Origin of the sequence: Phytoactinopolyspora limicola (genome assembly GCF_011320225.1) — a bacterium.
Taxonomy (GTDB): domain Bacteria; phylum Actinomycetota; class Actinomycetes; order Jiangellales; family Jiangellaceae; genus Phytoactinopolyspora; species Phytoactinopolyspora limicola.
Genome location: NZ_JAAOEN010000021.1, coordinates 37,549 through 92,848, shown reverse-complemented (window position 1 = coordinate 92,848; position 55,300 = coordinate 37,549). Strand labels below are relative to the sequence as shown.

The following is a 55,300-nucleotide window of genomic DNA, read 5'->3' as shown; positions in this document are numbered from 1 at the left end:
GCTACCAACCCAGCGCCCAACCCCGCTACGACCTACGCGGCCACCGCGAACCCCAACCCACATGACACACTCAAACCGTCAGCGATGTCCCGAGACACACCCGTCAGCGATGTCCCGAGACACCACAGCTACCGCACACGTTTGCAATGCATCTGATCGCCGCGCGTCCACATTCCACGACGCAATCGGATGCGCCACACCGCGCCGTCGTCCGCGGTTGGCGCATCTGATCGCCTCGACCCCTGCGATCAGATGACAAAACGGAGATCAGGTGCACGCGAGCGGCGGCGGTAGCACCCGCCACATGCGAGGCTCACCGTCGAACCCCACGCACCATGGCCTCGAGTTCCAGATGCAGAACCTGACCGTCGCCCACCGCGGCGTTCTCGCCGGCCAGCGCCGCGACCTCGGCCGCCGAGAGCGCTTGGTCGTACAGGTAAACCTCGTCTACCGCACCAACCAACGGATTGACGCCGTCCAAGCGCTGACCAACGTGGATCCCATGCCGCGCGTTCCATGAGGTCGACCCGGCTAGATCATCGGCCACTGCCACGGCTTCACCATCGACGTACAACGTGATCGCCGTACCCGAGCGGGTCAACGCGACGTGGTGCCACTCGCCGTCGGCCAGGTTTCCGGGGGCGACGAGGGAACGCGAAGCCGAGCCGATATCAACCAACGCCCGCAACCGGTTGGCCGCCGGCTCCACCCGAATCCACCACTGCGGCGCACCAGAGCCGACGCCGTACGCCCAGAGGATCGCCTGCGACGTGGACGATTCGGTCCGGAACCAGGCCGCGGCGGTGAACGTGTCCCCCGCTCCCAGGACGGATTCCGACGGGGGAACCACCAGGTGGTCACCTTCGGCGAGGTCGAGCGCCTGGCCGAAGCGGCCGTCGATCAATGCCGGGGCGCCGTGCACCTGGGCGTCGTTGCCAGACCCTGAGCCGTCCGGAGTGTGCAGCCGGTGCGGCGGGTCCGGCGGCTCCGGCCGGTCGAGGTCTCTGGTGGTGTACTGCTCGAAGGTAATCGTCTCGTAGGGCCCGTTGACGCCGGCCTCGTACAGGATACCGACCCGTTTCTGACTGAGGCGGACCATGTCCGAGTACGCGGCCGGCCCGTCGTGGATCAGTTTTCCGTCGTTCCAGGTCTGCCCCTCGTCGAAGCTGCTGGAGATCCGCATGCCGGCCCGTCCCGGCCCGCGCGGGGCGGAGAACAGCACCCGGTTCGCACGGTCACCGAGCGCGGTAGACGACAGCCGCACCGTCGCCCCCTGCACCACGGGGGCCGGGAGCTGCGGCTCCGACCGGTACGGCCCGTCGAAGCTGGCGCCGCCGTCGCTGCTGTAGGTGACGGCCCGGGTCGGTTGCGACGTGCCGTTCTGGTCGCGGGCGTTGAAGTACACCCGGCCGTCGTTCAACTCCAGCGCGCTGTTCTCGTTCGGGTTGATGACACCGTCCTCGGGCCGGTCGACGCCGCCGATCTGCCACGTCTGGCCACCGTCGTCGCTGAACAGCGAGTGTGCGCCGTAGTACTTGTTCTCCGCGCCGGTGTCTCCCGAGCCGTCAGGGGGCGCCGCGGAGTGGTTGGCCGGCACGACCAGCCGGCCGCGATATGGCTCGTGCTGCAACTGGATCGCGTGCATCGGACCGGTGGCATACCAGCGCCAGTCCGGCAATTTCGTGTCGGCGGTGATCTCTCGTGGCTCCGACCAGCTCACCCCGTGGTCGTCGCTGTGCTGGACGAACACCCGGCGACTCTCCTCGGCGGAAACCTCACCACGCCGGATCGCGGTCTCGGTGGCGTTCCCGGCGTTGTGGGTGCTGAGCAAGATCACCCGGCCGGTGTCCTCGTCGACGACGGGCGCCGGGTTGCCGAACACGTTCTGGCCGTTGTCGCCGACCACCTGCAACTCGCCCCACGTCTGGCCGCCGTCGGTGGACCGGCGCAGGACGAGGTCGATGTCTCCGGTGTCGCCGCCGCCGTCCACCCGCCCCTCGGCGAATGCCAGCAGTGTGCCGTCCGCGGCCTTCACGATGGCCGGGATCCGGAACGTGTGATAGCCGTCGGTACCGGACTCGAAGACGACGGTTCCGGATGGACCCGGGGCTTGCGCCATGGCGGCCGGGCCGTCGTTACCGGTGACCTGAACCGTCAAGAGCGCGGTGGTGGCAGCGAGGCCCAGGGCCAGGGTCCTCGCCAATCGACGTCGAGACGTACGGATGCGCCGGTCGGTCAACGACATGGGCGACTCCTCTCCTCGGATGGGGAATGCGGATAGGTCCCACCCGGCTGGCCGGGTGGTGTCTTCGGGTCGACTTCGATCTGTCCGCCGGTTGATTCGCGCGCCGGGCGCAGGCGGGCGGACATCAGGCAACCGGCGATCGACCGGGGGCGACGCTGGCCCGCCACACCCGCGGCGTCCGGATTCCGGGCCCGGCCTCACCGCTGACGACGACGAGGTCGTCGCCCCAGCGCACCGCCGGAGCGGTGGCCGGCGGCGAGCCCGGATAGTGTCCGATCTCCTGCCAGCGGTCTCGTCGGGTGTCGTAGAGAAGTAGTTCGGTGTTGAACCCGGTGTGGTGGTCGAAGAGCCAGGTGACGACGTCGTTGTGTTCGTGCCATTCGGCCGAGCCGGCTGGCGCTTGCCCACGTAGGGCCGTGTGATGCTCGATGAGGTTCCAGCGGTCGAGGTCTTTGTCGCCGCCGACGACGAGGATCTGATCCCGGCCGACGGGGTGTGCCAACCCGGCGGTCACACACCATGGCAGCTCCGCCACCTGAGCCCAACGCCGGCGCCGGGGGTCGTAGGCGTACCCGTCGCGGTGGAACCGCCACTCGCCGTCCGCGTCCTGGCTGCGGCCGCTGAACACGTAGAACCGGCCGTTCTGGGCCGTGCCGACGGCGACCCGTCGTGGTTCACCTGGCCAGGGTTCGACGCTCGCCCATCCCGCGTCGGGGTCACGTAGATCCAGTCGGTAAACGTCGCCACCGTCAGCCACGAAGACGGTTTCGTCGACGACGCCGGCGACCGCATACGACATCGGCCGCGGGAGATCGGGCAGATCGTCGCGGACCAGCTCACCAGCGGTGGTGTCGTAGCGCAGATAGTAGGCGTCGGCGAAGATCTCAAGCGGGGCCTGCCCGGTGCCGTTGGCGCCGCCCCGGTAGCCCTCACCGCCCAGCACGAGAACACCGCGCGGCGTACTGACGGTGGCCGCGTAAGCCACCGCGTCCGGCAGCCGCATCGCACGGTCCACCCACTCGTAGGTGTTATCTCGTCGTCGTAACACGAAAGCGTCGGCCCAGTAGACCTTGCCGAGTTCGTTCTCCCTGGTGGCGGTGCGGGCGGGTTCGGGGAAGTTGGCCCCGCCGGCCGCGATCAGGTGGTCGTCGTGGACTCCGGCGACCATCGCGGCTAGTCCGACCTGCCGCCAATGTCCTGCGCCGACGGGCAGCGACGGCGACCAGGTATCGACGTTGGCCGGGATGTCGGGCAGTCGAGTCCACGTCACTGGCCGAGCCGGCAGACCCGGCCGACCCGGCGAGCCGCCAGCCGTGGCGGCACCTGCGGACGCAGGTGATGCCAGCGCGACGGGTGCGGCAACGGCCGCGGCCACGGCTGCCGCGCTGGCCGACAGGACCCGGCGCCGGCTAGGAGCCGCGTGCGGCCCAGGTTGCGTCGGCTCTGGCTGAGTGGGCCCGGTCGGCGATGCACCTGGAGGAGTGGCGGCTGAGTTCGGGCTCGTGGTGCGGGAATCGGGCATGAATGCCTCCCACGCGAGTAGATGTCGGATATCTAATCTCCGGAGATATCGGATATCTAACAAGCATCATCAGAAAGCCGTCAAGGGGTTGACAGATATCGGATATCTGATGTGAGATTCCGTGCATGCACTACCGGACCCGTCTCCCCGGAGCTTGTCCGATCCGCTCGGCGATGACCATCAGAGAAGCCGCTGACCTGCTCTGACGATCACTCGCCTACATAGGGGTTCGCCCCGCCCCGGCCTCGTCCGGGCGTCCAGAACCGTCGATCGGAGTCACACTCGATGCGTGTACCCCTCTACCGCCAGGCCCAAAAGGCCGTCCGGCAATACGTCCTCGACCACGGCCTGCGGCCCGGAGATCCGCTCCCGTCCGAGGGGGAGCTGGCCGAACAGTTGGGTATGAGCCGGGCCTCGCTGCGGGAGGCCACCCGCAGCCTGGAATCGCTCGGCGTCATCGAGGCACGCCATGGCACCGGGCTGTTCGTCGGAAAGTTCACCTTCGATCCCATCCTCGAGCATCTGCCCTACGGGCTGCTCCTCGACGGAGCCGCGTTCGAGGAGGTGCTGGAGGTCCGGCACGCCTTGGAAGAGCACCTGATCGTCAAAGCCAGCAAGGTGCTCAGCGAGCAGGACCTCGCCGATCTCGACGAGATCGTCCAACAGATGCGTGAGCAACAGGTGGACGGTCAACCGCCACCCGAACTGGATCTCGCCTTTCACCGGCGGCTGTTCGCACCACTCGGCAACCGCCTGGTCCTCGACCTGATCGACCTGTTCTGGCAGTTGTACAACCGCATCGGAGAACAGCTGGCGGAGAAGAATCCCCACGCCGTCGAGATCCACGCCGAGATCATCGCCGCCCTGCGCACCGACGACCCCCGGCGGCTGGTGGAAGCCGTCAGCCAGCACTTCGCCGGCATCGAACACTCGGTGGAGGCCAGCCACGTCGACGACGCCACCCGGCCAGCGGCACCAACCAACCCTGAGGAGGTCCAGTGAAAGGCATCTTCCCGGCCCTGATCTCCGGGTACAAAGACGACGGCGAGATCGACGTGGCCGGCACACTCAAACTAGTCGACCGGCTGCTGGGCGCCGGCGTCCACGGACTGTTCGTGGGCGGCACCGCGGGCGAAGGTGTCGTTCAGTCCGTCGCCGAACGCAAAGCACTACTCGACGCCACCATCGGCCATGTCGCCGCCGAAGTACCGGTCATCGCACACGTCGGCACCCTCGCCACCCGCACCACGGTGGAACTGGCCAAGCACGCATACGCAGCGGGCGCACAGGCCGTCGCCGCCGTCGCCCCGTTCTACTACGACATCCCCGACGACGCCATGGCCGACCACTACCGCGCCGTGGCGGCCGCCGTCGACGTCCCGCTGTACGGCTACCACATCCCGTCCCTGACCGGTCGGGACCTCGATCCGAAGTGGCTGCTCACCCTCGCCGACGAGGGTGTCCTCGCCGGGCTGAAGTTCAGCTCCAAAGACCTCGGGGCCATGGGCCGGATCGCCGAACACACCCCCGACCACTTCCTCATCTACAACGGCATGGACGACGTGCTCCTCGGCGGCTTGCTCTACGGTGCTGTCGGCGGAGTCGGGTCGACGTACAACGTCATGCCCGAGCTGTACGTCGAGTTGTACCGAGCCATCCAAGAAGGCCGCGTCGACGACGCCCGGGCCCTCCAACGCCAGGCCACCGCCTTCATCGAACGGTTGGAGCGCTACGACTTCCTGGCCTTCCTCCGGGAGATTCTTCGCCTCCAGGGACTGGACATCGGCACCAGCCGGATGCCACTGCCGTCACTCGACGATCGCGACCGCACCGAGATCGAGCGGTGTTACCGCGACGACCCCACCTTTCACCCGGTTCGCTGACTGGCCCAAACGCCCGACGACCGCCCTGCACCCACCGCCAGCGGTCCAGCGTGTCCCGCGGCCGGACATCCCCCGGCCGGACATCCCCGGCCAGACATCCCACAGCCGCGGCCGCCCCGCCCTGGCCGAACGGCCGCGGCCACCGATCGGTGAACCACCGGACAGCAGCACAAAGGAGTGAGCAAGCCGTGACCCCACCTACCCCCATGACCGCTCGCCGCCGGTGCGGCCAGCTGGCATCGGCCGCCATCGCCGCCGCCCTCGTTCTCGCCGCCTGCGGCTCCGACGACGACGGCCCACCCGCCCGCGACGGCGACACCAACGACGTCACCAGCCTGGAAGACGCCAACGGCGAGTTGCAGTTCATCTGGCCGGGCACATCCGACCCAGAGATGCGCGTCGCCGAAGACTTCCAAGCTGACCTCGCCGACCTCAACCCGGACCTGTCGCTCGACTACAACTTCATGTCCTGGGGCGACATGGCCGATCAGCTGGCCATCCAGATCCAGGCCGGGAATCCACCCGATCTGACCATGACCCAGGACGTACTCGACCTGGTGCGCCTGCAGGGCCTGGCCCCCTTGGACGACTACCTGGACAACAGCGACCTGGACCGCTCGCAGTTCCGGCCTGGCACCCTCGAATACTCGACCGTCGACGGCCAGCTGTACGCGGTGCCGTATCTGGCGCAGGCGTTCACCCTCGTCGTCAACGAAGAACTGCTGACCGAGGCGGGCATGCAGGTCGAGGATCTCCAGACGTGGGCCGACATGGAGGCCGCCGCGGAGGCGATGACCACCGACGACACCCACGGATTCGCCTACCCGATGGGCAACCCCCGTTTCGCCTTCCGGGTGCCCATGACGGCCGCCTACAGCAACGACCTGCTCATGAACGACACCGATCCAGCGTCGGAACAGAAGTGGCGTGAGCTGCTCGACCACTTCGAGGCACTACGCCCGTACCGGCCGGCCGCCGACATCACCTGGGACTACGCCGACATGTTCCGCGCCTACGCCAACGGCGAGATCGGGATGATCGCCGCCGGCACCTTCTTCACACCCAACGTCTACGAGCTGAACCCCGACATCATCGGCGTCTCGCGGCAGATCGCCTACCCCGCCGGCCCGTCCGCGGAGCAGAGCAGTGCCCCGGTGATGAACGTCGGCTACGCGGTGTTCTCCGGTGGCGACGACCCCGGCCTGGCCTGGAGCGTGCTGGAACGGCTGGTCGGCGACGAATGGGTGGCCCGCCAGGCCAGCGTCGTCCACGTACCCGCCCGCACCACCGTCGACCACGAGGCCATCTTCGAGCACGTGGACGAGATCTACCCGAACGCCGTCGAGGGGCAGAAACAACAGATCGAAGACATGACGGCGCTCATCGACGACGGCGGAGTCGCCTACGAACCCATCCCCGGACAGCCCGAGATGGAACCGGAGGTGCAGGAGATCATGCGCAACTTCAACGACGGCGGCATCACCACCGACGAAGCGTACGAGCTTCTGATGGAGCGCATCGGCGAGGTCAAGGACCGGCAGTGAACCAGACCCCCGTGCCCACGGCACGCCCCGGCACCCGGCCTGCCCCAACCGGCAGGCCGGGCCCGGCGCAGCCACCTCACCCGGGCAGCGTGTCCCGGCCCGGACGGATCCGCCGATGGCGGCAGAAACACGGCTTTTGGCTGCTGTTGATGTCGCCGGTGCTGCTCTACCTGCTGGTCGCCCAGTTCTACCCGCTGTTCGAGACGGTGCGACTCAGCACCTTCGACCACCGTCTCACCAGCCCGGACCCACAACGGTTCGTCGGCGCGGACAACTACCAGCACCTGTTCACCGAAGACCGCAACTTCTGGCGCGTCGTCCGCAACAGCTTCCTGTGGGTGATCGGCTCCACCACCCTGCAACTCGTCGTCGGAACGACCATCGCCCTGGTGCTCAACCAACGGCTGCGGCTGCGCGGCTTGTGGCGCGGGCTCATGCTGATCCCCTGGGTGATGCCGGTCGTCGTGGTGGCGATCATCTGGCGGTGGATCTTCGACGGGCAACACGGCCTGGCCAACCACTACCTCACCCAGATCGGGATCCTCGACGAACCGATCGTCTGGCTGGGGTCCGAGATCTGGGTGTGGCCGGTGTTGCTGCTCACCTCCACCTGGATGGGCTCGCCGTTCATCGCCCTCATGGTGCTCGCGGCGCTGCAAGGTATCTCCCGCGACGTCCTCGAAGCCGCCGACGTCGACGGCACCTCCGCCCGGCAACGGCTGATGTACGTCACCCTGCCGATGATTCGGCCGACGTTGTTCGTCGCCGGCATGATCGCCGTCGTGCTGACCTGGTTCAAGTTCGAGGTGATCTGGGCACTAACCAACGGCGGTCCCGGCTTCGCCACCAGCATCCTGCCGACCTACGTGTACACGCAGGCATTCCAGCGCTTCGACTTCGGCATGGCAGGAGCGGTCGCGGCCACCGCCATGCTGATCATCCTCATCATCGCCGGCATCCTCGCCCGCCTGTTCGGCCGGCGATAACAAGGGGGCATCGTGTTCAGAGATTCCGCCGCCAAGACCGCCGGGCGATACGGCGCGCTCGCCGTCGTCATGGGCTTCATCTTGCTACCCGGCCTGTGGCTGCTGGTCTCGTCGTTGAAGACCAACCAGACCATCTTCTCGTCGACACCCAGTTGGTGGATCGAGGAGCCCACCCTGGACCACTACTCCTGGGCGCTCGGCGGCCGCGGGCTCGACATGACCAAGCTGATGGGCAACACACTCATCGTGTGTGGGCTGACGGCGCTTCTCACCGCGTTCTTCGCCTGCCTCGCCGGCTACGGGCTGGCCCGCTACCAGGGTCGAGGCGCCCGAGTGGCGATCGTCGGGCTGCTGATCGCGCAGATGGTGCAGGGGCCGATGATCATGCTGCCGTGGTACCAGATCGCGATGAACCTCCAGCTGTTGGACACTCGCACGATCCTGGTGCTGATCTACCAGACCATGACGCTGCCGGCCGCGGTGTGGTTGATGAGTGGCTTCTTCAAGAACGTGCCCACCGAACTGGAAGACGCCGCACAGGTGGACGGTGCCGGCCGGTTCCGCACGCTGGTCAGCGTGATCCTCCCGTTGACCAAGCCGGGTCTGGTGGCGGTAGGACTGTACGCGTTCATCCTGGCGTGGAACGACTACCAGTACGCCTTGATCATGACCAGTTCGTCGAACACCCGGACCGTACAGATCGGCATCGCCCAGGTCATGGAGAGTATGGGCGCGCAGAACTGGGGCGGCATCCTGGCTGCCGGGGTGTTGGCCGTCATCCCCGTGGTCGTCTTGTTCGCGTTGGCCCAGCGCTACCTGATCCAGGGCCTGACCGCCGGCGCCGTCAAGAGCTGACCGTCCCTGTTGTCACCTGATCGTTTCTGTGGCGACGATCAGGTGCATGGTGGTGGCGACCGCCAGTGTCGGTGTGCGGGGTACGCATCTGATCGTTTCGCAGTGTGCCCCCTGCTGGCTCAGAGTTGCGAATAGGCCACCTCACACGCCGTCTATCCGCAACTCTGAGCCAGCAGGCGGTCATGCCCGCAGACGTGGCAACGAAGCAATGGCACATCGAGCGGCCCCACAAACGGGATGTATCGGGCGCGTGAGCACGCCGCTGGCATGTCACACCCGCACGCCCTGCCCGAACGCCGCACGCCGGGGGCACGGGGGCACGGGGGCACGGGCAATAGGAGCGGCGTCCACCTGCTGCCACCGTGTCGACACGCGCGGCGAATACCCCGATGATCAGATGCGCTTGCCGAGCCGTGAGATGCGCAGTTGTTCGGCACGGTCGTCTGATCATCGCCACGATGTGGACGTTGGGTGGATCAGATGCACAACCACGCCTACATCGGCGACTACTGCATCTGATCGTTGACCATCGGCAGCGCGCAACGAACGTCGTACGGACGCCGGCCGTCCGCACCGCCTACGTCGTCATCAGGCACTCCGCTCCGACAACGATCAGAGGTGGAAACGGAGATCAGGTGCACAAATGGAGATCAGGTGCACAACGGGGCTAGACGCCGGGTGCGCCCCAGACCGGGAACCAGCGGCTGACGTCGGATTCGATGGTGAGGTCGCCGCTGACGAGCGCCCGCACCTGCAGCTCCAAGGCGTTGTCGCGCCGCTGGGCCCGGCTGTCGACCGGCGCGAACGGGTAGAACGTCCCCCGCTTGTACAGATACACCAGGGCCAGCCCGCGGGCGTCGTCGGAACGTAGCCCGATGGTGGTGCACAGCAGCGAAGGACCGAACCCGGCTGCTTCCAGGGACGAGTTCACCGCGTGCAGATCGGTACACAGCGCCGCCATGTCGTCCGGGGCACGCTTGACCACGAGCCACGTATAGCCGAACTCATCACGGCTTTCTTCCGGCTCAGCGCCGTCGAGCAGCTCGGTGATCTCCGCCTTGAGCCGGGCGAAAGGGCCTCCTTCTGCCTGCCGGAAGCACACCGCGCCCACCCCGGTGGGATGCATCTGGGCCGACGCCTCAAGCGTCAAGGCCGCCGTAGGCAGAGCGAAGAGAGCGTCGAGATTCGGCTCGACACGCTTGGATCGGCCGAAGATCGTGTCCCAAAAACCCATCAGCTCGCCTGCCCTGCGTTCTCCGCCAACCAGTTACCCATACTCCCCCGCCGAACTGCCACCCACGCTGTTCACCAGTTCATCACTCATGATGCGAGGTGCGACCCACCGACCTTACAACGAGCGGGTCGGGTCATTCTCGGCCCAGCTCCACTGAGATCTTGTCGAGTTGCGCCAAGCGCCGCTCTAGCGGTGGGTGGCTGGCGAAGAGCGCCGCGATGTCCATCTTGCCGGTTAACGCTGGGACGAAGAAGAACGCGTTGTAAGGTTCGGCGGCGCGCAGATCCTGCGACGGAATCCGCGCCATGTCGCCGGAGATCTTGGTCAGAGCGCTGGCCAAGGCCGACGGTTGGCCGGTGAGGATCGCACCTGCCCGGTCCGCGGCCAGCTCCCGATACCGGGAGAGCAGCCGGGTCAGCAGGAAGCTCACGAAGTACACCACCGCGGCCACCAACATCACGACAAGAATGATCGGAGCGCCGTTGTTGTTGCTGCTGCGGCTGCGCCCCATGCCGCTGAAGAAGACGATACGAGTGATGAAGCCGGCCAGCACCCCTACAACAGATGCGACCGTCATCACCAGGACGTCTCGGTGTGCGACGTGCGAGAGTTCGTGTGACAGCACGGCTTCGAGCTCACGCTCGTCCAGCCGCCGCCGCAGACCGGTGGTCACGCACACGACCGCCCGATCCGGGCTGCGACCGGCAGCGAACGCGTTCGGCAGATCGGTGTCGGCGACCGCCACCTTCGGCTTGGGCATGTCGGCCAGTGCACACAGCCGGTCGATCATCGCGTGCAGGGCGGGATCCTCCTGGGGAGATACCTCACGGGCACGCATCGCCGATAAAGCGAGTTTGTCCGAGAAGTACCACTGCGCCCAGAGGACACCGAGGCCCACGAGCACTCCCAGCAACCACGCATTCGAAGCCACCGATATGGCCCCGACCAGCACCACATAAAGCAGCGCCAGCAAGACCATGGTCGCCACCATGCGGACTGTCAGCCCACGATCTGGGGCGAACTTCGTGCGTGCCACCGTAGGTGTCCTCCTGCTCCAACCGATGTCGGCGCCGGCCGGATCGCCAGCCAGCACCCGTTCAGTACAACGCCGCAGCGTGCTGCAGCGTTCCCAGACGACGCGGCACCCGCCCGGAAGAACCGGACGAGATACCGCCGTCGTGGACCCAGCCCGTGCCTGTCAGCGGGTGGGCGGCTCGAGTGGGATCAGGCCTTCCTCGGTGAGCAGCTCGCGGACCTGGTCGATGTGTGCTTCGGCGTAGGGCAGGACGAGATCGCTGTCGACGAGCTCGTCGTCGCCCACCGGTGTGCCCACCTGGCGGACCTGGTCCAGCAGGCGCACTAAGGCGGCGCGGAAGCGCTCGTCGTCGCCGGATTCCACGGCTTCACCGAGCTCATCGTCCAGTCGGTTCAGTTCCGGGAAGTGCTCATCCGCGATGCGGAGCTGGCCTTCCCCCATGATCCGGACAATCACCGCTGCTCCTCCTCACGGTCTGCCTGGACCGCCTCAGCCGCCGAAGCCTCGCCTTCGAGCGCCTTGGGCGCCTCGCTCGGCCCGCCGGTGATCTCGTTCTTCATCCGGGCGAGCTCAAGCTCGACGTCGCTGGTCGAGGAGAGCCGGTCGAGTTCGGCGGAGATGTCGTCGCCCGGCGCGCCTGTGACGTCGTCGAGCGCGCCAGAGGCGAGCAACTCGTCGATGGCACCCGAACGCGCCTGCAGCTCAGCCGTACGATCTTCGGCGCGCTGGACGGCGAGACCGACGTCGCTCATCTCCTCGGAGATGCCGCTGAACGCCTCACCGATCCTGGTCTGCGCCTCGGCAGCGGTGTAGGTGGCCTTGATGGTTTCCTTCCGGGTGCGGAAGGACTCGACCTTGGCCTGCAGCCGCTGTGCGGCCAACGTCAGCTTCTCTTCCTCCGCCTGCAGCGTCTCGTGCTGCGTCCGGAGGTCGGACAGCTGACCCTCCACGCCCGAGCGACGGCCCAGTGCTTCCCGGGCGAGGTCTTCCCGGCCGAGCGATAGCGCCTTCTTGGCTTGTTGCTGGAGTTTGTCGCCCTGCTGCTGCAACTGCGTCATCTGCACCTCGATGCGCTTGCGGCTGGTGGCGACATCAGCCACGCCACGGCGCACCTTCTGCAGCATCTCGAGCTGCTTCTTGTAGGAGTAATCGAGGGTCTCCCGGGGGTCCTCGGCGCGATCTAATGCTTTCTCGGCCTTGGCCCGGAAGATCATGGACATTCGCTGGAGGATCCCCATGTGGCCAGGTAGCCCTTCTCTCGAGCGTGAATCATTGATGGTAGTGCGGAGCGTTTCGCCTCCTACCCTACGGCGTCAAGTCCCGCGATGGCAGGGGAGGTTGCACTCCTGACCTACCCTATAGGTGTGTTCCGTCGCCGATCCGACTCCAAGACGCCCGATTCCGGCACCGACGCCACCGCCGCCGCCCAGGACGGCGCCGGCTCGGCTAGCGGTGCCGAGAAGAATCAGCCGACGGCCAAAGGCCGCCCGACTCCGAAGCGAACCGAAGCCGAGAAGGCCCGAAAAGAACGGGTACGCCCGCCACTGAACCGCCGCGAAGCCATGCGCAAGGAACGTGAGCGGATCAAAGCCCAGCGCGCCCGATCACGACAGGCCATGGCGTCGGGCGACGAGCGCTATTTCCTCCAGCGTGACCAAGGTCCGGAGCGGAAGTTCCTCCGCGATTTCATCGACGCCCGAAGAGGTGTCGGCGAGTTCTTCCTCCCGATCATTCTCGCCGTCCTGTTCTTGAACTTCGTTCCCATCCCGCAGATCCAGCTGCTGAGCATGACCGTATGGCTGGTCGTCATGCTGATGCTGTTCGTCGATATGACGGTGTTGGGAATCCGGGTCAAACGAGAGTTCCGCAAGAGATTCCCGGACGATCAACGGCGTGGCCACACCTTCTACGCACTGATGAGAGCCATGCAGATCCGCCGGCTCAGGCTTCCCAAACCGACTGTCAAACCTGGAGATCTGGTGTGAGGGACACTTCCCGCGGCAAGACCGGCGCAGTAGAAATCACCATCCGGTCGCTGCGCTACTCCGACCCTGTTGTGCGCGCCCTCGAGGACGAGCTTCAGCAGGAGTACATCGAGCGGTATGGGGACGGCGGCGACACCCCGGTGGCGCCCGACGAGTTCGCCCCACCACAAGGCCAGTTCCTGGTCGGATTCGTCGGCAACGAGCCGGTCGCTACTGGCGGGTTCCGGCGTCACGACGAATTGGTCGCCGAGATCAAGCGTATGTACGTCTCACACGACCATCGTGGCGACGGCCATGCCCGGCGGCTACTGTCCGAACTCGAGAGTCAAGCGGCGGCAGCCGGCTACAAACGCATCGTGCTGACCGCCGGGGTCAAACAGCCGGAGGCTATCGCCCTGTACACCTCCAGCGGTTATGTGCCCACCGACGCCTACTCCAGTGAGCCGGTCCGCGACATCAACCGGTACTACACCAAGGACCTCGCACCACCCGAATGACCCACGCCCGGCTCTTCAGCTCCCTTCTCCACAGAGCCGGCTTCGGCGCCGCGGACCCCCGTCATCGCCGCGACGACCCACCCCGGCGGCTGCCGCCACTCGACCTCCGCGACGAACCGCCCCGCGACGAACCGCCCCGCGACGAACCGCCCCGCGACGATCCGCCCCGCGACGATGAACGCCGCCGGCTTCCGGTCGAGCTGCCGAAGCTTCGGCTGTACTGACGATGCCGACGGTCCGCCTCGCGGTGGCGCCGCTGCTCCTCCTGATGACGGATCTTCTCTGCTTCAGCGGTAGCCTTCTCCGCGTCGGCGGCAATCGCCTGCAGCTCTTGGTCCAGCGCGATCCAGTCCGGCCGTTCGACCTGGAGGTTCACGGCCTCCACACGCACCGCGAGCTCACTGGCCTGCTGCTGAAGCTGGGTGGTGGCGGCCCTACCGAGTTTGGTGACGACGTCACGAAGGATGGCGACCGCGTTCGCCGCCGCGCGGTGCCGTTCCGGCACACTCTGCCGTAGCTCCCGGGCCAGCTCCAGCTGGTCGACGACCGACGTCAAGGCCGAGCGGGCGGAGCCTTGTGCTGTCGTGGCGTCGCCGCGGCAGCGCTCCGCCGCGCCGAGGTCGCGGATTCCCAGGGCGTCGCGGGCGGCCGCGATCGATGCCGCGGCCCGCTCGATGCCGTCCTGGCCGGCTTCGACCCGGCCGGCCACGGGTTCGACCACACTTTGGGCGAATTCCGCGCGCAAGGTCTCCTCCGCGTTGGCCGCGGTGGCGTCGAGTCCGGCGACGTCGGCCTGCGCCTGATCGAGTTCGTCGAGCTGCCGCCGCAAGCTCGCCTCGCGCTCCGCCAGCCGGGTGAGCGACTCACGCGCGGTCTCCAAACCGGCGATCGTCTTGGTGGTTTCCGCGTCGACCGCGAGCAACCGCCGTTCCGCCAGCAGCCGACCGACGACGGCAACCTTCTCGTCGACGATGTCCAGCACGGCCGCGTCGGTAGTGGTCACGTATCCGTCTGCTTGGGCTTGTTCACGTGCCCGCTCGACCTGGGACTTCAGCTCGGCGATGTGGTTGAGGCGGCCTGGGGCCTCCTGACCGACGGCGAGGATCGCCGCGAGACGGGTCTGCTCACCTTCGAGCCGCGGGATCAGGTCGCGCACCGATGCCTCCAGCGCCTCCCACTCCTGCACACCATGGGTGACCTGGGCCAGGCTGCGCCGTTTGGTCAGCAGGTCGCGATCGGCGCTGAGTTCGGAGCGTTGATAGACCAACTGATCCGCCGTATCGAGCATCTGGCCGGACTCTCCGACCGCCGCGGCCACCTCGTCGTCGGCTATCGCGGTACGGACGAGTTCGATGTCCCGGCGCAGCGTTTCCGTCAGCGGGTCGAGACGCAGAGTCAAGGTGTCGAGTTCGGCCGCGCTGCGATGCAGCCGGTCCGCTAGCTGCTTGCGCCGGCGTCGCCGCACGTAGACCACGCCACCTCCGATGCCGGCGGCACCAGTAGCCGCGATGACCACACCCGCGACCGAGACGTCCTCCTGGGGGTCGATGACGTCGCGGATATCCGATAACCCCTCGACGATTCCTCGAGCCCATGCCCCGTCGTTGAGCGCGGGGTTGATGGTGTCGGCCTGAATACGAGGCCAAATGTCGTCCATGGCGTCGGGCATCCGGTCGCCGTAGGCGATCAGCGTCTCGCCGGTCTCGTCGGCGGTGTCGGTGGTCAGGCTCAGCACGACGAGGTTGCCGCGGAAGCCCCCGTCTGGTCCCTGCCAGGACCGGCAGGCTTGCTCCTCGGCGTCGACCCAGGTTTCGAGGAACGGTGCCTGCTCCTGGGTGAGGACACGGATGCGGACCTCGTAGGAGAGGTCGCTGCGGAAACTCCGCGCGGCCCGCTCGACCTCGGCGGCTTCACCGGCGCTCAACTGGCCGGCATGGTCCACGAGGATGGCATCACAGGCCTCGCCCACCGGTGTCTGCGCGGCCGCGGGGACCACGAACACCCCGACGACGACCAAGCTGATCGGCGCGGCGAGAACCGAGGCGACGAACGATCGGACCAAACTTCGCACAACATTCCTCCACTAGCGGCAGACCCGGTCCGGCGAAACGGACGGCCACCCCGGGCGGGCACACCCGGCCAAACGCACCACACATACCCGCCGCGGGACCGCACCGCGGGCCCGAATGCGCGGACGCCGAAGGTCCGCGCTGTTGTCGATACAAGCGGACAAATGGTCTCACGCGGGCGGTATACGCTCCCTTGACGCGGACGTCCGCGGGCTGGCCGCACCAGGTGGACGGGTCACTCCGGTGGCTGCAGGCTCATGGGCCCGTACACTTCCCGCCCATCCTCCAACAGGGTGACACCATCAACACCGGAGTCGGCGAGATTGCGCCAGTGCTCACCAATCCAGCTCTCGGCGTCGGCTTGGGTGGGAAACTCCACACCTTGCCCGGCTGGCGTGCCCTCGTCGTTCATCATCGTCTCACCGTCGGCGTTCACGAATCGCCAGGACCACGCCATCGCTCGTTGCCTCCTCCATCGTCGTCACGTCGAGCCTGCCACATGCCGCCGACACCCGCTGCCGCAGCACCCCTCGCCCGTGATCGTTGTCGGCTTTCAGCCTTCCGGGCCGGTGATCGTTGTCGTGATCCGGTCGCGATAGCGACGCGGATCAGACAACGATCACCGGGGATGAAGGCTGAAAGCCGACAACGATCACGGGCGAGGGGTAAGATGCCGACTCCGATCTTGAGCGAGTTTGACCAGCTCACAGGGGTGTGGTTGGCTTGAACCACCTCACGCACCCGGTCCGGGGAAGTCGGTCGGACACCGACGCTGACCCGCAGCCGTAGGCCACGCGCGGTGCTATGCGCCGCGTCCCATCTCCGTGGTGAGCCGGAATGCCGGATCGGATGCGAGCGGCCCACGTTCCGTCGAGGCCTGCGGGACGAGGCATTGGACACTCGCACGGTCCGGCGTATCCGCGCCGGCGGTGATGCGGTCCACCTCGTCACCGGACCGCTCAACGAAAGGTTTGACCGATGCGCCTGCGAGTGCTGGCCACCCTGGCTATTGCCGCTCTGCTCTCGATCACTCTGGTTTCAAACGCCCACGCCGACGCGTTCCGGTACTGGGGCTACTTCCAATGGTCCGACGGCGAATGGACGTTCGCGCCCACTGGGCCGGCGGACACTGTCCCCGCGGACGGGGCGCTCGAAGGCTGGCGGTTGGCCGTCGGTGACACCTCCAGTACCCGGCTCCCTCGCACCGGCGACGTATTCGACGAGATCTGCGCAGCGGCGACCGCCGACGACGACGAGAAGCGGGTCGCCGTCGTCATCGACTACGGCACCACGGACGACGCCCCCGACGGCGAGACGCCACCCGACGCACGTGGTGCGTGCGCGGTGGTGCCGCAGGACGCCAGCGGCGCGGACGTCCTCACCGCCGTCGCCGAGGTCCGGTTCGATCAAGGCATGGCCTGCGGCCTCGACGGCTACCCGGCAACCGAATGCAGCTCGCAGGTCGACGGTGCGGCACCAACGGACGACGGGGAGGACGTGACACTGGTCCTGCCCGCAGACGCGGCCGACGCCGACGTTGACGATCCGGACAGCGAAACCACCAGCGATGACAACCGCGCGGTGGCGTTGACCATCGGCCTCGCCATCATCGTGCTGATCGCCACCGGAGCTATCCTCCAAGCGCGGCGTTCGCGGAGACGATGAGCCGGGACGGCCTCCATCGGGCGCTGGCGGACATCCGGCTCCCCCGCGCCCTGCACGCCGGTGCATGGTGGTTGTGGGCCCTCGGACTCGCCGCGGCTGCGAGCCGGACCACCAACCCGCTCCTGCTGGCCCTGTTGATCGCGGTGGCGGCCTACGTCGTCGCGGCCCGCCGGGGCGACGAACCGTGGAGCCGCTCGTTCGCCGTGTTCTTGAAGCTCGGGCTGCTGATCATCGCCGTCCGGATGACCATCCAGGTTCTCTTCACCTCGGCATACGGCGGTGGAACGGTGGTGGTCCGACTTCCCGAGCTGACCCTGCCCGAGTGGGCGGCCGGGGTGAAGCTGGGTGGTCCCATCACCGCCGAAACGCTGACCCTCGCGTTCTACGACGGTCTCCGCCTGGCGGCGATCCTCGCGTGTATTGGCGCCGCCAACGCGCTGGCCGACGCCCGCCGCCTACTGCGCTCGGTGCCCGGGGCGCTCTACGAGGCTGGGGTGGCGCTGGTGGTGGCGATGACGTTCGCTCCGCGCTTGATCGAGGACGCCGGGCGGGTCCGCCGCGCGCACCGGCTACGCGGCCGGCACGCGCGGGGGATCCGGGCCATCGGCCGGGTGGCGATGCCGGTGTTGCAGGGGTCACTCGAGCGCTCGCTGGATCTCGCCGCGGCCATGGACTCCCGGGGTTTCGGCCGCGCCGCGGCGGTGCACCCGCGGTGTCGCCGATCGTCCGGGCCACTGGTGCTGGCCGGGCTGGTGGGTGTGTGCGTCGGGCTGTATGGCTTGCTCGACGGCAGTACGGCCACCGCGGTGGCCCCAGCCGGACTCGGCATCGGGCTGGCTTCTGCCGTCACCGGCCTGGTGCTCGGTGGCCGCGGAGCGCAGCGGACCCGGTATCGGCCTGATCCGTGGCGGACTCCGGAATGGCTGGTGGCGGGGTCGGGTGTGGTGGTCGCCGCGGCGTTCGTCGTCGCCGGCGCCCTCGGGCAGGCCGGCATGAACCTGATGGTGGTGCCGTTGATCATGCCGGACCTCCCGCTGCTCGCGACCGTCGGAGCACTCGCCGCGTTGGCTCCGGCCTGGCTGGCGCCTCCACACCGGGTCCGTCAGGAGGTGCCGTCGTGATCATCTTCGATGCGGTATCGGTCCGCTTCGACGACGCGGCGGCACCCGTGTTGCGCGACGTCGACCTCACCGTCGGCGAAGGCGAGTTGTGCCTCGTCGTCGGGCGGACCGGCACGGGAAAGTCCACGCTGCTGCGCTGCGTGAACGGCCTCGTCCCGCATTTCACCGGCGGATCTCTCGGTGGCCGGGTCCTCGTGGAGGGCCGCGACACCCGCCGCCATCGACCCCGCGACCTCGCCGACGTCGTCGGTTTCGTCGGACAGGACCCACGCGCCGGATTCGTCGCCGAGCGGGTCGAGGACGAACTCGCCTTCAGCATGGAGTGGTTGGGGTTGCCACCGGGCGTGATGCGCCGCCGAGTGGAGGAGACGCTGGACCTGCTCGGCCTGGCCGACGTACGTCGCCGGGCGATGTCGACGTTGTCGGGTGGGCAACGGCAGCGGGTCGCCATCGGCGCGGCGATGATCGCCCACCCACGGATCCTGGTATTGGACGAGCCGACGTCGGCCCTTGACCCCCAGGCCGCCGAAGACGTCCTCGCCGCCCTGCACCGCCTGGTCCACGACCTGGGAACGACGGTGCTGCTGGCCGAACACCGGCTGGAGCGTGTTGTGCAGTACTCCGACCGGGTGGTTCATTTGCCCGGCGACGGGACGGTCACCAGCGGGACGCCGGCCGAGGTGATGCGGACCGCGCTCGTGGCCCCACCGGTCGTCGAGTTAGGCCGGTTGGCCGGTTGGTCTCCCCTGCCGTTGTCCATCCGGGACGCCCGCCGCGCCGCGACACCGCTCAGGGAGCATCTGGTGAGGGAAGCACCGCAGGGCCCCGCACCGGCCGCCGACCGGGCGACCCCGTCGGTGCCGCCTCCGGTGCCGCCTCCCCACGTTCCGAGCAACGGTGACGATCATCCGGCCGGCTCAGCCCCACCCCGGCGCGTCGGCCCCCGGTGGCTGCGCCGGCTGCGGAGCCGGCCTGGGCGCGCTCCAGCCGGTGGGAGGCACGGCGAGCGCCCGGACCCGGCCCTGCCACGTTGCCATGTGTCGGGCCTGGCGGTGCGGTACGGCTCGACCGTGGCCCTCCATGGCGTCTCGCTCGATGTCGGCGCCGGGGAAATCGTCGCGGTGATGGGCCGCAACGGCGCGGGCAAGTCGTCGTTGCTGACCGCTCTGGCGGGGCTCGTGGAACCCGTGTCCGGCACGGTCCGGGTCAGTGGCGTCGATCCGCATGCGGCCGCCCCCGCCAGCACCGTGCGCGCGGTGGGCCTCGTGCCTCAAGACCCGACCGATCTGCTCTACGCGGACACCGTCGCGGCGGAATGCGCCGATGCCGACGCCGACACGGGTGCGTCGCCGGGCGCCTGCCGAGAGCTGCTGCACCGGCTCGCGCCGGGGGTGGACGACGAGACTCACCCGCGGGACCTGTCGGAGGGACAGCGACTCGCACTGGCGCTCGCCGTCGTCCTGGTAGCCCGGCCGCCGCTGTTACTTCTGGACGAGCCGACGCGGGGGCTTGACTACCCGGCCAAGGAGCGGCTGGCTGAGATCCTCCGGGAGTTGGCTGCCGACGGCCACGCCGTCATTCTCGCCACCCATGACGTCGAGCTCGTGGCCGAGTTGGCGACCCGGGTGGTGGTTGTGGCCGACGGCGAGGTGGTCGCCGACGGAGCCACCGCCGACGTGGTGGTCGGCTCGCCCACGTTCGCACCGCAGGTAGCCAAGATCCTCGCTCCGCAGCCGTGGCTGACCGTCGCCGCCGTCCGCCCCATGATCATGAACAGTTTCCCGGGCTATAACCCGGAAAGGTGTTCATGATCATGGGGCGGGACGTGGTCGCGTTACGGATCCCGGCCCCGAGCACACTCGCGCTCATCCTGGTGTCGGCGATCGGTGTGGTGTCGTTCGGTTGGCCGCTGCTGGCCCAGCCCGACTCCGCCCTGGCGCATTCCGCCGACGCCCCGTGGTTGTTCGCCGGACTGCTGCCGCTGCTGCTCCTCATCGTTCTGGCTCAGCTGACCGAAGGGCGGATGGACGCCAAGACGATCGCCTTGCTGGGCGTGCTCGCTGCCCTCGGCACCGGGCTGCGCATGCTCGGCGGGGGCGGTGGCGGGTTCGAGCCCGCCTTCTTCTTGTTCGTCGTCGCTGGGCGGGCACTCGGGCCAGGCTTCGGTTTCGTCCTCGGTCAGCTCACCCTGTTGGCCAGCGCACTCGTCACCGGCGGTGTCGGGCCCTGGTTGCCGTTCCAGATGATGGCCGCCGGGTGGATCGCGTTGCTGGCCGGACTCCTGCCTCCGCTACGTGGGCGGGCCGAGGTGCTTATGCTCGCTGGATACGGCGCGGTGGCCGGACTGCTCTACGGGATCCTGATCAACCTGTGGTTCTGGCCGTTCGTTTCCTTCGCCGACACCGGCATCAGCTTCGTGCCCGGCGACCCAATCACCAGCAACACCGTCCGCTACGGCGCGTTCCTGCTGGCCACGTCGCTTGGGTGGGATCTGATCCGCGCGGCGGTGACGGCGATGCTGTGCCTCGTGGCCGGGCCACCCGTGCTGTCGGCGCTGCGTCGCGCGGCGCGTCGGGCCAAGTTCGACGCCTCCGTTCCCGCTTCGCGTCAGGCGGCCGTCGCCAACCCTCCGGCACATCCGGTTGAGGAATGATTCACATCACGCGTCATGGTGGGCGCCGCACTCCGTCTTGATGGGTGTCGCGGGCGGTTCGCCGCCGACGCACAGGGGACGACGGACGTCGGGCCGCCCGCGAGATCAGCACTCTCATCCACCCCCGATCAGCGTCTCCCGAGCACTTGCCACCATGCTCGGCCGCCATCCGGGCGTCGCCTTGACATCCACTCCGTCATGCTGTTGTCTCCCTGGTAAAGTGTGGCTTCGGGGGCAAGCGGGGTAGGCGTGCAGCATCACTCTCATGGGGCAGATGGCCCGCTTCTGCGCGATCCCGACCTCCGCCGTTACATCGGCGCGCGGTTCGTCTCCCTCGCCGGCTCCGCGGTCACGTTCGTCGTTATGCCGGTTCTCGTGTACAGCCTCACCGGCTCAGCCACCTGGACCGCCTTGGTGGCCGTCGCCGAAGGCATCCCCTACCTGCTCACCGGCCTGTGGGCAGGCGTCGTGGCAGATCGGCTCCCGCGTAAGGCCATCATGGTGGGCGCCGATATCGCTGCCGCGTTGGTTCTGATGAGCATCCCCGTAGCCGCCTGGCTGGATCATCTCACCGCGGCACACGTCTTGATCGTCGCCTTCGTCGCGCAGACCGTGTTCGTCTTCTTCGACGCCGCCAACCTCGGCTCCCTACCGGTGTTGGTGCCGCGGCACCGGTTACCTTCGGCCAATTCGGTGATCGCCGGTGGCGGCACCGTCGTCGAAGCCACCGTCCCGGCGATCACCGGCCTGCTGCTCGTCCTCGTCTCACCAGCCACCCTGCTCGTGGTCGACGCCGTGACATTCATGGCATCGGCTCTGCTGGTCCGGTCGATCGTCCGGCCGCTCAACCGCGCCCGCCGCGGGGTCACGCCACGCACTCGCACCGCCATCTCCGAGGGTGTGCGGTTCATCGTCGACCACCCGATCCTCCGCTACATGACCATCATCGGTTTCCTGGTGGCATACAGCGGCGGCTCACTCGTCGGCATCCTCGTGGTGTGGGCCGATCACAACCTCGGCGTGCAGGAAGGTGATTGGCGGCTCGGCTTCGTCTTCGCCGCATGGGGAATCGGCGCCGTCGTCGGCAGCGTCGTCATGCCGCGCTTGGTGTATCGCGTGGGCGGCGTCCGCACCGCGCTGATCTGCCTGCCGTTGTCCGGCGCGGCCGGAGCGATGACGGCGGCGTCAGGGCACTGGGTGCTGGGCATGCTCGCCATCGCCGCCTGGGGCGCGGCCTACCTGGTGATCGCGGCCAACTCCGTGACGCTGCGCCAACAGGTCACCCCGGAGCCACTGATGAGCCGGGTGATGACGGTGGGCCGGATGACGTCGTTCGGTGCTGGTTTTCCGGCCGGAGCGCTGACCGTCGGGCTACTCGCCGACCGCATCGACGTAGGAGTAGCACTGCTCGTCTGCCAGATCAGTATCGCGGTGGCCACTGCCGTGGCGTGGCTGTCTCCGTTGCGCCACGCTCCTCGTCACCTCGCCCTGCCCGACGACGCCCCCGCGGAATCCACCACCGGCGTAACCAGCGACGGAACGAAGCCGGGTACGTAGCACCCCGCCCCGGGCCCAGTGGCGCGCGGGCCATCACGACGGCGACGTCTTGACGAACGGCGGCTGGACCACCTCGAACGTCTCCGACCGGCCCCGGATATCGACCTTCACCTCGGCACCTTCGGTCACCTTCGGAGGCAGCAAGGCCAGGCCGATACCTACCCGGAGAGTAGGCGAGAACGTACCGGAGGTGACGACACCGTCGTCAGCGCCGTCGACCTTGACGGCCATACCGGGCCGCGGGATCGTCCGCCCGGTGGACCGGATGCCGCGCAGCCGCCGTGCTGGCCCGGCGGCCTTCTCCGCGAGCAGCACCTCCCGCCCCCAGAAGGCCGGTTTCGTCCAGCCGACCGCCCACCCGGAACGGCCTTGCAGCGGGCTGATGTCCATCGAGAGGTCTTGTCCGTGCAACGGGTAGCCCATCTCGGTGCGGAGGGTGTCACGGGCGCCCAGGCCACAGGGCTCCACCCCGTTCGGCTCGCCGCAGGCGAGGATGGCATCCCACACCACGCCGGCGTCGTCCCAGGGCACGAGCAGTTCGTAGCCTCGCTCACCGGTGTAGCCCGTGCGGCACACGGTGATCGCGATGTCGTTGTACTCGGCGTCCACGAACGACATGTACTCGTGCCCGACAGGGATCCACAACGACGACAGCGTGGTGTCGGCGGCCGGCCCCTGCAACGCGAGAATGGCGTAGCGGCGATGTTCGTCGCGTACCTGCACCCCCTCGGGGGCGGCCTGGTCTAGCCGGCGGGCCACCTCCGCACTGTTGGCGGCGTTGGGCACCAGCAGGAGGTCGTCGTCGGACCGTAGGTACACGATCAGATCGTCGACGACGCCCCCGGACTCGTCACAGCACAGCGTGTACTGCGCATGCCCAGGCTCGATCTTGTCGAGGGAGTTGGTCAGGCACGAATCGACGAACGCCCGCGCGCCAGGTCCGCTGACGGACACCTTCCCCAAGTGGCTGACGTCGAATAACCCGGCCCGCTCCCGCACGGCGGTGTGTTCATTGACCACACCGGAATACTGCAATGGCATCTCCCACCCGCTGAACTCGGCGAACTTCGCCCTGAGTTCGGCATGGCGGTTGTACAGGGAGGTCCTGGCAGGTGTCACGGTCACACGTCTCCGTTACGTCGCGGTTCCTCAGGCAGCGGCATACACCGCACAGGTAGCACCCTAGAGGCCCTGCCCCGACGGTGCACACCGCCACCACAAACCGCTCGTCGATCATCGACGATGACGGCGTGTCTCCCATCTCAGAGCCTCATCCCGTAGAGATGAGCTCGCCGTGGAGTACACGACAGTTGTTCAGCTGGTGTTCGAGGCCACCCACTCGTCGACACGCCGCTTGGCTTCATCCTCGGGTACGTCCTCGACTCGGGTCATGATCGCCCAACGCCGCCCGTGAGGGTCGATGACACTACCGAAACGATCACCAGTGACGAAGGTCTGCACCGCCACCCGGACCGTCGCCCCTGCCTCGACCGCTCGAGCGAACACCACGTCAACGTCGTCGCAGTACAACATCAACGACGACGACGCCACTCCCGGCTCGGGCGGCACCAGACCGTACTCCGGATTGGGGTCACTGAGCTGCAGCATGGAATTCCCGATGCGCAGTTCGGCATGGAGCACGGAGCCGTCCGGACCATCGTTACGGCTCAGCACCTCGGCGCCGAACACCGTCTGGTAGAAGTCGATCGCGCCGGCCGCGTCGACACACACGATGAACGGGGTCAGACTGTGGTAGCCGTCGGGAATAGGGTTTACCTTCGTTGTCATGTGTCCACACTCCGGATCACGGACAGCTGAATCTTGTAAGAACGCGACACACATATGACCACCGCGACCCAGCCACCCCGGCCGCCACAACAGCCGGCGCCGACGGCCAGCACCAAGGGCCTGTTGAACCCGCTGGCCACCAGTCGCCACGTCGATCTACGCCGCTACCCCGCGTCCTCGCAGACCGGGCAGTTCGTCGAACGGTACTGGTCGGTCCGATGGGACGTACCAGCCGGCGAAACCTACGAGGTCCAGCTCATCCCGCACCCCTGCGTCAACATCACTTTCCTACCAGGCGCCGGTGGCCAGGTTCACGGCGTCGGCACCCGCAGCTGGTCTCGGCCGCTGACCGGCTCCGGCTACGTCATCGGGGTCAAGCTCCGACCCGGCGGCTTCACCGCCATCACCGGCATCGCCGCCGCCACCGTCACCGACCGCTGGGTCCCGTTGCGCGACGTGTTCGGTCCGGCCGTCGACGATGTCGCGGAGGAGATTCTCACCGCCCCGGACGACCACTCCCGGGTCGAGTTCTGCGACGAGTTCCTACGCAACCGGCTACCCCCAGCCGATCAGGGGTACCAGCTGGTCCTCGACATGGTGGCGACGATGCTCGGCAGCCGGACCATCACCAAGGTGAGTCAGGTAGCCGAACTCCACGGATGTTCCATCCGCAGCGTGCAGCGACTGTTCCAGCGCTACGTCGGCGTCGGCCCGAAATGGGTGATCCGGCGCTACCGGTTGCACGACGCAGCGGAAATGCTCGCCGCTGATGACACCATCGACGCCACCACCATGGCGGTCGAGCTGGGGTGGTTCGACCAGGCCCACTTCATCCGCGACTTCAACCACGTCGTCGGCATGACTCCCGGCGAGTACGCCGCGGCCTGCGCGGCCGGCAGGGACCACGTCACCCGTGTGCCGAGGGCGTCGGAACCCGACGAGTAGCATCGACATTCGATTCCTCGAACGACGACGTCAGGGAGAACCGTGAGCACCGTTACCTTGTCCTCTGCCAGCCCGACCGGACTCAAGGTCGACGCCGTGGTCGTCGCCCTCGCCAGCGGTGCGGACGGTCCGGTGCTCCTACCCGGCGCCGAAGCGATCGACAAAGCCCTCAAGGGCACACTCGCCACTACCCTCGCCCAGTTGGGCGCCGCCGGCACGGTCGACGAAATCACCAAACTGACCACGCAGGGCAAGACGAAGGCGCCGGTGCTCGTCGCCGTGGGCACGGGCCCCCAGGCCGAACCAGGCTCGCCGGAATACCGTGAACGGTTGCGCCGAGCGGCCGGCGCCGCCAGCCGGTCGCTGGCCGGAACCGGCAGCGTCGCGTTCGCCTTGCCGATCGACGGAGAAGCCGACGCAGCGGCCGTGACCGAAGGTGTGTTGCTGGGCGCCTACTCGTTCGATTCCTACAAAACCGGCGAGGTCAAAACCCCGGTTGAAACCGTCACCATCCTCGGCCCGGGCGTCAAGACAAAAGCGGTCAAAGAGGCCGTCACCCGCGCCGAGGTCATCGCGACCGCCGTCAACCGCGCCCGCGATTGGATCAACACCCCGCCGCGTGACCTCGTACCGGCAACATTCGCCGAGCTGAGCACCAAGCTGGCGAAAGGCACCAAATTGACCGTTGAGGTCCTCGACGAGAAGGCGCTGGCCAAGGGGGGCTACGGCGGCCTGATCGGGGTCGGACAAGGCTCGGTACACCCGCCTCGACTGATCCGGCTGTCCTACCGGGCGGCGCGGGCCAAGAAACACCTCGCGCTGGTGGGTAAGGGCATCACCTTCGACACCGGTGGATTGTCGTTGAAGCCCAACGACAGCATGAAGACGATGAAGAGCGACATGAGCGGCGCCGCGGCGGTGGTGGCGGCCATGCTCGCCGTCGCCGAACTGGCACCACGGGTCTCGGTCACCGCCTACGCCGCGATGGCCGAGAACATGCCGTCGGGAGAGGCCCAACGCCCATCGGACGTCATCACCATGTACGGCGGGAAGACGGTCGAGGTACTCAACACCGACGCCGAAGGCCGCCTGGTGATGGCCGACGCGCTGGTCCGCGCCGCCGAGGACGAACCCGACCTGATCATCGACGTGGCCACACTCACCGGTGCGGCCATCGTCGCGTTGGGCCCGCGGGTGTCGGGCATCATGGCCAACGACGACACGTTGGCAGCTCGCGTACACGTCGCGGCCAAGAACTCCGGCGAGCAGATGTGGCCGCTGCCGCTCCCGTCCGACCTGCGGGCGAAGCTCGACTCGTCGATCGCCGACATCGCCAACATCGGTGACCGCAGCGGCGGCGCCTTGCAGGCCGGTCTGTTCCTGAAGGAGTTCGTCGACGACGCCACACCGTGGGCGCACCTGGACATCGCCGGTCCGTCCTTCAATGAGGCACAGCCGTTCGGCTACACCCCGAAGGGCGGCACCGGTGCGGCCGTCCGCACCCTCGTCAAGATCGTCGAGGAGTTGGAGGCCGGCGCACTGTGAGAGCCTGCTCCTTCCGCCACACGGTGTGAAGGAGCAGGTCAGACGCCGCGCCCGCCCGTCTTGCGGTTCCACTCCCGCATCCGCTGCGGGTAGCCGACCACCTGGGCGTCGTACGCGGGTATCCCGAGCTTGCGGGCGAGGTCGTGCGCGGCGCCGGCATCGTGTACCCGGCGTCGGGTCCACTCGCCGTCGTGTGCGACGAGAACGACGGTGGTGGCCGTCATGGTGGTTGGTGGTTCGACGAACGCCTCCACACCGTGACGGGAGCTGGCGAACTCCTTCAGGTGCTTGGTGTCGGCGTCGTCAGCGGCCCGATCCAGGCTGCCCTCAGCGCTCTTACGCCGCCGGCCGAACCATCGCATACCTTCAACCTCCGTCATGTCGTCAAACACCGACAGTATCTCGTCCAGGCCGCCCCGGTCGCACCCATCGAGCCGTCGTCGTGCGGGCCGGAGCTACCGATCCCGGCACCAACCACCCACGGCCCGGATGGCAGGATCGAATCACGCGTGCCCACTGCCACAAGCGACGGGACGCGCCGGGACACGACCGGATCATAAGTGATCACGGAACCGACAGGAGTGAATGATGGCCGAGCCCAGCAGTTTCGACGTTGTGGTCCTAGGTGGAGGCAGCGGCGGGTACGCCGCGGCCTTCCGCGCCGCCGAGCTGGGGCGCAACGTCGCGCTGGTCGAGAAGGACAAGGTGGGCGGCACCTGTCTGCATTACGGGTGCATCCCCACCAAGGCTCTCCTCCACGCCGCCGAAGTCGCCGACCTTGCCCGGCACAGCGAGCAGTTCGGCGTCAAGAGCACCTTCGAGGGTGTCGACGTCACCGCGGTCAACGCGTACAAGGACGGCATCGTCTCCCGCCTGCACAAGGGCCTGCAAGGACTGGTGAAGGCGAACAAGGTCACGCTGATCGAGGGCGCCGGCCGGCTGGCCGGTCCGAACGCCGTCGACGTCGACGGGACCCGATATGCCGCTGAGCACGTCATTCTGGCGACCGGATCACGCGCTCGCAGCCTGCCCGGCGTCGAGATCGACGGACACAAGGTCATCAGCAGCTACGAGGCGTTGACGCTCGACCGGATCCCGGCATCGGTGGTGGTGCTCGGTGGGGGCGTGATCGGCGTCGAGTTCGCTAGCGTGTGGCGCTCCTTCGGCTCCGAGGTGACCATCGTCGAGGCTCTGCCGCGGCTGCTGCCCGTCGAGGAGGAGGCCAGCTCCAAAGCCGTACAACGGGCCTTCCGCAAACGTGGTATCGACGTCAAGACGGGCGCCCGGTTCTCCGGGGTGGAGCACACCGACGCCGGCGTCTCGGTGACACTGGAAAGCGGCGAGAAGATCGACGCCGAACTGTTGCTCGTCGCCGTCGGACGCGGGCCGGTCACCGAAGATCTCGGCTATGCGGAGTCCGGCGTCGAGCTCGACTCGGGCGGATTCGTGGTCACCGACGAACGGCTACGCACGAGCGTGTCGGGTACCTATGCGGTCGGAGACATCGTCGCTGGACTACAGCTGGCCCACCGCGGTTTCGCGCATGGGATCTTCGTCGCCGAAGACATCGCTGGGCTCGCGCCGGTACCGGTCCAGGACGCAGGTATCCCCCGTGTCACCTACAGCGACCCGGAGGTGGCCTCGGTCGGGCTGACCGAGGCGCAGGCCACCGAACGGCTCGGCGCCGAGAAGGTCCAGACGTTGGAGTACAACCTCGCGGGCAACGGCAAGAGCCAGATCCTCGGCACACAAGGCTTCGTGAAGCTCGTGCGGGAGAAAGGCGGCGCTGTGCTCGGCGTACACATGGTGGGTGCCCGCGTCGGCGAGCTCATCAGCGAGGCTCAGCTGATCTGCGCCTGGGAGGCCCTGCCTGACGAGGTCGCGCAGTTGATCCATGCCCATCCGACGCAGAGCGAGGCGCTCGGCGAGGCGCATCTGGCACTCGCCGGCAAACCACTACATGTCCATGGCTGAGGTCGGGGTGGTGTCGGCAGCCCGACACCACCCCGAACCACCACGCCCGCCGACGCGAGCCCGGCGACTCCCCGCTGGTGTGCCCTCTTATACGCTCTTCCTTGGCTGATACGTTCGCGTAGGCTCATGGCCGTAGGACTCTCGAGAGGAATGATGATGGCAACCTCTGTCACCCTGCCCGCACTTGGCGAGAGCGTCACCGAGGGCACTGTGACGCGCTGGCTCAAGCAGCCCGGTGACCAGGTCGCCGTCGACGAGCCACTCCTCGAGATCTCCACCGACAAGGTCGACACCGAGATCCCCTCCCCCGTCGCCGGCACCCTCCAGGAGATCAAGGTCGCCGAAGACGAAACCGTCGAGGTCGGCGCCGAACTCGCCATCATCGGCGAGAACGGCGAGAGCGGCGGCGACGCCGATACGGGTGCGCAGCCGGCCGATCAGGGTGCGGATCAACCGGCTGAGCAGCCTGCGGAGGAAGGTAGCGAGCCGCAGGCCGAGTCGGCACCAGCCCCGGAGCAGCCGGCCGACGACGAATCCACCGCTGGCCAGCCTGTTCAGCAGGACGCCGCCGAACCATCGGGCGAAGGCACGCCGGTCACCTTGCCCGCGCTCGGCGAGAGCGTCACCGAGGGCACTGTGACGCGCTGGCTCAAGCAGCCCGGTGACCAGGTCGCCGTCGACGAGCCACTCCTCGAGATCTCCACCGACAAGGTCGACACCGAGATCCCCTCCCCCGTCGCCGGCACCCTCCTCGAGGTCAAGGTCGCCGAAGACGAAACCGTCGAGGTCGGCGCCGAACTCGCCATCATCGGCACCGGAGCAGCGGCTCCAGCGCAGCAGGCTGCTCCCGCGCAGCAAGAGCAGCCCGCACAACCCGAAGCCGCTCCGGCACAGCAAGAGCAGCCCGCACAACCCGAAGCCGCTCCCACACCGGCCGCCCAGCCGGCCGCCGCGGCACCGGCCCAGCAGTCGAGCCCAGCGCCCAAACAGGCCGGGGACGAGACGACGCCCTACGTCACGCCACTCGTGCGCAAGCTCGCCGCTGAACACGGCGTCGACCTCTCCACGGTCACCGGTTCCGGCGTCGGCGGGCGGATCCGCAAACAGGACGTACTGGCTGCTGCCGAAGCGGCCGCCCAGGCCACGTCGGCGCCGGCGGCTCCAGCTGCCCCAGCGGCACAGCCCAGTGCCGAGGCGCCTGCCCCGGTCGAGCCGTCGCCGCTGCGCGGCACTCGGCAGAAAATGAGCCGCATCCGTAAAGCGATCGCGTCGCACATGGTTGACTCCCTGGCGACATCAGCGCAGCTCACCACCGTCGTCGAGGTCGACGTCACCCGGGTGGCCCGGCTACGCGACCGCGCCAAGGCGGACTTCCAGCAGCGGGAGGGCACCAAGCTGTCCTTCCTGCCGTTCTTCGCCAAGGCGGCGGTCGAGGCGCTCAAGATCTATCCGGTCGTCAACGCCAGCGTGGATGGCGAGGAGATCGTGTACCACGGCGCGGAGAACCTCGGCATCGCCGTCGACACCGAGCGCGGGCTCATGGTCCCGGTCATCAAGAACGCCGGCGACCTCAACATCGGCGGTCTCGCCCGCCAGATCGCCGATCTCGCCGAGCGCACGAGGTCCAACAAACTCAAGCCCGACGACATCTCCGGCGGAACCTTCACGCTGACCAACACCGGCAGCCGGGGTGCCCTGTTCGACACGCCGATCCTCAACCAGCCACAGGTCGGCATGCTCGGCACCGGAGCGGTGGTCAAGCGGCCGGTGGTCGTCACCGACGACACCGGCTCCGACAACATCTCGGTCCGCTCCATGGTGTACCTGGCGCTGACGTACGATCACCGCATCGTCGACGGTGCCGACGCCGCCCGGTACCTGACGGCGGTCAAGCAGCGTCTGGAGGCCGGCCAGTTCGAGGGTGAGCTGGGTCTGTAGAACTCGATGCGGGTTGCCATCAGCGGTTCCAGTGGTTTCGTGGGCACGGCGCTGCGGGAATCGCTGACGGCAGACGGCCATGACGTCCTCCGGTTGGTCCGACGCCAGCCGGCCAGCCCGGACGAGGTGTGGTGGGATCCACGGGTCGGCGACATAGACCCGAACCCGCTCGAGGGGCTCGACGCGGTCGTCAACCTCTCCGGGGCGGGTGTCGGCGACCGCCGGTGGACCAAGGCCTACAAAGACACATTGCGCAGCAGCCGGATCCACTCCACTACCATCCTGGCGACCACCCTTTCCCGCCTGGATACTCCGCCCCGGGTGTTCCTCTCCGCATCCGGGATGAACGTCTACGGCGCCGACCGTGGTGATCACTTATTGGACGAGGATTCCGGGCCGGGACAAGACTTCCTGGCCCGGCTCTGCCACGACTGGGAACACGCCGCGCACCCGGCGTCGGCCGCCGGGATCGATGTCTGCCACGCCCGATTCACCATGGTGATGGACCGTCGAGGCGGGTCCCTGGCCAAGACGTTGCCCCTTTTCCGGCTGGGCCTCGGTGGCACACTCGCCGGCGGCCGGCAGTACTGGAGCTTCATCTCCCTGGCCGACACGGTGCGCGCGCTGCGCTTCCTCATCGAGACACCGGGATGCTCCGGCCCCTACAACATCGCGGCTCCGGAGCCGGTGACCAACGCGGAGTTCACCCGGGTGCTCGCCCACGCCTTACATCGGCCGGCCGTCTTGCCGGTGCCGCGGTTCGCTTTGCGCACCGCCATAGGCGAGCTCTCCGCTTACATCGCCGGGAGCATGCGGGTGGTGCCTACGCGGCTGACCGGAGCAGGTTTCAAGCACGAGCATCCAACCGCGCGGACGGTGGTCGCCGCGGCGCTCGACCCGAACGTGCCCTGACCGCCTGGACGGCACACCGACCAACCTTTCGGCCGGACGGCGGGCTCCGTGGTTCGCGGCGATCAGCTGAACCGCCAGGTGGGAGTCCCGGAGGCATCGTCGGCAACCGGCACCAGCACGGCGGTCCAGGTGTCGCCATCCATCCCCGGCTTATCCTCAACCACCTCGTCACTGCCATCTACCAGCTGGTATGGCGGCAACCGGTCGGAGATCTCCAACACCACGGTCCCGCCGTTCTGCTCCACCAGCTCGGCGTCGACCACCTCGAACGAGAGATTCTGCGTGCGGACGTCGTTGTCGGCGTATTCCTGCATCAACTCGACGTCGCGCACCAATCCTTGGCTGGTCGGGGCGTACACCTGGCATAGCAGCTCCGCGTTGACCTCCTCGAAGGCCCGGGCGCGCAAGGTATAGAGACGCTGGACCTCCTGTGTCCAGTCGGCCACTTCGGGGGGTTCTTCGTCCGGTGCCGGACGCGGACCACCGCAGTAGTCGCTGGGCCCGGTATCACTCGCCTCAGGATTACCCAGGCCCGCCTCGGGCAGTTCGTCATCGCCGCCGAACGCCTCCGTGAACAGCACGATCGCCCCCGCGATGAGCAGCATCACCACCAGCACGCTCGCCAGCTTGGTGACGTCGCCCTTGCTCGGCCGCCGTCCGCCGCGCCGACCCCGCGAGGACGCGGGCGTGGTGGTATCGCCGCTGGCGGAACGGTGGGCCGACCGGCGTGGTGGCGGGCTCTCGGCCGCCGCCGCGGGCTCAGCTCGGGCTGACCGGCGTGGTGGCGGGCTCTCGGCGGCCGCCGCGGGCTCGGCTCGGGCCGAACGGCGCGGTGGCGGGCTCTCGGCGGCGGCCGCCGCGGGCTCAGCTCGAGCTGACCGGCGAGTGCGCGCCCGGCGACCTCCGGGGCTCGCCGCCGCCTCCGGATCGGGTGCGGCCTGCGCTACGGCCTCGGCTGTGGTGGACGTGGTGTCGTCGCCACCTCCGCGACGGGCGCGGCGCCCTGACGATGGTGCTGCCACCTGGCGCATGTACGCGGTGACATCGTCGAGCTCATCGTCCCCCGTCGGATCGTCGGCGAAGGCCGGCGCTGGGCCAGGGTCTTGGGTGGTCTCGAACGGATCGGCGAACGGCGGCGCGCCGCTGGTGGGCAGCCCGACCGGCCCTGGCGCACCCGGCTGTGGTGGTGCCTCCGATTCGAGTTCCATCAGCTCGACCGGCTCCGGATCCGCGATCGCGTACAACGCGTTGACCAGCGTCTCCGCCGGCGGCCGACGTCCGACGTTGCGGCCGATGGCCCGGGTGATCACGGCCTGCGCAGCCGGCGCCACCCCCGTCGCCAGCAGTTGTTCGGCCGAGGCGGCGAACAGCCGATCCGGTGACACCGGGCCGGTGAGCGCGACGACCCCCATGGCGGCGATGCTGTACACGTCCGCCGGGGGCGCGAACTCAGCGTTGGAGACGATCTCCGGCGCGATGGTGGGAGCTCGCAGATCGACCTGGCCACCGATGGAAGCAAGCCCGACACCGGCCAGCATGGGACGGCCGTCCCGGGCGAACACGATGTCGTCCGGCGTGATCGCGCCGTGGACGATGCCGTGCGGGTGGATCTCGGCCAACGCCTCCGCGATGGGCGCGCAGGCGGTGACCATCTCTCCCGGCGGGAGAGTTCGGCGGTTGACCAGGATGTCGGCCAGGCTGCCGCCTTCGGCCGCCCCGAGGACGAGTACTGGCCCAGCTGGGGTCTCCACCATGTCGTGGACGGCGATGATGTGGGGATGCTGCAGGGCGCGCATCACGAGGATGGCGCTGTTCAGGCCGGCCCGGACCGCGTCGAGATCACCCTGAACCAGTCTGAGGGTCACCGGCTGCCCGGTGGCGTCGTCAAACCCCAGCCACATTGACGAATGCACTGATCCCAGCCGCCGCCCGGCGGTGTAACCAGGTACGTGCAACCGGCCCTCCATAGGCTCTATGTTTCCAAAGTCTGGCGGGTTTCGCCGCTAGAGATCAACTTTTCTACCGCGTCGCCGCCAGTCAAGGGAAGGCTCCCTTGACCTCCGCAGACGCTCCTCATCCAGGCACAGCTATCAACTTTGACGCATTTCGGGCCGAGTTACCACTCGGGACGGGGCGAGATAACCGTTCGGCTGAGTGATTCGAGCCATACAGATTCCCGCCGGTCCGACATAGGCTCGTCAACCATGAGCGACGTGCAGGTGGTCCAGTACGACACCCCCGTGCCTTACGACGACGCTTGGCGTGAGCAACGTCGCCTCCACGCCGCCCGGGTAGCCGGCGATGTTGGCGACACCGTCATGCTGCTCGAACATCCTCCGGTGTACACCGCCGGCAAGCTGACCAAACCCCATGAGCGGCCCCTCATCGACGCCGGTGCCCCAGTCATCGACGTCGATCGCGGCGGCAAGATCACCTGGCACGGGCCTGGCCAGATCGTCGGATATCCGATCGTGGCTCTGCCCGGGCCATATGACGTCGTCGCATACGTCCGGCGGGTGGAACAGCTGATGATCGACGTGTGTGCCGACTTCGGCCTGGTCACCGAACGCATCAAAGGCCGTAGCGGCGTCTGGGTGCCGGCCGACGAACACGGCCCGGCCCGCAAAGTCGGCGCCGTCGGCATCCGGGTGGCCCAAGGTGTCACCATGCACGGGTTCGCGTTGAACTGTGACTGCGATCTCAGCTGGTATGACCGGATCGTCCCGTGCGGCATCTCCGACGCCACCGTCACGTCCATCTCGCGCGAGCTGGGGCGGGTGACCGGCGTGGCCGAGGTCCTCCCCAAGGTGCGCGAACACCTCGTCGTCGTCCGTGCTGAACCGGCCCCCGCGTGACCTCCGGCACCACACCGGCCAGCGCCGGTGGTTACCATCCGACCCGACCTCGTAAGGTGGCAACGTGACAGTCGCACCGGAGGGACGCCGCCTGCTGCGCCTTGAGGCACGCAACAGCGAGACGCCCATCGAGAAGAAGCCGTCGTGGATCAAGACCAAGGCCACGATGGGCCCGGAATACCGTGACCTGCAAGCGCTCGTGAAACGGGAAGGGCTGCACACGGTCTGCCAGCAAGCTGGCTGTCCGAACATCTTCGAGTGTTGGGAAGACCGCGAAGCGACGTTCCTCATCGGCGGCGACCACTGCACCCGCCGCTGCGATTTCTGCCTGATCGACACCGGCAAACCGGACGAACTCGATCGTGACGAGCCGCGCCGGGTCGCGGAGTCGGTGCAGGCCATGGGGCTGCGCTACGCCACCGTCACCGGCGTCACCCGCGACGACCTCGACGACGAGGGTGCGTGGCTCTACGCCGAGACCATCCGCCAGATCCATCAGCTCAACCCGAACACCGGGGTGGAGATCCTCACCCCCGACTTCTCCGGCAAACAGCACCTGCTGCAGGAGGTCTTCGACGCTGCGCCCGAGGTGTTCGCCCACAACGTCGAGACCGTGCCGCGGATCTTCAAACGCATCCGGCCGGCGTTCAGCTACCAGCGCTCACTCGACGTCTTGTCCATGTCGCGGGCGGCCGGAATGATCACCAAGTCGAACCTCATCCTCGGTATGGGCGAGACCCGCGAGGAGATCTCGCAGGCCCTGGTCGACCTGCACGACGCCGGGTGTGATCTGATCACCATCACGCAGTATCTGCGCCCCTCGCCACGGCACCATCCCGTGGATCGCTGGGTCACCCCGGAGGAGTTCGACGAGTTGGGCGCCGAGGCCACCGAAATCGGCTACGCGGGAGTTATGTCCGGGCCCCTGGTGCGCTCGTCGTACCGCGCTGGCCGGCTATACCGGCAGGCCATGGCCGCTCGCACCGATCAGCACTCGTCGTAGCCGGATCACCACACTGTCAGCTCCCGCCCCCGCACCACCTCACCGTCCCACGCGGCCCTTCCCACCTCGTCCCACACCCCTCCCTTTCCTGCCCACACCCCCTCCCCTCCTCTCCCCACTCCGCCTCCGGTGATCGTTGCCGGATTTCCGCCCCACCTCGCTCATCCCTGGCTGCGCTTGGTGCGTTGAGCGCCTGCCATGGTTGACGTTTTGGCTGGTTTGTGGAGGCGTTCAACGCACCAAGCCCCGCACCGGGAACTGGTCGGCGGGTAAGGTCCAACCCGACTGTGTGAGTCCGACCCGAACGATGAGTAGGATCCTTCCTATGGCGCGCAAGGAAGAGCAGGACTCCACCGAGAAGAAGCCGGGCCGGATCGCCCAGATCAAACAGACGTACCGGATGGCCAGACGGTCCGACCGGTGGGTCGGCTGGATCACGCTCGCCTACATCGTCGGCGTGCTCGGCATTGCCGTCCTCATCGGCCTGCTGCTCGGACCGCTGTGGATGTGGCTGATCATGGGCCTACCCTCCGCCATGCTCGCTGGTGCCATCGTGTTCGGCCGCCGCGCCGAACGCGCCGCCTATGCGCAGATCGAGGGCCGGCCAGGTGCCGCGGCGGCGGCGTTGGGCACGCTGCGCCGCGGATGGGACACCGAGCCCGGGGTGGGCGCCAACCGGCACCAGGACGTAGTACACCGGGCCGTCGGCCGGCCAGGCATCGTGCTCATCGGCGAGGGTGAAGTTCCCGGTCGGGTGGCCAACCTGCTGGCGCAGGAGAAGAAGCGGCACGCCCGCGTCGCTCCGGAGACCCCCGTGTACGACATCATGGTCGGCCGCGGAGACGGACTCGTGCCATTGCCGAAACTCGCCAAACACCTACGTAAACTGCCCAAGAACCTGCGGGGTGCCGAGGTCACCGAGTTGCGGCATCGGCTGCGCGCACTGGGCACCCAGCCGGTCGGCATGCCGAAAGGACCGCTGCCGAAGGGGCTCAAGCTTCCCACGGCCGGCCCACCGCCTACCGGCCGCCGCTGATCGGGTCGGCGGCCACCTACCGGCCGCCGCTTTTCGGGCCGGCGCCTGCCGTCACCGTCCACCGCGGCCTCGCCGGCGGCTCCTCGGCCGTATGTCCGGTGCCGATTCGGCGCTAATCCGGACCGTTGACGGCGGCGGTGTTGGAGGCTACGTCATGCAGCCCACGGCGATCTTTGTCGAAGACGAGTGGCGGAATGACCAGCAGAATCAACACTGTCCGAACGGCGGCCCACACCACACCTACCTGGCCCCCGGTGAGCCGGATGATCCGGATCCGCAGCATCCACTGCCCCAGGCTGGCACCGGTGAACGCCGTCGCAAGCCACACCATGCCGAACCAACACACCAATGGCACCCACGTCAGCCCCGCCTCGAACTCCCAGACCTGACCACCCACCATGATCACCGCGGCGAGGTTCGCCAGCGCCCAATCGATCACCAACGCGGCGATCCGCCGGTTCCACGGAGCCGGCGATCCCGGCCCGCTTCGGGGAAGGCCGGATGGGGACGTGGAAGGCTCCTCGGTGTTCACGTCTGTGAGCCTATCGACCGCCGGGTCCGGCCCTGGACGACGGGCGGTGGCGACGCACCAAACGGTCGAGTTGTCAACGGTTCACTCCGTTCCCACCCTGCTGCACACCGGGGCGAGGGCAGAGAAGTCGGGCCGCGCGCTCAAGTGCAATGTCAGAGCCGCATACAGCGACGTAACAGTCGTGAAACACTAGAGACATGAGCGGGAAATCCCGCCCTCATACCGTCCCGAGCTGTAAGGACCTACTGATAGGCCCAAGCGTCGGGACCAACGGTGGGTGCCATACCAGGCCGCGGTGGGTGTGCGTCGTTACGGCTCGCCGGGGCTACCGAACGAGCGTCTCGGTCAACGCCGACCGTCGACATTCCGGCCATCCTCGCGCGGCGCGAAGGAGAGACACATGTTCACCAACGCCGACGAGCTTCTGAAGTTCGTCAAAGACGATGGCGTCGAGTTCATCGACGTCCGCTTCTGTGACCTTCCCGGGGTCATGCAGCATCTGACGATCCCGGCAGAGACCTTCGATGCCGACGCTATCAACGACGGAGTCATGTTCGACGGCTCGTCGATCCGCGGCTTCCAGGCGATCCACGAGTCCGACATGAAGCTGATCGCCGACCCTGCTACGGCGTTCATCGACCCGTTCCGCAAGGCCAAAACTCTCGCGCTGAACTTCTCGATCGTCGACCCGTTCACCGACGAGCCCTACAGCCGCGATCCTCGCAACATCGCCACGAAGGCTGAGGCTTATCTGGCCAGCTCCGGAATCGCCGACACCGCCTTCTTCGGCCCCGAAGCCGAGTTCTACGTCTTCGACGACGTCCGCTTCGAGACCAACGAGAGGTCCGGCTACTACTTCATCGACTCCATCGAAGCCGCCTGGAACACCGGCCGACAGGAAGAGGGCGGCAACCGCGGCTACAAGACCCGGTACAAGGGTGGCTACTTCCCGGTTCCGCCCACCGACCACTTCGCCGATCTGCGCGATGACATGGTCAAGACGCTCCTGGGCGCCAACATCCCGGTAGAGCGCGCACACCACGAGGTCGGTGCCGCCGGCCAGGCCGAGATCAACTATCGGTTCGATACCCTCTTGCACGCCGGCGACCGGCTGATGCTGTACAAGTACATCATCAAGAACGTCGCCTGGGCCGCCGGCAAGACCGCGACCTTCATGCCCAAGCCGGTGTTCAACGACAACGGTTCCGGTATGCACGTCCACCAGTCGCTGTGGAAAGAAGGCTCGTCGCTCTTCTATGACGAGCTGGGATACGCCGGATTGTCGGACCTCGCCCGCTGGTACACCGGTGGCCTGATCAAGCACGCTGCGTCGCTGCTGGCCCTGACCAACCCCACGGTGAACTCCTTCCACCGCCTGGTGCCGGGCTTCGAGGCTCCGGTCAACCTGGTGTACTCGCAGCGCAACCGGTCGGCTGCGGTGCGTATCCCCATCACGGGTACGTCGCCTAAGGCCAAGCGCATCGAGTATCGGGTGCCCGACCCGTCGTGCAACCCGTACCTGGCCTTCTCCGCTCTGCTGATGGCCGGCATCGACGGTATCCGCAACAAGATCGAGCCGCCGGCGCCGGTCGACAAGGATCTCTACGAGCTGCCGCCTGAGGAGTTCGGCGACATCGCCACGGTCCCGGCGTCGCTGCCGGAAGCGCTGAAGGCGCTCGAAGAGGACCACGACTACCTCACCGAGGGTGATGTCTTCACCGAAGACCTCCTCGAGACGTGGGTTGAGTGGAAGCGCACCAACGAGGTCGACCCGATCCGGCTGCGGCCGCACCCGCACGAGTTCGAGCTCTACTACGACATCTGAGATCAGCGGGCCGTTGACCTGCTGATAGTCGACCAGAAGCGGCGGCCGACCCGGTACTCGTCCCTACGACGGGTGCCGGGTCGGTCGCCTGCTCAGAGTGGCCCGCGACGTCTTATCGAAATCAACGCAGCCACTCTTTCGTCAGCGGAATCCGCGCGGTTTGGCCGACCGCGACGTCGTACACAAAACCAGCATCGGTATCGTCGACATTGTCATAGCCACGGACAGTGGTGGCGTCGCCGATATCGAGCACGACGATCGAGTCGGCTATCTGCTCCGCGCTCAGAATCTGGTACACGGCTTTCTTCCCCTCAGCCCATGCTCGCCATGACGTGCTTGATCCGGGTGTAGTCCTCGAGTCCGTACATCGACAGGTCCTTTCCGTGCCCGGATGACTTGAACCCGCCGTGCGGCATCTCGGCGACGAGGGGAATGTGGGTGTTGATCCACACGCAGCCGAAGTCCAGGGCCGCCGACATGGTCAGCGCGCGGCTGACGTCCTTGGTCCACACCGACGACGCGAGCCCGTACTGCACGCCGTTCGCGCAGGCCAGCGCCTCGTCGTCGGAGTCGAAAGGCTGCACAGTGATCACCGGGCCGAAAATCTCGTGCTGACTCAACCAGTCGTCCTGCCGTAGCCCGCCGATGACGGTTGGCTCGACGTAGTAGCCGGAACTTCCCTGCCGCTGACCTCCGGCCACGACGGTGCCGTGGTCGGGAACCCGGGCGATCGCATCGAGAACCCGCTTCAATTGGTCCGCGTTGTTCAGCGGCGGAACCCACGCCTCCTCATCCTCGGCCGGCCGGCCATACGTGGTGACGGCAGCCCGAGCCTGAGCGGCCAGCAACTCGGTGAACTCGTCTGCGATCGAGGTGTGGACGAGCACCCGGGTGGCCGCGGTGCAGTCCTGTCCGGCGTTGAAGTACCCCGCCATAGCGATACCGTCAGCCGCGGCCGCCAGATCCGCATCGCTGAAGACGATGACCGGCGCTTTGCCGCCCAGTTCCAGATGGGTGCGTTTGATCCGCTCCCCCGCGGCCGACGCAACCTGGCGGCCAGCGGTGACCGAACCGGTGATCGACACCATCTTCGGGGTGGGATGGGCGACAACCGCCGCACCGGTCGCGCGATCACCCACGACGGCGTTCACTACACCCGCCGGGAGGTGCCGGGTGGCGAGTTCGGCGAGCATGGTGGTGGTGGTCGGGGTGGTCTCGCTCGGCTTGATCACGACGGTGTTCCCGGCCGCCACAGCGGGGACGAACTTCCAGATCGCCATCATCATCGGGTAATTCCACGGCGTCACCTGGCCGACGACGCCAATCGGTTCGCGTCGGATCCAGGATGTGTGGCCCTCCAAGTACTCCCCCGCCGACTTCCCGTCGAGCAGGCGGGCGGCGCCGGCAAAGAATCGGATCTGATCGACCATCGGGGTGATCTGTTCCGCCCTCGTGATGTGATCGGGCGCCCCGGTGTCACGGCCTTCGGCGGCGACGAGGTCACGGGCGTGGTGTTCGACGTCGTCGGCGAAGGCCAGCAGCAGTTTCTGCCGCTGCGCTGGAGTAGTCCGTCGCCAGTCATCGAACGCCCGGCTGGCCGCCGCGTACGCGCGGTCGACGTCGATGTCGGTGGCGTTTTGTGCGCCGCCGTTGACCTCACCGGTCTTGGGGTCGATCAGCGGCATCGTCGTGGCGTCGTTGGTCGGTTCGACGAACTGGCCGTCGATGAAGCTCCGTACTGTTGTCATGTTCTGACTTCTCTCGCTCTCCGGGGTCCAGGGGCGCTAACGTCGGGGGCGCTAACGTCGGGGGCGCTAACGTCAGTTGGCGCTGACGTCGCGCGATAGCCGCTGCGAGAGGTAGACCGGCACCATCGATACGATGATGATGACGGTCGCGACCACGTTGAGCAGCGACTGTTGGTTCGGACGGGCCATGTTGTTGAGCATCCACAGAGGCAGCGTCTCCACCCCTGGTGGCGCGGTGAAGATACTGACGACGATCTCGTCGAAGCTGAGCGCGAAGGCCAGCAGCCCGCCGGCGGCGAATGCGGTCCGGAACCCGGGGAACGTCACACGGCGGAACGTCGTCCACAGACCCGCCCCCATGTCGTTCGACGCCTCCTCCAGGCGCGGGTTCATCCGGCCCAGCCGGGCCTGCACGTTGTTGAAGACCATGACGACGCAGAACGTCGCATGCCCCACGATCAGGCCGAAGAAGCCGACGTGGATGCCAATGGGTTCCAGGATGTTCTTGTACGTGTTGTTGAGCGCGACTCCCGTGACGATTCCGGGGAGTGCGATCGGCAGGATGATCAGCAGGTTGACCGCGTTCTTGCCGAAGAAGCTGTAGCGCTGCAACGCCAGGGCCGCCAGCGACCCCAGCACCAGGGCGATCGCGGTGGCGCCGAGCGCGGTCAGAACCGAGACCCACAGCGCGTCGAGAATGGCCTGGCTCTCGATGGCCCGCTCCCACCATCGCAACGAGAACGACTCGATCGGCCAGCTGGATATCTGTGCGTCGTTGAACGAGTTCGCCATCACCAGCAACAGCGGCGCGTACATGAGGGTCAGGATGGCTGCGGCAACCAAGCCGAGGGCCCATTTCGTGGTTCGCGAAAGGTGGAACATCGCCTCACAGCTCCTTCAACGCACCGGTGCGGCGCACGGCGAACAGATATAGACCGACGGCGACGATCGGAATGACGGACAACGCTGCGGCCAGCGGAGGGTTGAGGTTCACGTTCTGGTTGATCACCGTGCCGAGCATCTGGACCTTGGCGCCGACGAACTGGGTGCCGATGAAGTCGCCCATACTCAGCGAGAACGTGAACACCGAACCGGCGATCATGGCCGGCATCAGCAGCGGCAGGACAACGGTCCGGATCACCCGCCAGGTCCCGGCCCCTAGATCGGATGCGGCGTCGAACAAGTTGGGCGGGATCTGCCGGATCGCGGTGTACACCGGCAGGGCCATAAATGGGAACCACAGATACGTCAGGGTGAGCACCACCGCCGGCAGGCCGTATCCGGGGCCGCTGAGCCCGAACGGATCGAGCAGCCAGTTGACCGGCCCGTTCTCGCCGAAACTGATCCGCATCGCGAAGACCTTGACCAGGTACCCGGCCCACAGCGGCAACGTGATGGCCATGGCGAGGAAGTTGCGCCAGCGGGCGGACGCCACCTTAGCCATGAAGATCCCCAGCGGCAGCGCGAACACCGCACACAGCAGCGTGACGAGGAACGCGATACCAACCGTGCGCCCGGCCGTGTTCAGATAGGACGACGTGGTCAGGATGTTCTCGAAGTTGCGGGTGGTGAAGCCAGGGATCACCTTGGACGTGAACGGATCGGTGGTCCAGAACGCTGTGACCAGCAGCATCGCCAAGGAGACGAGGTAAACACCGAACATCCACAGCAACGGCAGCGACAACAGTCCGTACAGCCGCAGCCGTGGCCGGGCGTGTAAGGCGGTCGAGAGCCGGTGGGCGGTGGGCCGCCGCATATCGTGCATGGCTGTCGTCCTTACGTGGTTTTGGCATTCCAGGGCTCAGGTGGGTGACGGCGGCGGGCCGGCAGGGGGCTCCGACCCGCCGCGCTACACGGGCTCAGCCCTTAACGGATGCCCAGGCCTCGGTCCATTCCTGATAGCTGGTGCACCGGACATCGGTGCGGCCGTCGATGCACTGTTCGATCGGGGTCGTCCAGAACCACACGTTGGCGTAGTAGTCCTCGTCGGTGGCGTGGTAGATCTCGCAGTGCGCTTCGTTCTCCTCGGATCCCTCACAGGCCAGCGCATTGGCCGGGGCCATCCCGAAGTTCTGGGAGATGGCGGCGTTGATCTCCGGCTGGGTGGACCAATCGAGCCACATGTAGGCGCAGTTCGGGTTCTTCGGCTCGGCGGCGATCATCCAGGTGTCCGACCATCCCGTCGATCCTTCGACCGGCAGCACACCGTCGTACCCGTCGCCGAGGACGTTGAGAATGACCTGCCAGCTGGTGCCGACCACACTCGTGCCGCTCTGGAACGACGAGACGTTGTTGGTGTAAAGCGCCCAGTACTCGCTGACCAGGGAGTTCTGCTGCTTGAGCAGCTCAACTGCCGCGTCGAGCTGGTCGCTGTCCAGAGCGTACGGGTTGGTGATCCCAAGGTCGGGTTCGTGGTGCATCAGGTAGACCGCGGCGTCGGCGATGTAGATCGGCGAGTCGTAGGCGATGATGTCCCCCGCATATGGACTGTCCGGTTCCCAGACGACGTTCCAGCTGTTCGGCGGGGTCTCGACGGCGTCGGAGTTGAACTGGAGGATGTTCGCGCCCCGGCCGATGGGCACTCCGTAGGCTTCGCCGTTGACGTGGTCGTAGATCTGTCCCTTCATCCCGTCGACGAGATCCCCGAAGTGCGGCACCAGGTCGAGATTGATCGGGGCCACGTCGCCGCCGGCGATGAGTCGGAGGCTGGCGTCGCCCGAAGCGGAGACCAGGTCGTAGTCGCCGCTGCGCATGAGAGTCACCATCTGGTCGCTGGTCTCGCCGATCCGGCGATTGACCACACATCCGGTGTTGGCGGTGAACTCGCTCACCCAGTCCGCGTCCGGGTTGTTCGAGCCGTCCTCGACGAACCCTGGCCAGGCGATGATGTTGACCTCACCCTCCGCTTCACCGAGTTCGCCGTGGGCGGGGATGTCGGGGACGTCGAGCATGAAGCCGTTGGCGTCACCGCCGTTCCCGTCGTCACCGCCGCATGCGGCTAGCATCAGGGCCGCGGCCACGCCGGCGGCAGAGGTTGCTCTCCAGTGCATGAGTTGCTCCTTTGTCATGGGGTGTTGCTGGGAATCGGGTAGAGATCGGCGGCGGCGCAGGTCACCTGCACCACATCGCCGCGTTGAGGCGCCGATACGTGCGCGGCGCCCTCGGCGCTGGGCCGGGTCGCCATCAGGGTGAGGCCGGGACGTACTTCGACGATGTACGTCGTGGCCGGCCCGGAGTAGACGACCTCGGCCACCACTCCGGACACCGCGATGGCGTCGACGACGTCGCGCTCCTGAACAACCCGCAGCTTCTCCGGGCGGATGCTCAGCAGCTCCGGCCGGCCGAACAGGTCCGCGGCCTGGTCCGCCTCGATGATGTTCGCGGCGCCGAGAAAACCGGCGACGAACGACGTCGCCGGCCGTTCGTACACTTCGGCCGGGGGTCCTACCTGCTCGATCTGGCCCTCATGGAAAACAGCTACCCGGTCGCTCATCGTCAACGCCTCGTCTTGGTCGTGGGTGACAAGCACAAACGTGATGCCGACGGCACGCTGGATCTCTTTGAGTTCGATCTGCATCTGTTCGCGCAGCTTCCGGTCGAGGGCTCCGAGTGGTTCGTCGAGCAGGAGCACCGTCGGCCGCAAGACGAGTGCTCTCGCCAGCGCCACACGTTGCCGCTGCCCACCGGATAGTTGCGACGGGAGCCGGGCGGTGAACTGCTCCAGCCGCACCCGCTCTAGTGCCTCGCGCACCAGGCGCCGACGTTCGACACGAGGCACCCTGCGGACGGAGAGTCCGTAACCGACGTTGTCCGCCACGCTCATGTGGGGGAAAAGCGCGTAGTCCTGGAACACGGTGTTGACGTCGCGATCGAACGGGGCCTTGTGGGTGACGTCGGTCCCGCCGAGCAGGATCCGGCCGGATGTGGGCCGCTCGAATCCGGCGATCAACCGCAACATGGTGGTCTTCCCGGACCCGGACGGGCCGAGCATCGAGAACAGCTCGCCGCGCGCGATGTCGAGGTCGAGATCGCGGACGGCGACGGTTTCACCAAAGTGTTTGCTGACCCCGCGGAGCGAGATCGCGAGGCCGGAACCCGGCACGGCGCCGACCTCAGCCGGGCTCGGGGTCAGCGTCGTTGGCGATCGCATAGCCACTTCTCCTTGGTCTGGTGTGGCGCAGTTCACAGGACTATAACATCTGGTTCCAGATGTTTTTGTAAACATTTGAAATCGGATGTTAAGACTGGTCATGGGCGACCCCGGGATGGAGAATGGGCACCACCGGAGCGCTGAGGGGGCGGTCCGGCCATCGCTAGAGGAGGTGCTGTGACACACGGAGCAGCCCACGTCTCACGTATGCACGCTGGGGTTTTTGCCCCACTAGGAGACGACGGGCGGGCTACCCTGGTGGAGCGCCGGATCGCGCAAGGCATCCGGGCGGGGGTACTCAACGACGGGCAGAAACTCCCCAACGAGTTCGAGCTGGCCAAGGCGTTCGGGGTTGCGGTGGTGACCGTGCGCGAGGCGTTGGGCAGCTTGCGGGAGCAGGGCCTCATCACCACACGCCGCGGCCGCGGTGGCGGGAGCTTCGTGTCAGCCTCGCGTCACGACAGCGTGCGCGCCAACGAGCAACGGCTACTCAGAACCACGCGGGTAGCGCTGAACGACCTCGCCGCGCATTACCGGGCCGTCGCGGCGGCCTGCGCGGAACTCGCCTGCCTACGGGCCGGACCGGAAGAGTGCGACGTGCTGCTCGGGATCCTGGACCGAAACCTCACCGCGCCACCGGAGGTGTGGCGCAGTATGGTCACCGACGTCCAGCTCGAACTAGCAGCGCTGAGCCGGTCCGCGCGGCTAACCCGCGAGCACATGGCACTCCAACAGGAGATCGCACCGCTGCTGTCATTGCAGGACGACGACGAGCCCGCCCGGCGGGTGAACCATGAACTAGTGGTCAAACACGTCAACGCCATCCGGGACGGCGCCGCCGATACGGCCCGGTCGGTGTTGTCGGAGAGTGTGGAGTACTCGGTGATCTGGCTAGTCAACCGGCGCCGGATGCTGTTGGAGGGGCAGGCCAACGGAACGGGCGGGCGAGACAAGGAGCAGACCAATGGTGCAGGTAGCTGAACAGTCCGCGCTGCACAGCGTGGCACACGGCGTCGACGCATTCTTCGAGCGCATCTTCGCCATCCTCGAGTCATGGCAACCCTCTCTGCGCATCACCATGGCCGAAGCAATCCGCAGCGGGGAGCTCACAGCCGACCGCCTCGAGACACTCGTCGAACCGTCCGCGCACGCCGCTATCGACCAGTCCAACCTGCCGGTGTACGGCGCCGGCTTCATCGCGGCCGCCGACGTCATGGACGGAGCCGGCAGCCCCATCGCCTGGTGGCAAGGGCCGGACAAAGCCCGGCTCGTTGGCTCCACCGACTTCGCCGACCGCGGGTATATCGAATACCAGCGCCTGGAGTGGTTCCGAGTCCCCCGCGAGACCCACCAACTCCACATCACCGGCCCATACGTCGACTACCTGTGCAGCACCGAACTTGCGCTGACTACCTCCATGCCTCTCACCATCGACGCGAAGTTCGTTGGGGTGAGCTGCATTGATGTACTCGTGGAATCGCTCGAACCGGTGTTGGTCGCCGCCGTCGACGCACACGGAACCAACCTCTCGGTGGTGAACTCCGACGAACGGGTTGTCGTGTCATCCCATCCGCTGCGAGCCACCGGCGACCACCTTCCAGCCGACCCCGCGCCTCGCGGAATGGTGCGGTGCACGTCGGCACCGTTCCACGTCATCGCCCATTGAACCGCTCCCCCCACCCTCCCTGCGTGCACCTGATCTCCGTTTTGGCGCCTGATCGTTTTCGTGGGGCCGATCAGATGCGCGGTGGTGGCGACCGCCAGTGTCGAGGTGCGGTGGCACGCATCTGATCGCATCTTACGATGTGGACACCCCGGTGATCAGATGTACGACAACCGCTTTCAGCACCGCGTCGTGCATCTGATCATGAAGTGCCCCCGGCAAATCTTTGCCCCGCGAGCTGCCACGGGTACCCAGTTGGGCGCACACCGGGTCGGCTATGTACCCCGGCAGGATGTCGTGCAACGACGCCGAAGCGCCCGGCGATCAGATGCACCAACCCACCGACACAGCCCTTTCATGCATCTGATCGCCGGGGTGTCCGCATCGTGGGGCCGATCAGATGCATGCCACTGCACCTCGACACTGGCGGTCGCCACCACCGCGCATCTGATCGGCCCCACGAAAACGATCAGGCGGCAAAACGGAGATCAGGTGCACACGGGGGTGGGTGGGCGAGGCGGACATATACCGCGGGCGCTAGCCCTTCAAGGTGAAGTCTGGGGTGAAGTCGCTGGCCGCTAACCCCGACATGCCTCCGACGGAATGCCCGAGGCGAGCGCACATGCAGAAGGCCGGGGACAGGTGGGCACCTATCCCCGGCCTTCCTGCGTGAGTGTCTCCACAGGCCAGTTGACCGGCGCTCCGCTCCCGTCTTACTTGGGGGGCAGGGAGCGAAGCGCCGTCCCCCGTGGGACCGGTCGCGTCCTTGGAACACGACCTCTTTGACTATGAAGAGGGCGCTTCAGGGTCCATCCGCACGCGACGAACCGAACTTCCCGCCGAATTTTCCCGCCACACATCACTTCACGTCCCTTTCATGCGCTTTTGACCGTCTTTACGGATACGCACGCAGAACGTTTGGCCTCCGCGTTGCGGGAAACCTCTGATGACTCGATGTGGCGGCAGGGGCAACGTCAACAACATGACTCATGGGGCGGGAGTTGACAACAGTCGGAGAGCGGGTACCGACGTCGAGACTGGGCTAGCGCAGATCCGGGCCGGGGACGACGACGCCGTGGCCCGCGCTTACCAGAGCATCGCGCCGGTGGCCTGTACCACCGCACATCGCATCGTCCGCGATACCCATACCGCCGAGGACCTCGTCCAAGAGGCGTTCTACCTCGTCCTCCGGGCCATCTACGCCGGTCACGGCCCCACCGACTCGTTCGGCGGCTACTTGCTGTCCACCGTGCGGCGGCTGGCCTATGAACACTCCAAGAGACAAAGCCGCATTACGTACTCCGATGAAGCGTCCACCGAAGAACTTCCCGACCCCGTGGGAGTGGCTACCTGGCAGTCAGATCTGGTCGGGGCCGCATGGGCCAGCCTGCCGGGCCGCTGGCGCAGCGTTCTGTGGCTCATCGAGGTCGACCGCTACTCACCAACCGAGCTCGCCGCCGCCTTAGGGCTCACTCCGAATGCCGTATCTAGCCTGGCCACCCGGGCCCGGCAGGCGCTGCGGGTGGCCTATTTCGCGCTTGCACGCGATTGACGGCCACACGATGCCGCCGGACCGGGCAGCTCCACCGCCACCGGGTCAGGGCAACTCCACCGTCGAACCTCGGCGCTGGTTGGCGATCATCCGCGCCAACTCCGCTCTGGACCGCACACCCAGCTTGCGAAAGGCACGGCCTAGATGGGACTCAACTGTTCGGACCGAGATGTACAGCTCGACGGCGATCTCCCGGTTGCGCCGTCCTTCGGCGACGAGTTCGACGATGCGTCGCTCGGAGTTGGTCAGTGCGGTCATACCGTTGAGCTCCGGGCCGTCGCCCGCCGGGGCGGCCCGGGCAGCTATGGGCAACTCCCCCGGTACGGCCAGTTGAGCCGCACCTGTCTCGGCGATGAGCGCCGCCGCGCGTTGTAACCATCCGTCGCCCTCGGTTCGCCGGCCAGCCCGCCGCAGCCAGTGTCCGTAATGAAGCTGTGTTCTAGCCAGTTCCACGGGTGAGACGTCGTCGGCGCAAACGGAGACCGCGGCGGAGTACAGCTCCTCCGTCATCTCGTCCGCCTCCACGCCGGCCACCAGTGCCCGGCACCGGGCCAGGGTATGGCGTCCCCACGACGTCGGTACCGCGTCGACCCGACGGTTGAAGACCGCGAGAGCGTCGCGGGCCCGATCGACAACACCGACCTGGACACACGCCTCGATGAAGTCCGGCTCGACGAGCAGCAATGACGGATCGTCGTGGCGTAGCGCCAGCTCACGGGCGCGCTCCAGCTCGGAGATAGCGTCCTGGGGCCGGCCGAAAAGCAGATCCATGGCGCCGGCGCCGGCATGGACCACCGCGCTCGTCCACGTGTCGCCGCCCTGCCGGGCGACCCGCCACGCGGCCACTCGGCACTCCTCGGCGGCCCTCCAATTCCCCATCAACGCGTGCACGCGCACCATATACGCGGGCACCGCTCCCCGGGTGGCTCGCTCCGCACCAATGATGCGCTGCCAGGCGTTCGCCGCCCGGCGAGCCGCTTCCAGCCGACCAGCACGCATGTCGACCACCATGGCCACCACGTAAGCGTGTCCGAGCACGGCGGACGTTTCACCGAAACGCCGCTCCTCAGTGATCACCCGCAGGAGCCGCCGGGCATCGTCGAACCGCTCGAGACGGGTGAAGATCATCGCCCTGCGCAGACACCGATCGGCCTCGATCAACACGTCGGAGCCGTCGACGTCGTGGCTGAGTAGTTCCGTGACCTCATCGAAGCGGCCACGCAGCGCCGACGTCCACGCCGCCATTCGGTAGTAGGCGTTTCGTGTGTCGGCAGCCGCTCCAGATAGACATGTCCGGGCCCGGGCTAGGTAACCTGCCGCCTGGTCGATCTCCGCTCGGTCGGCGTGGCCACGAACGCCGACGAGCCAGAACTGTGCGGCCAGGTCAGGAACCGAATGCTCTAGACGCTCGGCATGCCGAACGATCAGGTCGGTGGGGACTTCACCGGACTGCGCCAATCTGGCCCGGGATTCCAACAGCGCCAAGACCGCACCGTGTGGGTCGGGCACCCCGGAGCGGATCCGTTCCCTAGCCAAATGGATGGCTTCGTCGTAGTGTCCCGCGAACACCGCGAGCCCACCGGCCAGCAGCGTCCGTCGTACCCGCGGCGACGGTTTGGTGGTCAACCGGACCGACTCCCGTGCAAAGGCGGCTGACCTTTCGAACTCGCCCCGGCCCAACAGTTGCCGGGCAACCCTCTCCAATGCCTCGGCGATGACGTCGTCGCTGTCGAGTCGCGCCTGCGCTTCGTGCCACCACGCCGTCTCGGGATCGAGGTCACGGTAGGCGTCGGCCAGCAGGGTGTGCGCCCTGGTCAGCTCAACCGGCCCGGCGTCGTGCCACACGATCGATCCGAGTAGCGGTGAGCGCAACCGGAAATAGCCGTCCGCGACCTCCAAGTGCTCCTGGCTCAGCCATCTCGTCACCTCCTCGCCGGGCCCTCCTAGTGCGTCGACGAGCGGATGCACCCGGCGGTCCTCGCTGACCGCAGCGACCACGAGGGCGAAGCGCTGCTCGGGTGTCAACATGTCGACGCGTCGGACCAATCGGCCTCGCACGCTGGCCGGCACCGGCAGGTACCGATCCAGTCTGGCCTGGCCCTGGCGTTGACTCCCCGACAGCTCTGTGGTGGTCTCGATCACCGTGCGCGGATGCCCACCCAGCCGTCGGACGATCTCCGCCGCCACCGGCTCGGCGACGTCGCGGAACCGGCCACGTATCAACTGGACCGCGTGCTCCGGGGTGAGGTCGTCGAGCAGAATCGTCGTCACCCCGTCGAGTACGGGCGCTGGTGGATCGGTGTCCAGCCCGGCCAGCACGATGCCGATCGGGTATGGGTCCATACGCCGAGCCAGAAACCCGATCACCTCCTGGGATGCGAGATCCAGCAGATGTGCGTCGTCGATCAACACGATCGCGGGCGCCTCTATCAGGCTGAGCCGGGCCGCGAGCGGTACGGCTACTCGGCGTGGATCGACGGTTGCGTCGAGCCCGGCGGCTAGCCGGCTCAGCTCCGGTTCCATCCTGGCCAGGTGTTTCGGCCCCATGGCACCGACGACGCTGGACAGCACCAACTGCAATCCGGCGTAGGGCCAGTTGCGTTCGGCCTCGGTTGCGGTAGCCATCGCCACCACGGCTTCGTCGGCGCCGGCGAACGTGTGCTGCGCGATCCGAGCCGCCGTGGTCAACAGCGCCGACTTGCCTACGCCATCCGGTCCGACGATGGCCGCCGCGCTGCCATGGCCACGCTCCACGCGCTCGACGACGTCGCGGAGCTTACGCTTCTCATGCTCCCGCCCGATCAGGTCGATCCGTTCTCCACCGTTGCCCACCACGGCGCATCCCTTCGCTATATACGCGAACAGTGCCGGGTGCCATGTGTCACCCACCCCCCACGACAGTGAAGTGCCCACGATATGACGTACCGAGCTAACGCGCCCTGCTAGTTGCCATTCTCGTCCCAACGTGTCAGGAGCGCAGCGGCGTCGGCCTGGAGTGCGGAATATTTCCAGATCGGTGACGTGTACGTCATACCACTGGCCTAGGCGCGGAGTCGTCACTCGACAATTCCCCGACGCACTGACCGCCATCAAGCTCCGGTCTTCAGCTCGGCCGCCGGCAGAATTCGCCCCCACGGAGCCGAAGTGTCACGCTGGGTAACATTTTGTCATGGACATATGAATGCATTTCACCTGGTCAGAGACTGTAGGGCATGTTCGGTCGCCAGAACGGTCAGATGCCGGTGATTTCACTGACACATTCATCGGATAGGACCACTCCTGGCCTGCAAACAAACTCCCTCAAGCAGGTTCACAGACGTAATCGAATGTCACGGATATCTTTATCAGCTGAATCTCTTTAAACCCTCGCCCACCGGGGCCAACAATCTCAAGACTTTGCCACCTTAATCGGCCTAGACGACCTTTTCGGAGGCACCTGGCCACTATTCATGACAAAGCGCGGAGGTGATGATCCGACCGGTTACCCTCCCATCCGCGCGCGCCCTGTGGCGAGCCCGGGTGTTGCCGACGTCATGATCCTCGACACCTTCTCTCGCGCCCGCGCTCGCCGACCCGACAAGGCTGCGCATCCGCCGAAATCGAGAAGGGATCATCCACCATGTCCGATCTGACCACTTCATTCGCACTGGCCCCCGCGGTCGACGTGTTCGCCGCCCAACTCAGCGCCACCGTCAGGGAGCACGGTGCACAAGCGAGCAGCGCCCTACGTAACGTGACGGGTGTCATCCTTACCATCGGCGTCATCCTGACCGCCGGCGCACTAACCGTCAGCGTCGCACTATGGGGCTCGGACTCGAAACCGAACCGGTCCGGCCCAACGGCCACCGGCTGGTTGAGGCTCATGAGTACAGTGCTCCACCGAACCCGACACCTCCACCGCAGCGGCGATACGACGTCCACCACACCGCGACACCCGGTCAACTGGGACCGGCTTGCCGCCGACGAGGCCGAACGTGAGTGGCTCACCCTTAATCAGTGGGTCGACTGGCTGTGCACCACGTATCGGCTGCCCACGTCTGTTGTCCCGCCGTATTGGCACCGCCATCCGCCACTGGTCTGGGAACTCGCCGCACTCCACCATTACTGGACCGACGTCTACCACTCCCCTCATCGGGGCAGCGCCGCCCTTGACTGGCACCGCGAGTTCGCCGACTGCCGCGCCCGGCTCCACCATTGGGTAGCTGCCGCCGAGAGCACAACTGAGCAGGACCGTCCCGCGCGCATGACCTGGCCGGATGCTCAACCCCGGGCCGCGCCGTCGAGGGAACGGGCCGGTGCCACCTTGCCGGGCCAGCGCGGCGACCCGAGACACAACACCGACTTCATCCTGTTCGTAGCCGACGACGTCAACCGTCGTCGGGTCGCAGAGAGTAGGGCCGCCGACGGCCGAGAGTCCGGCCGGTGAGCCGGATGAGTGCCAGATCCGGTGCGCCATCTCGCACTGCGCTACCGCCAGATGGCGTTAAAGCCCGAATCCGGCCCTTAACACGATCTGGCGGTAGCGAAGTCCGGGCAAGGGCGGCAAGGAGGTTTACTAAACACGGCAGCGTCCCGTAAGGAAGCTTGCTGCACCCAGCGCCGACGACCATGCCGGCTGAGAAGATCATTTGGAGCGGCACGGGGTGTTCCGCCCGTCAGTGGGATGCCGTACGATCTTGCCCGGATGCTGCCGAAACCCATACATAGGGGGCCTTCGATCATGGCCGACAACGACACCATGGCCGCACAATCCGACCTAGCTGCCAAACTCCGGTTCGACGTACCCCACGCCGCCCGGATCTGGAACTATTGGATGGGCGGCAAGGACAACTTCGAGGCGGATCGCGCCGCGGGTGACGCCGTCGCCGATGTCTACCCCGACATCGTCACTATGGCCCTGCAATCGCGTCGCTTCCTGATCCGTGTCGTCGATGCCCTGGCCGGTGAACTCGGGATCAAACAGTTCCTCGACGTCGGCACTGGCCTCCCCACCATGCAGAACACTCATGAGATCGCCCAGCGCAACATCTCCGAGGCGCGCATCGTCTACGTCGACAACGATCCCCTCGTGCTGACCCATGCCCGCGCCCTGTTGGTGAACACCACGCCGGAGGGTGTCACCACTTACGTCGACGCAGACATGCACGAGCCGGAGGTGATCCTCAACGACGCCCGCAACGTGCTCAACTTCAACGAGCCCGTCGCGGTGATGTTCATGGGTGTCCTCGGTTATGTCGAGACGTTCGACGAGATGCACCGCATCGTGCGGTCTTTCATCGACGCCATCCCGTCCGGCAGCTACCTCGTCATCTGGGACGGCACCAACACCGGCAACGAGATCACCGAGGGCGGCGAGAAACTCGCCGAGAGCGGCGCCGTGCCGTACAACCTGCGCAGCCCTGAGGAGATCCGGCAGCTCTTCTCGGGTCTCGAGCTACTCGAACCCGGCCTTGTCCCCATGGCCAGTTGGCGGCCCGGTGCCGATCAGGACGAACCCATCGACGCCTACGGGGCGGTTGGCCGCAAGCCCTGAGGGCCGGTACCCGGGTGCGGGCACCGGCCTCAGGGCCAACCCGTTCACGCGGCTGCTTCGTCGACCTCGAAGAGCCCGAACGTGTTGCCTTCGGGGTCGAGGAAATAACCTTGCCAGCACCTGCCCGGCACGGCGAACTTGGCCAGCGCGACCTTGCCACCAAGCCTCTCGATCAACCCTGCCGCCGCCTCGAAGTCCTCGACCTCGAATGAACAGACGTAGGCGTTGGTCCCCGCACCAGGTTGAGGCGGGGGCGCCTGCCTCTGGACGATGCCGCCGGCCACCCGCCGCGTGACAGGGATGTCCGCCAACTCGGGGGTGTGCAGCCGCCAGTATTCGACGGGAAGGTTCTCGTCGACGGGTTCGATCTCCCAGCCGAACAGGCCACGGTAGAACGTGGCGGCGCGCCGGGGATCGTCGGCCTGCAGTTCGATGTACATGACTCCTCCGTTCACGAGACGATCGGTTCTTGCAGCTCGGTGCGCCACGTGTCCGGGTCGCCCACGCCGTATCGCAAGTAGAGCTCGCGGTTGTAGCCGGCGGAGCGGAAGCTGTGCTCGTCGATCCAATGGGCCAGCGCCTGGGCCGTCGTCAGCACATCGTCCATGGACCCCTGGTGGACGATGGTGGCAGCCTGCTCAATCTCCGGAAGGTCGACGATCTCCACGTCGAGCCGAGAGTCTGGCTCGACGTCCACCGGCAGGGCCGCATGGACCACGATGCCGTCGGTAGCAGACGCGTCGTCATAGTAGGCAAGGCTGGGCCCGGTCGGGGTGACCCCGGCTCGGTCCAGGCGTACACACAGCTCTTCGAACAGCGGCTGAATCACCGGGCCGATCGCGTCGGGGGCGAAGCTCGCCGCCGTGGCGGTGAGCTCCGCGACCCGTACGGCCGGGATCCGCTTGACCAGAATGTCGGTTGGCATTCCCCACTCCATCTCGATGATCGTGAGTCGGGCGTCCACCTCGGCCAATCGAGCCCGGTCGGCCTGGATCTGTGTCTCCAGCTCCGCCCGCCGCAGCGCCAACATCGCGCGCAGCTCATCCGCACTCACCTTCTCGTCGAGCATGGTCCGGATCTGTTCGAGCCGGAACCCGAGATCCTTCAGCGCGACGATCCGGTTGAGATGATTCAGTTGTTCGGCGCGGTACCACCGATAGCCCGTCGACGCGTCGACTCTGGACGGGTTCAGCAGGCCGATCGCGTCGTAGTGGCGCAGCATGCGCACCGACACCCGACCGTGCCTGGCGAAGTCCCCGATACTGAACATGACTCCCCCAGGTCTACGACCTCACATCGTGTCAGGGTCAAGACAACCACACCCCGCGCCTGCCCCACCGCCCCTCGCCCCTCGCCCCTCCCCGTGATCATTGGCTTTTGTCTACCGGATCCGGTAGTCAAAAGCCAATGATCACGGGGAGGGGCGAGGGGCGGGAGGTTGGACAGGGA

At 67.0% G+C, this 55,300-nt stretch carries 48 protein-coding genes; 26 read left to right on the top strand and 22 right to left on the bottom strand.

Features of this window, described 5'->3' with window-relative positions:
* Nucleotides 1-313: 313 nt before the first annotated feature.
* Both G8760_RS27075 and G8760_RS27070 read right to left on the bottom strand, forming a co-directional pair.
* Entirely contained in the window at nt 314-2,245 is a 1,932-nt protein-coding gene (locus G8760_RS27075) for a sialidase family protein (RefSeq protein WP_166355962.1), read from the bottom strand.
* Between the two features lie 124 nt (nt 2,246-2,369).
* Nucleotides 2,370-3,767, bottom strand: a complete 1,398-nt coding sequence (locus tag G8760_RS27070; protein WP_166355961.1) for a galactose oxidase — start codon at nt 3,765-3,767, stop codon at nt 2,370-2,372.
* Between the two features lie 285 nt (nt 3,768-4,052).
* On the opposite strand from G8760_RS27070, the gene G8760_RS27065 reads away from it, so the two are divergent.
* From G8760_RS27065 to G8760_RS27045, 5 genes are all read left to right on the top strand, one after another.
* Nucleotides 4,053-4,769 carry a FadR/GntR family transcriptional regulator gene (locus G8760_RS27065; protein ID WP_166355960.1) on the top strand — a complete coding sequence of 239 codons (717 nt, stop codon included), beginning with the start codon at nt 4,053-4,055 and terminating at the stop codon, nt 4,767-4,769.
* Complete coding sequence (locus G8760_RS27060) at nt 4,766-5,650, top strand: dihydrodipicolinate synthase family protein (RefSeq protein WP_166355959.1); 885 nt, start codon at nt 4,766-4,768, stop codon at nt 5,648-5,650. The genes G8760_RS27065 and G8760_RS27060 overlap by 4 nt, the downstream gene beginning before the upstream one ends.
* Nucleotides 5,651-5,838: 188 nt before the next feature.
* Nucleotides 5,839-7,194 carry an ABC transporter substrate-binding protein gene (locus tag G8760_RS27055; RefSeq protein WP_166355958.1) on the top strand — a complete coding sequence of 452 codons (1,356 nt, stop codon included), beginning with the start codon at nt 5,839-5,841 and terminating at the stop codon, nt 7,192-7,194.
* Nucleotides 7,191-8,180 (top strand): carbohydrate ABC transporter permease, encoded by a 990-nt coding sequence (locus G8760_RS27050; RefSeq protein WP_166355957.1) that lies wholly within the window; start codon nt 7,191-7,193, stop codon nt 8,178-8,180. Before G8760_RS27055 ends, G8760_RS27050 begins: the two co-directional genes overlap by 4 nt.
* Nucleotides 8,181-8,192: 12 nt before the next feature.
* Nucleotides 8,193-9,035 carry a carbohydrate ABC transporter permease gene (locus G8760_RS27045; RefSeq protein WP_166355956.1) on the top strand — a complete coding sequence of 281 codons (843 nt, stop codon included), beginning with the start codon at nt 8,193-8,195 and terminating at the stop codon, nt 9,033-9,035.
* Between the two features lie 667 nt (nt 9,036-9,702).
* Here the strand turns inward: G8760_RS27045 and pspAB are convergent.
* The 4 genes from pspAB to G8760_RS27025 form a co-directional block, all read right to left on the bottom strand.
* The gene (gene pspAB / locus G8760_RS27040; RefSeq protein WP_166355955.1) at nt 9,703-10,269 is read right to left on the bottom strand and encodes a PspA-associated protein PspAB; all 567 of its coding nucleotides are present in this window, start codon (nt 10,267-10,269) and stop codon (nt 9,703-9,705) included.
* A 133-nt stretch (nt 10,270-10,402) separates the two neighbouring features.
* Nucleotides 10,403-11,305: a zinc metalloprotease HtpX gene (gene htpX / locus G8760_RS27035; RefSeq protein WP_166355954.1), complete on the bottom strand. Its 903-nt coding sequence runs from the start codon at nt 11,303-11,305 to the stop codon at nt 10,403-10,405.
* A 162-nt stretch (nt 11,306-11,467) separates the two neighbouring features.
* Complete coding sequence (gene pspAA / locus G8760_RS27030) at nt 11,468-11,761, bottom strand: PspA-associated protein PspAA (protein WP_166355953.1); 294 nt, start codon at nt 11,759-11,761, stop codon at nt 11,468-11,470.
* Nucleotides 11,758-12,543 carry a PspA/IM30 family protein gene (locus G8760_RS27025; protein ID WP_166355952.1) on the bottom strand — a complete coding sequence of 262 codons (786 nt, stop codon included), beginning with the start codon at nt 12,541-12,543 and terminating at the stop codon, nt 11,758-11,760. The genes pspAA and G8760_RS27025 overlap by 4 nt, the downstream gene beginning before the upstream one ends.
* A gap of 126 nt (nt 12,544-12,669) precedes the next feature.
* On the opposite strand from G8760_RS27025, the gene G8760_RS27020 reads away from it, so the two are divergent.
* Nucleotides 12,670-13,290 carry a DUF3043 domain-containing protein gene (locus G8760_RS27020; protein ID WP_207782780.1) on the top strand — a complete coding sequence of 207 codons (621 nt, stop codon included), beginning with the start codon at nt 12,670-12,672 and terminating at the stop codon, nt 13,288-13,290.
* Entirely contained in the window at nt 13,287-13,787 is a 501-nt protein-coding gene (locus G8760_RS27015) for a GNAT family N-acetyltransferase (RefSeq protein ID WP_207782779.1), read from the top strand. The genes G8760_RS27020 and G8760_RS27015 overlap by 4 nt, the downstream gene beginning before the upstream one ends.
* A gap of 61 nt (nt 13,788-13,848) precedes the next feature.
* Here the strand turns inward: G8760_RS27015 and G8760_RS27010 are convergent, their stop codons facing one another.
* Both G8760_RS27010 and G8760_RS27005 read right to left on the bottom strand, forming a co-directional pair.
* Entirely contained in the window at nt 13,849-15,858 is a 2,010-nt protein-coding gene (locus G8760_RS27010) for a TPM domain-containing protein (protein WP_166355950.1), read from the bottom strand.
* 233 nt (nt 15,859-16,091) lie between these two features.
* Entirely contained in the window at nt 16,092-16,313 is a 222-nt protein-coding gene (locus G8760_RS27005; protein WP_166355949.1) for a hypothetical protein, read from the bottom strand.
* Nucleotides 16,314-16,834: 521 nt separating this feature from the next.
* Between G8760_RS27005 and G8760_RS27000 the strand changes: the two genes are divergently transcribed.
* The 5 genes from G8760_RS27000 (at nt 16,835) to G8760_RS26980 (ending at nt 22,852) form a co-directional block, all read left to right on the top strand.
* Nucleotides 16,835-17,521, top strand: coding sequence for an SCO2322 family protein (locus tag G8760_RS27000; protein ID WP_166355948.1), 687 nt, complete (start codon nt 16,835-16,837; stop codon nt 17,519-17,521).
* A complete protein-coding gene (locus G8760_RS26995; protein ID WP_166355947.1) occupies nt 17,518-18,642 on the top strand; it encodes an energy-coupling factor transporter transmembrane component T in 1,125 nt (374 codons plus the stop codon). Before G8760_RS27000 ends, G8760_RS26995 begins: the two co-directional genes overlap by 4 nt.
* The gene (locus G8760_RS26990) at nt 18,639-20,453 is read left to right on the top strand and encodes an ABC transporter ATP-binding protein (RefSeq protein WP_166355946.1); all 1,815 of its coding nucleotides are present in this window, start codon (nt 18,639-18,641) and stop codon (nt 20,451-20,453) included. The genes G8760_RS26995 and G8760_RS26990 overlap by 4 nt, the downstream gene beginning before the upstream one ends.
* 2 nt (nt 20,454-20,455) lie before the next feature.
* On the top strand, nt 20,456-21,295 hold the full coding sequence (locus G8760_RS26985) for an ECF transporter S component (RefSeq protein WP_207782778.1): 840 nt from the start codon (nt 20,456-20,458) through the stop codon (nt 21,293-21,295).
* A 249-nt stretch (nt 21,296-21,544) separates the two neighbouring features.
* Nucleotides 21,545-22,852 (top strand): MFS transporter, encoded by a 1,308-nt coding sequence (locus G8760_RS26980; RefSeq protein WP_166355944.1) that lies wholly within the window; start codon nt 21,545-21,547, stop codon nt 22,850-22,852.
* Between the two features lie 33 nt (nt 22,853-22,885).
* On the opposite strand, the gene gcvT is transcribed toward G8760_RS26980, so the two are convergent.
* Entirely contained in the window at nt 22,886-23,971 is a 1,086-nt protein-coding gene (gene gcvT, locus G8760_RS26975; protein ID WP_246222700.1) for a glycine cleavage system aminomethyltransferase GcvT, read from the bottom strand.
* A 195-nt stretch (nt 23,972-24,166) separates the two neighbouring features.
* The gene (locus tag G8760_RS26970) at nt 24,167-24,640 is read right to left on the bottom strand and encodes a VOC family protein (RefSeq protein ID WP_166355942.1); all 474 of its coding nucleotides are present in this window, start codon (nt 24,638-24,640) and stop codon (nt 24,167-24,169) included.
* Nucleotides 24,641-24,694: 54 nt separating this feature from the next.
* Here G8760_RS26970 and G8760_RS26965 point away from each other — a divergent pair, with 54 nt between their 5' ends.
* The gene (locus G8760_RS26965; RefSeq protein WP_166355941.1) at nt 24,695-25,585 is read left to right on the top strand and encodes a helix-turn-helix domain-containing protein; all 891 of its coding nucleotides are present in this window, start codon (nt 24,695-24,697) and stop codon (nt 25,583-25,585) included.
* Between the two features lie 42 nt (nt 25,586-25,627).
* Entirely contained in the window at nt 25,628-27,130 is a 1,503-nt protein-coding gene (locus G8760_RS26960; protein ID WP_166355940.1) for a leucyl aminopeptidase, read from the top strand.
* A gap of 38 nt (nt 27,131-27,168) precedes the next feature.
* Here G8760_RS26960 and G8760_RS26955 read toward each other — a convergent pair whose 3' ends face one another.
* The gene (locus G8760_RS26955) at nt 27,169-27,510 is read right to left on the bottom strand and encodes an oxidoreductase (RefSeq protein WP_207782777.1); all 342 of its coding nucleotides are present in this window, start codon (nt 27,508-27,510) and stop codon (nt 27,169-27,171) included.
* A gap of 208 nt (nt 27,511-27,718) precedes the next feature.
* On the opposite strand from G8760_RS26955, the gene lpdA reads away from it, so the two are divergent.
* The 3 genes from lpdA (at nt 27,719) to G8760_RS26940 (ending at nt 31,954) form a co-directional block, all read left to right on the top strand.
* A complete protein-coding gene (gene lpdA, locus G8760_RS26950) occupies nt 27,719-29,104 on the top strand; it encodes a dihydrolipoyl dehydrogenase (RefSeq protein ID WP_166355939.1) in 1,386 nt (461 codons plus the stop codon).
* Nucleotides 29,105-29,260: 156 nt separating this feature from the next.
* The gene (gene sucB / locus G8760_RS26945; RefSeq protein ID WP_166355938.1) at nt 29,261-31,042 is read left to right on the top strand and encodes a 2-oxoglutarate dehydrogenase, E2 component, dihydrolipoamide succinyltransferase; all 1,782 of its coding nucleotides are present in this window, start codon (nt 29,261-29,263) and stop codon (nt 31,040-31,042) included.
* 6 nt (nt 31,043-31,048) lie between these two features.
* On the top strand, nt 31,049-31,954 hold the full coding sequence (locus G8760_RS26940) for a TIGR01777 family oxidoreductase (protein WP_166355937.1): 906 nt from the start codon (nt 31,049-31,051) through the stop codon (nt 31,952-31,954).
* 62 nt (nt 31,955-32,016) lie between these two features.
* On the opposite strand, the gene G8760_RS26935 is transcribed toward G8760_RS26940, so the two are convergent.
* A complete protein-coding gene (locus G8760_RS26935; RefSeq protein ID WP_207782776.1) occupies nt 32,017-33,909 on the bottom strand; it encodes a protein kinase domain-containing protein in 1,893 nt (630 codons plus the stop codon).
* A gap of 249 nt (nt 33,910-34,158) precedes the next feature.
* Here G8760_RS26935 and lipB point away from each other — a divergent pair, with 249 nt between their 5' ends.
* The 3 genes from lipB to G8760_RS26920 all read left to right on the top strand — a co-directional run bounded on the left by lipB (nt 34,159) and on the right by G8760_RS26920 (nt 36,848).
* Nucleotides 34,159-34,809 (top strand): lipoyl(octanoyl) transferase LipB, encoded by a 651-nt coding sequence (gene lipB, locus G8760_RS26930; RefSeq protein WP_166355935.1) that lies wholly within the window; start codon nt 34,159-34,161, stop codon nt 34,807-34,809.
* A 64-nt stretch (nt 34,810-34,873) separates the two neighbouring features.
* The gene (gene lipA / locus G8760_RS26925) at nt 34,874-35,812 is read left to right on the top strand and encodes a lipoyl synthase (RefSeq protein ID WP_166355934.1); all 939 of its coding nucleotides are present in this window, start codon (nt 34,874-34,876) and stop codon (nt 35,810-35,812) included.
* Nucleotides 35,813-36,137: 325 nt separating this feature from the next.
* Nucleotides 36,138-36,848 carry a DUF4191 domain-containing protein gene (locus G8760_RS26920; RefSeq protein WP_166355933.1) on the top strand — a complete coding sequence of 237 codons (711 nt, stop codon included), beginning with the start codon at nt 36,138-36,140 and terminating at the stop codon, nt 36,846-36,848.
* A gap of 112 nt (nt 36,849-36,960) precedes the next feature.
* Here the strand turns inward: G8760_RS26920 and G8760_RS26915 are convergent, their stop codons facing one another.
* On the bottom strand, nt 36,961-37,380 hold the full coding sequence (locus G8760_RS26915) for an RDD family protein (protein WP_166355932.1): 420 nt from the start codon (nt 37,378-37,380) through the stop codon (nt 36,961-36,963).
* Between the two features lie 400 nt (nt 37,381-37,780).
* Between G8760_RS26915 and glnA the strand changes: the two genes are divergently transcribed.
* Nucleotides 37,781-39,205, top strand: a complete 1,425-nt coding sequence (glnA, locus tag G8760_RS26910; RefSeq protein ID WP_166355931.1) for a type I glutamate--ammonia ligase — start codon at nt 37,781-37,783, stop codon at nt 39,203-39,205.
* A 121-nt stretch (nt 39,206-39,326) separates the two neighbouring features.
* Here glnA and G8760_RS26905 read toward each other — a convergent pair whose 3' ends face one another.
* From G8760_RS26905 to G8760_RS26880, 6 genes are all read right to left on the bottom strand, one after another.
* On the bottom strand, nt 39,327-39,503 hold the full coding sequence (locus tag G8760_RS26905) for a hypothetical protein (protein ID WP_166355930.1): 177 nt from the start codon (nt 39,501-39,503) through the stop codon (nt 39,327-39,329).
* A 13-nt stretch (nt 39,504-39,516) separates the two neighbouring features.
* Complete coding sequence (locus G8760_RS26900; protein WP_166355929.1) at nt 39,517-40,953, bottom strand: aminobutyraldehyde dehydrogenase; 1,437 nt, start codon at nt 40,951-40,953, stop codon at nt 39,517-39,519.
* Nucleotides 40,954-41,025: 72 nt separating this feature from the next.
* Nucleotides 41,026-41,835, bottom strand: a complete 810-nt coding sequence (locus G8760_RS26895) for an ABC transporter permease (protein WP_166355928.1) — start codon at nt 41,833-41,835, stop codon at nt 41,026-41,028.
* Nucleotides 41,836-41,839: 4 nt separating this feature from the next.
* Nucleotides 41,840-42,718 (bottom strand): ABC transporter permease, encoded by an 879-nt coding sequence (locus tag G8760_RS26890; protein WP_166355927.1) that lies wholly within the window; start codon nt 42,716-42,718, stop codon nt 41,840-41,842.
* A gap of 94 nt (nt 42,719-42,812) precedes the next feature.
* Complete coding sequence (locus G8760_RS26885; protein WP_207782775.1) at nt 42,813-44,003, bottom strand: extracellular solute-binding protein; 1,191 nt, start codon at nt 44,001-44,003, stop codon at nt 42,813-42,815.
* A gap of 14 nt (nt 44,004-44,017) precedes the next feature.
* On the bottom strand, nt 44,018-45,103 hold the full coding sequence (locus G8760_RS26880) for an ABC transporter ATP-binding protein (RefSeq protein ID WP_166355925.1): 1,086 nt from the start codon (nt 45,101-45,103) through the stop codon (nt 44,018-44,020).
* Between the two features lie 177 nt (nt 45,104-45,280).
* Here G8760_RS26880 and G8760_RS26875 point away from each other — a divergent pair, with 177 nt between their 5' ends.
* From G8760_RS26875 to G8760_RS26865, 3 genes are all read left to right on the top strand, one after another.
* Nucleotides 45,281-46,084: a FadR/GntR family transcriptional regulator gene (locus G8760_RS26875; protein ID WP_166355924.1), complete on the top strand. Its 804-nt coding sequence runs from the start codon at nt 45,281-45,283 to the stop codon at nt 46,082-46,084.
* A complete protein-coding gene (locus G8760_RS26870) occupies nt 46,068-46,769 on the top strand; it encodes a cache domain-containing protein (RefSeq protein WP_166355923.1) in 702 nt (233 codons plus the stop codon). Before G8760_RS26875 ends, G8760_RS26870 begins: the two co-directional genes overlap by 17 nt.
* A gap of 979 nt (nt 46,770-47,748) precedes the next feature.
* Nucleotides 47,749-48,318, top strand: coding sequence for an RNA polymerase sigma factor (locus tag G8760_RS26865; protein ID WP_166355922.1), 570 nt, complete (start codon nt 47,749-47,751; stop codon nt 48,316-48,318).
* 45 nt (nt 48,319-48,363) lie between these two features.
* Here G8760_RS26865 and G8760_RS26860 read toward each other — a convergent pair whose 3' ends face one another.
* Entirely contained in the window at nt 48,364-51,207 is a 2,844-nt protein-coding gene (locus tag G8760_RS26860) for an AAA family ATPase (protein WP_166355921.1), read from the bottom strand.
* Between the two features lie 730 nt (nt 51,208-51,937).
* Here G8760_RS26860 and G8760_RS26855 point away from each other — a divergent pair.
* Complete coding sequence (locus tag G8760_RS26855) at nt 51,938-52,744, top strand: hypothetical protein (protein ID WP_166355920.1); 807 nt, start codon at nt 51,938-51,940, stop codon at nt 52,742-52,744.
* Between the two features lie 294 nt (nt 52,745-53,038).
* Nucleotides 53,039-53,851: an SAM-dependent methyltransferase gene (locus G8760_RS26850; RefSeq protein ID WP_207782774.1), complete on the top strand. Its 813-nt coding sequence runs from the start codon at nt 53,039-53,041 to the stop codon at nt 53,849-53,851.
* Nucleotides 53,852-53,895: 44 nt separating this feature from the next.
* Here G8760_RS26850 and G8760_RS26845 read toward each other — a convergent pair whose 3' ends face one another.
* Nucleotides 53,896-54,291 (bottom strand): VOC family protein, encoded by a 396-nt coding sequence (locus G8760_RS26845; protein ID WP_166355919.1) that lies wholly within the window; start codon nt 54,289-54,291, stop codon nt 53,896-53,898.
* An 11-nt stretch (nt 54,292-54,302) separates the two neighbouring features.
* Nucleotides 54,303-55,121, bottom strand: a complete 819-nt coding sequence (locus G8760_RS26840; RefSeq protein ID WP_166355918.1) for a MerR family transcriptional regulator — start codon at nt 55,119-55,121, stop codon at nt 54,303-54,305.
* Nucleotides 55,122-55,300 lie beyond the last annotated feature (179 nt).

Bases quoted from the DNA above. Each gene is read 5' to 3' on its own strand.
- G8760_RS27070 (WP_166355961.1), bottom strand. From the start codon at position 3,767: ATGCCCGATTCCCGCACCACGAGCCCGAACTCAGCCGCCACTCCTCCA.
- G8760_RS26885 (WP_207782775.1), bottom strand. From the start codon at position 44,003: ATGCACTGGAGAGCAACCTCTGCCGCCGGCGTGGCCGCGGCCCTGATG.
- G8760_RS26855 (WP_166355920.1), top strand. From the start codon at position 51,938: ATGTCCGATCTGACCACTTCATTCGCACTGGCCCCCGCGGTCGACGTG.
- G8760_RS26900 (WP_166355929.1), bottom strand. From the start codon at position 40,953: ATGACAACAGTACGGAGCTTCATCGACGGCCAGTTCGTCGAACCGACC.
- G8760_RS26840 (WP_166355918.1), bottom strand. From the start codon at position 55,121: ATGTTCAGTATCGGGGACTTCGCCAGGCACGGTCGGGTGTCGGTGCGC.
- G8760_RS26955 (WP_207782777.1), bottom strand. From the start codon at position 27,510: ATGACGGAGGTTGAAGGTATGCGATGGTTCGGCCGGCGGCGTAAGAGC.
- G8760_RS26870 (WP_166355923.1), top strand. From the start codon at position 46,068: ATGGTGCAGGTAGCTGAACAGTCCGCGCTGCACAGCGTGGCACACGGC.
- G8760_RS26995 (WP_166355947.1), top strand. From the start codon at position 17,518: ATGAGCCGGGACGGCCTCCATCGGGCGCTGGCGGACATCCGGCTCCCC.
- G8760_RS26845 (WP_166355919.1), bottom strand. From the start codon at position 54,291: ATGTACATCGAACTGCAGGCCGACGATCCCCGGCGCGCCGCCACGTTC.
- G8760_RS26865 (WP_166355922.1), top strand. From the start codon at position 47,749: ATGACTCATGGGGCGGGAGTTGACAACAGTCGGAGAGCGGGTACCGAC.
- G8760_RS26940 (WP_166355937.1), top strand. From the start codon at position 31,049: ATGCGGGTTGCCATCAGCGGTTCCAGTGGTTTCGTGGGCACGGCGCTG.
- lipB (WP_166355935.1), top strand. From the start codon at position 34,159: ATGAGCGACGTGCAGGTGGTCCAGTACGACACCCCCGTGCCTTACGAC.
- G8760_RS27005 (WP_166355949.1), bottom strand. From the start codon at position 16,313: ATGGCGTGGTCCTGGCGATTCGTGAACGCCGACGGTGAGACGATGATG.
- sucB (WP_166355938.1), top strand. From the start codon at position 29,261: ATGGCAACCTCTGTCACCCTGCCCGCACTTGGCGAGAGCGTCACCGAG.
- G8760_RS26850 (WP_207782774.1), top strand. From the start codon at position 53,039: ATGGCCGACAACGACACCATGGCCGCACAATCCGACCTAGCTGCCAAA.
- G8760_RS26970 (WP_166355942.1), bottom strand. From the start codon at position 24,640: ATGACAACGAAGGTAAACCCTATTCCCGACGGCTACCACAGTCTGACC.
- G8760_RS27075 (WP_166355962.1), bottom strand. From the start codon at position 2,245: ATGTCGTTGACCGACCGGCGCATCCGTACGTCTCGACGTCGATTGGCG.
- G8760_RS27000 (WP_166355948.1), top strand. From the start codon at position 16,835: ATGCGCCTGCGAGTGCTGGCCACCCTGGCTATTGCCGCTCTGCTCTCG.
- G8760_RS26920 (WP_166355933.1), top strand. From the start codon at position 36,138: ATGGCGCGCAAGGAAGAGCAGGACTCCACCGAGAAGAAGCCGGGCCGG.
- G8760_RS26985 (WP_207782778.1), top strand. From the start codon at position 20,456: ATGGGGCGGGACGTGGTCGCGTTACGGATCCCGGCCCCGAGCACACTC.
- G8760_RS26880 (WP_166355925.1), bottom strand. From the start codon at position 45,103: ATGCGATCGCCAACGACGCTGACCCCGAGCCCGGCTGAGGTCGGCGCC.
- G8760_RS27065 (WP_166355960.1), top strand. From the start codon at position 4,053: ATGCGTGTACCCCTCTACCGCCAGGCCCAAAAGGCCGTCCGGCAATAC.
- glnA (WP_166355931.1), top strand. From the start codon at position 37,781: ATGTTCACCAACGCCGACGAGCTTCTGAAGTTCGTCAAAGACGATGGC.
- G8760_RS26895 (WP_166355928.1), bottom strand. From the start codon at position 41,835: ATGTTCCACCTTTCGCGAACCACGAAATGGGCCCTCGGCTTGGTTGCC.
- G8760_RS27025 (WP_166355952.1), bottom strand. From the start codon at position 12,543: ATGGGGATCCTCCAGCGAATGTCCATGATCTTCCGGGCCAAGGCCGAG.
- lpdA (WP_166355939.1), top strand. From the start codon at position 27,719: ATGGCCGAGCCCAGCAGTTTCGACGTTGTGGTCCTAGGTGGAGGCAGC.
- G8760_RS26965 (WP_166355941.1), top strand. From the start codon at position 24,695: ATGACCACCGCGACCCAGCCACCCCGGCCGCCACAACAGCCGGCGCCG.
- pspAB (WP_166355955.1), bottom strand. From the start codon at position 10,269: ATGGGTTTTTGGGACACGATCTTCGGCCGATCCAAGCGTGTCGAGCCG.
- G8760_RS26890 (WP_166355927.1), bottom strand. From the start codon at position 42,718: ATGCACGATATGCGGCGGCCCACCGCCCACCGGCTCTCGACCGCCTTA.